The sequence below is a fragment of the Cupriavidus sp. 01T418 genome, assembly GCF_056398885.1.
This window is the reverse complement of record NZ_JBFTQG010000037.1, coordinates 1-56775: the sequence shown is the minus strand read 5'-3', so window position 1 is coordinate 56775 and position 56775 is coordinate 1. Positions and strand designations below refer to the sequence as shown.

At 66.0% G+C, this 56775-nt stretch carries 49 protein-coding genes and 1 pseudogene (1 of these 50 only partly in view); 22 read left to right on the top strand and 28 right to left on the bottom strand.

Going from position 1 to position 56775, the window contains the following annotated elements; genetic code table 11:
* From AC1DQ3_RS27145 to AC1DQ3_RS27125, 5 genes are all read left to right on the top strand, one after another.
* Positions 1-791: the 3' portion of a cation:proton antiporter gene (locus AC1DQ3_RS27145; protein WP_477123246.1), read on the top strand. 466 nt of this gene lie to the left of the window's left edge; the window shows 791 of its 1257 coding nt (coding positions 467-1257); its start codon lies off the left edge, out of view; the stop codon is at positions 789-791.
* Between the two features lie 107 nt (positions 792-898).
* A complete protein-coding gene (locus AC1DQ3_RS27140) occupies positions 899-1600 on the top strand; it encodes a potassium channel family protein (RefSeq protein WP_477123245.1) in 702 nt (233 codons plus the stop codon).
* 571 nt (positions 1601-2171) lie between these two features.
* Positions 2172-2837, top strand: a complete 666-nt coding sequence (locus AC1DQ3_RS27135; protein ID WP_477123259.1) for a response regulator — start codon at positions 2172-2174, stop codon at positions 2835-2837.
* Between the two features lie 3 nt (positions 2838-2840).
* Positions 2841-4655 (top strand): ATP-binding response regulator, encoded by a 1815-nt coding sequence (locus tag AC1DQ3_RS27130; RefSeq protein WP_477123244.1) that lies wholly within the window; start codon positions 2841-2843, stop codon positions 4653-4655.
* Between the two features lie 215 nt (positions 4656-4870).
* Positions 4871-6322 carry an aldehyde dehydrogenase family protein gene (locus AC1DQ3_RS27125; RefSeq protein ID WP_477123243.1) on the top strand — a complete coding sequence of 484 codons (1452 nt, stop codon included), beginning with the start codon at positions 4871-4873 and terminating at the stop codon, positions 6320-6322.
* 35 nt (positions 6323-6357) lie between these two features.
* Here AC1DQ3_RS27125 and AC1DQ3_RS27120 read toward each other — a convergent pair whose 3' ends face one another.
* A complete protein-coding gene (locus AC1DQ3_RS27120; RefSeq protein ID WP_477123242.1) occupies positions 6358-6990 on the bottom strand; it encodes a CDP-alcohol phosphatidyltransferase family protein in 633 nt (210 codons plus the stop codon).
* Positions 6991-7411: 421 nt separating this feature from the next.
* On the opposite strand from AC1DQ3_RS27120, the gene mprA reads away from it, so the two are divergent.
* Positions 7412-9451: an MprA protease, GlyGly-CTERM protein-sorting domain-containing form gene (mprA, locus tag AC1DQ3_RS27115; RefSeq protein ID WP_477123241.1), complete on the top strand. Its 2040-nt coding sequence runs from the start codon at positions 7412-7414 to the stop codon at positions 9449-9451.
* An 81-nt stretch (positions 9452-9532) separates the two neighbouring features.
* Here mprA and AC1DQ3_RS27110 read toward each other — a convergent pair whose 3' ends face one another.
* Complete coding sequence (locus AC1DQ3_RS27110; RefSeq protein ID WP_477123240.1) at positions 9533-9997, bottom strand: DUF2127 domain-containing protein; 465 nt, start codon at positions 9995-9997, stop codon at positions 9533-9535.
* A 168-nt stretch (positions 9998-10165) separates the two neighbouring features.
* Here AC1DQ3_RS27110 and AC1DQ3_RS27105 point away from each other — a divergent pair, with 168 nt between their 5' ends.
* Together AC1DQ3_RS27105 and AC1DQ3_RS27100 are read left to right on the top strand one after the other, a co-directional pair.
* Positions 10166-10378 (top strand): DUF3820 family protein, encoded by a 213-nt coding sequence (locus AC1DQ3_RS27105; protein WP_477123239.1) that lies wholly within the window; start codon positions 10166-10168, stop codon positions 10376-10378.
* A 211-nt stretch (positions 10379-10589) separates the two neighbouring features.
* Positions 10590-11297 (top strand): GntR family transcriptional regulator, encoded by a 708-nt coding sequence (locus AC1DQ3_RS27100; RefSeq protein ID WP_477123258.1) that lies wholly within the window; start codon positions 10590-10592, stop codon positions 11295-11297.
* On the opposite strand, the gene AC1DQ3_RS27095 is transcribed toward AC1DQ3_RS27100, so the two are convergent.
* The 10 genes from AC1DQ3_RS27095 to AC1DQ3_RS27050 all read right to left on the bottom strand — a co-directional run bounded on the left by AC1DQ3_RS27095 (position 11294) and on the right by AC1DQ3_RS27050 (position 24052).
* The gene (locus tag AC1DQ3_RS27095) at positions 11294-12553 is read right to left on the bottom strand and encodes an MFS transporter (RefSeq protein ID WP_477123257.1); all 1260 of its coding nucleotides are present in this window, start codon (positions 12551-12553) and stop codon (positions 11294-11296) included. The genes AC1DQ3_RS27100 and AC1DQ3_RS27095 overlap by 4 nt on opposite strands.
* 74 nt (positions 12554-12627) lie before the next feature.
* The gene (locus tag AC1DQ3_RS27090) at positions 12628-13362 is read right to left on the bottom strand and encodes a hypothetical protein (RefSeq protein ID WP_477123238.1); all 735 of its coding nucleotides are present in this window, start codon (positions 13360-13362) and stop codon (positions 12628-12630) included.
* A gap of 153 nt (positions 13363-13515) precedes the next feature.
* Positions 13516-14427, bottom strand: a complete 912-nt coding sequence (locus tag AC1DQ3_RS27085; protein WP_477123237.1) for a LysR family transcriptional regulator — start codon at positions 14425-14427, stop codon at positions 13516-13518.
* 248 nt (positions 14428-14675) lie between these two features.
* Entirely contained in the window at positions 14676-15533 is an 858-nt protein-coding gene (locus tag AC1DQ3_RS27080) for an NAD-dependent protein deacetylase (protein ID WP_477123236.1), read from the bottom strand.
* Positions 15534-15591: 58 nt separating this feature from the next.
* The gene (locus tag AC1DQ3_RS27075; RefSeq protein ID WP_477123235.1) at positions 15592-15855 is read right to left on the bottom strand and encodes an oxidoreductase-like domain-containing protein; all 264 of its coding nucleotides are present in this window, start codon (positions 15853-15855) and stop codon (positions 15592-15594) included.
* Between the two features lie 104 nt (positions 15856-15959).
* Positions 15960-16514 (bottom strand): SRPBCC family protein, encoded by a 555-nt coding sequence (locus tag AC1DQ3_RS27070; protein ID WP_477123234.1) that lies wholly within the window; start codon positions 16512-16514, stop codon positions 15960-15962.
* A gap of 173 nt (positions 16515-16687) precedes the next feature.
* On the bottom strand, positions 16688-18214 hold the full coding sequence (locus AC1DQ3_RS27065; protein ID WP_477123233.1) for an efflux transporter outer membrane subunit: 1527 nt from the start codon (positions 18212-18214) through the stop codon (positions 16688-16690).
* 128 nt (positions 18215-18342) lie between these two features.
* Positions 18343-21534, bottom strand: coding sequence for an efflux RND transporter permease subunit (locus tag AC1DQ3_RS27060; protein WP_477123232.1), 3192 nt, complete (start codon positions 21532-21534; stop codon positions 18343-18345).
* A gap of 198 nt (positions 21535-21732) precedes the next feature.
* Positions 21733-22983: an efflux RND transporter periplasmic adaptor subunit gene (locus tag AC1DQ3_RS27055; RefSeq protein ID WP_477123231.1), complete on the bottom strand. Its 1251-nt coding sequence runs from the start codon at positions 22981-22983 to the stop codon at positions 21733-21735.
* Positions 22984-23128: 145 nt separating this feature from the next.
* Positions 23129-24052, bottom strand: a complete 924-nt coding sequence (locus AC1DQ3_RS27050; RefSeq protein WP_477123230.1) for an alpha/beta hydrolase — start codon at positions 24050-24052, stop codon at positions 23129-23131.
* A gap of 344 nt (positions 24053-24396) precedes the next feature.
* Here AC1DQ3_RS27050 and AC1DQ3_RS27045 point away from each other — a divergent pair, with 344 nt between their 5' ends.
* Positions 24397-25362, top strand: coding sequence for a LysR family transcriptional regulator (locus tag AC1DQ3_RS27045; protein WP_477123229.1), 966 nt, complete (start codon positions 24397-24399; stop codon positions 25360-25362).
* A 129-nt stretch (positions 25363-25491) separates the two neighbouring features.
* Here the strand turns inward: AC1DQ3_RS27045 and AC1DQ3_RS27040 are convergent, their stop codons facing one another.
* Positions 25492-25650 (bottom strand): hypothetical protein, encoded by a 159-nt coding sequence (locus AC1DQ3_RS27040; protein ID WP_477123228.1) that lies wholly within the window; start codon positions 25648-25650, stop codon positions 25492-25494.
* A gap of 183 nt (positions 25651-25833) precedes the next feature.
* Between AC1DQ3_RS27040 and pstS the strand changes: the two genes are divergently transcribed.
* Complete coding sequence (pstS, locus tag AC1DQ3_RS27035; RefSeq protein ID WP_477123227.1) at positions 25834-26865, top strand: phosphate ABC transporter substrate-binding protein PstS; 1032 nt, start codon at positions 25834-25836, stop codon at positions 26863-26865.
* A gap of 56 nt (positions 26866-26921) precedes the next feature.
* Here pstS and AC1DQ3_RS27030 read toward each other — a convergent pair whose 3' ends face one another.
* Together AC1DQ3_RS27030 and AC1DQ3_RS27025 are read right to left on the bottom strand one after the other, a co-directional pair.
* A complete protein-coding gene (locus AC1DQ3_RS27030; RefSeq protein WP_477123226.1) occupies positions 26922-27176 on the bottom strand; it encodes a hypothetical protein in 255 nt (84 codons plus the stop codon).
* A gap of 198 nt (positions 27177-27374) precedes the next feature.
* Positions 27375-28178, bottom strand: a complete 804-nt coding sequence (locus tag AC1DQ3_RS27025; protein ID WP_477123225.1) for a CDP-diacylglycerol diphosphatase — start codon at positions 28176-28178, stop codon at positions 27375-27377.
* Positions 28179-28464: 286 nt separating this feature from the next.
* Here AC1DQ3_RS27025 and AC1DQ3_RS27020 point away from each other — a divergent pair, with 286 nt between their 5' ends.
* Entirely contained in the window at positions 28465-28668 is a 204-nt protein-coding gene (locus tag AC1DQ3_RS27020; protein ID WP_477123224.1) for a DUF3562 domain-containing protein, read from the top strand.
* A 93-nt stretch (positions 28669-28761) separates the two neighbouring features.
* Here the strand turns inward: AC1DQ3_RS27020 and AC1DQ3_RS27015 are convergent, their stop codons facing one another.
* Entirely contained in the window at positions 28762-29706 is a 945-nt protein-coding gene (locus AC1DQ3_RS27015; protein ID WP_477123223.1) for a LysR family transcriptional regulator, read from the bottom strand.
* Between the two features lie 214 nt (positions 29707-29920).
* Here AC1DQ3_RS27015 and AC1DQ3_RS27010 point away from each other — a divergent pair, with 214 nt between their 5' ends.
* Entirely contained in the window at positions 29921-30685 is a 765-nt protein-coding gene (locus tag AC1DQ3_RS27010; RefSeq protein WP_477123256.1) for an SDR family oxidoreductase, read from the top strand.
* Positions 30686-30841: 156 nt separating this feature from the next.
* Here the strand turns inward: AC1DQ3_RS27010 and AC1DQ3_RS27005 are convergent, their stop codons facing one another.
* The 3 genes from AC1DQ3_RS27005 to AC1DQ3_RS26995 all read right to left on the bottom strand — a co-directional run bounded on the left by AC1DQ3_RS27005 (position 30842) and on the right by AC1DQ3_RS26995 (position 33638).
* The gene (locus AC1DQ3_RS27005; protein ID WP_477123222.1) at positions 30842-31084 is read right to left on the bottom strand and encodes a hypothetical protein; all 243 of its coding nucleotides are present in this window, start codon (positions 31082-31084) and stop codon (positions 30842-30844) included.
* Between the two features lie 200 nt (positions 31085-31284).
* Positions 31285-32199 carry a glutaminase gene (locus AC1DQ3_RS27000; protein ID WP_477123221.1) on the bottom strand — a complete coding sequence of 305 codons (915 nt, stop codon included), beginning with the start codon at positions 32197-32199 and terminating at the stop codon, positions 31285-31287.
* Between the two features lie 176 nt (positions 32200-32375).
* Entirely contained in the window at positions 32376-33638 is a 1263-nt protein-coding gene (locus tag AC1DQ3_RS26995; protein WP_477123220.1) for a M20/M25/M40 family metallo-hydrolase, read from the bottom strand.
* Between the two features lie 123 nt (positions 33639-33761).
* On the opposite strand from AC1DQ3_RS26995, the gene AC1DQ3_RS26990 reads away from it, so the two are divergent.
* Positions 33762-34877, top strand: coding sequence for a GlxA family transcriptional regulator (locus AC1DQ3_RS26990; protein ID WP_477123219.1), 1116 nt, complete (start codon positions 33762-33764; stop codon positions 34875-34877).
* A gap of 87 nt (positions 34878-34964) precedes the next feature.
* On the opposite strand, the gene AC1DQ3_RS26985 is transcribed toward AC1DQ3_RS26990, so the two are convergent.
* Together AC1DQ3_RS26985 and AC1DQ3_RS26980 are read right to left on the bottom strand one after the other, a co-directional pair.
* Positions 34965-35696, bottom strand: coding sequence for a BON domain-containing protein (locus AC1DQ3_RS26985; protein ID WP_477123218.1), 732 nt, complete (start codon positions 35694-35696; stop codon positions 34965-34967).
* A 190-nt stretch (positions 35697-35886) separates the two neighbouring features.
* Positions 35887-36312 carry an OsmC family protein gene (locus tag AC1DQ3_RS26980; RefSeq protein ID WP_477123217.1) on the bottom strand — a complete coding sequence of 142 codons (426 nt, stop codon included), beginning with the start codon at positions 36310-36312 and terminating at the stop codon, positions 35887-35889.
* Positions 36313-36723: 411 nt separating this feature from the next.
* Here AC1DQ3_RS26980 and AC1DQ3_RS26975 point away from each other — a divergent pair, with 411 nt between their 5' ends.
* The 7 genes from AC1DQ3_RS26975 to AC1DQ3_RS26945 all read left to right on the top strand — a co-directional run bounded on the left by AC1DQ3_RS26975 (position 36724) and on the right by AC1DQ3_RS26945 (position 41853).
* Positions 36724-37809 (top strand): calcium:cation antiporter, encoded by a 1086-nt coding sequence (locus tag AC1DQ3_RS26975; RefSeq protein ID WP_477123216.1) that lies wholly within the window; start codon positions 36724-36726, stop codon positions 37807-37809.
* A 188-nt stretch (positions 37810-37997) separates the two neighbouring features.
* Positions 37998-38282, top strand: coding sequence for a type II toxin-antitoxin system ParD family antitoxin (locus tag AC1DQ3_RS26970; protein ID WP_477123215.1), 285 nt, complete (start codon positions 37998-38000; stop codon positions 38280-38282).
* A complete protein-coding gene (locus AC1DQ3_RS26965) occupies positions 38282-38623 on the top strand; it encodes a type II toxin-antitoxin system RelE/ParE family toxin (protein ID WP_477123214.1) in 342 nt (113 codons plus the stop codon). Before AC1DQ3_RS26970 ends, AC1DQ3_RS26965 begins: the two co-directional genes overlap by 1 nt.
* Positions 38624-38665: 42 nt before the next feature.
* Entirely contained in the window at positions 38666-39307 is a 642-nt protein-coding gene (locus AC1DQ3_RS26960; protein WP_477123213.1) for a uracil-DNA glycosylase family protein, read from the top strand.
* A gap of 218 nt (positions 39308-39525) precedes the next feature.
* Positions 39526-39816 carry a nucleotidyltransferase family protein gene (locus tag AC1DQ3_RS26955; RefSeq protein ID WP_477123212.1) on the top strand — a complete coding sequence of 97 codons (291 nt, stop codon included), beginning with the start codon at positions 39526-39528 and terminating at the stop codon, positions 39814-39816.
* Positions 39813-40223, top strand: coding sequence for a HepT-like ribonuclease domain-containing protein (locus tag AC1DQ3_RS26950; RefSeq protein ID WP_477123211.1), 411 nt, complete (start codon positions 39813-39815; stop codon positions 40221-40223). Before AC1DQ3_RS26955 ends, AC1DQ3_RS26950 begins: the two co-directional genes overlap by 4 nt.
* A 208-nt stretch (positions 40224-40431) precedes the next feature.
* On the top strand, positions 40432-41853 hold the full coding sequence (locus AC1DQ3_RS26945; protein WP_477123210.1) for an ISL3 family transposase: 1422 nt from the start codon (positions 40432-40434) through the stop codon (positions 41851-41853).
* Positions 41854-41968: 115 nt separating this feature from the next.
* Here AC1DQ3_RS26945 and AC1DQ3_RS26940 read toward each other — a convergent pair whose 3' ends face one another.
* The 3 genes from AC1DQ3_RS26940 to wrbA form a co-directional block, all read right to left on the bottom strand.
* Positions 41969-42454: a phasin family protein gene (locus AC1DQ3_RS26940; RefSeq protein ID WP_477123209.1), complete on the bottom strand. Its 486-nt coding sequence runs from the start codon at positions 42452-42454 to the stop codon at positions 41969-41971.
* A gap of 164 nt (positions 42455-42618) precedes the next feature.
* Positions 42619-51171, bottom strand: a complete 8553-nt coding sequence (locus AC1DQ3_RS26935; RefSeq protein ID WP_477123208.1) for a GH36-type glycosyl hydrolase domain-containing protein — start codon at positions 51169-51171, stop codon at positions 42619-42621.
* A 506-nt stretch (positions 51172-51677) separates the two neighbouring features.
* A complete protein-coding gene (gene wrbA, locus AC1DQ3_RS26930; RefSeq protein WP_477123207.1) occupies positions 51678-52298 on the bottom strand; it encodes an NAD(P)H:quinone oxidoreductase in 621 nt (206 codons plus the stop codon).
* 261 nt (positions 52299-52559) lie between these two features.
* Between wrbA and AC1DQ3_RS26925 the strand changes: the two genes are divergently transcribed.
* Positions 52560-52820, top strand: coding sequence for a UBP-type zinc finger domain-containing protein (locus AC1DQ3_RS26925; protein ID WP_477123206.1), 261 nt, complete (start codon positions 52560-52562; stop codon positions 52818-52820).
* Positions 52821-52894: 74 nt separating this feature from the next.
* Positions 52895-53416 (top strand): DsbA family protein, encoded by a 522-nt coding sequence (locus tag AC1DQ3_RS26920; protein ID WP_477123205.1) that lies wholly within the window; start codon positions 52895-52897, stop codon positions 53414-53416.
* Positions 53417-53483: 67 nt separating this feature from the next.
* Here AC1DQ3_RS26920 and AC1DQ3_RS26915 read toward each other — a convergent pair whose 3' ends face one another.
* From AC1DQ3_RS26915 to AC1DQ3_RS26900, 4 genes and pseudogenes are all read right to left on the bottom strand, one after another.
* A complete protein-coding gene (locus AC1DQ3_RS26915) occupies positions 53484-54482 on the bottom strand; it encodes a 2Fe-2S iron-sulfur cluster-binding protein (RefSeq protein ID WP_477123204.1) in 999 nt (332 codons plus the stop codon).
* Between the two features lie 85 nt (positions 54483-54567).
* Positions 54568-55047 (bottom strand): GlcG/HbpS family heme-binding protein, encoded by a 480-nt coding sequence (locus AC1DQ3_RS26910; RefSeq protein ID WP_441618940.1) that lies wholly within the window; start codon positions 55045-55047, stop codon positions 54568-54570.
* Between the two features lie 55 nt (positions 55048-55102).
* Positions 55103-56563, bottom strand: coding sequence for an aldehyde dehydrogenase family protein (locus tag AC1DQ3_RS26905; protein ID WP_477123203.1), 1461 nt, complete (start codon positions 56561-56563; stop codon positions 55103-55105).
* Between the two features lie 64 nt (positions 56564-56627).
* A pseudogene (locus AC1DQ3_RS26900) lies at positions 56628-56775 on the bottom strand (TenA family transcriptional regulator); the annotation flags it as partial.

Below are 56775 nucleotides of genomic sequence, written 5' to 3'. Positions count from 1 at the left end.
TTAACGACGGGCTATCGGTTCCCATCATGATGTTCTTCATCGCGTTGGCCGTGGCCCAAGGGCAGAGCGCAGGCGGCGCCGTGCTCAGTCGCTTCCTCGTCGAACAGCTTGGCTACGGAACACTGATCGGACTCGGCGTCGGGCTTGTGGGAGGCTGGCTGCTAGGCCTTGCGCGCCGCACAAAGTGGATGGCAGAACCATTTTCGCTACTCGGCGTTGTGGCGTTGCCGCTCGCTTGCGTGCTCGCTTCGGAGGCCACCGGCGCGAGCATGTTCATTGCCGCATTCGTCGCCGGACTCTCTACGCAAGCGGGCTTCGGCGAGGTTGGCGAACACAGCGTCGAGTTCACCGAAGAATGGGGGCAACTCTTCAACTACTTCGTCTTTTTCCTCTTCGGCTTGCTCGTCACTCGCTTCTGGGCGCAATTCAGCTTTGCCATCCTGGTCTACGGCGTGCTAAGTTTGACGATGATTCGCATGCTTCCGGTGGCCATTGCGCTGAGAGGTACCGGCCTCAGCCGGTCGACCGTTCTGTTCATGGGCTGGTTCGGCCCGAGGGGACTGGCGTCTATCGTCCTCGGACTCGTGTTTCTTGAGGGAGAAACAAACCTGCCGGGAGAAACTACCATCAAGGTTGCCGTAGCAGCGACAGTGCTGCTCAGCATTTTCGCGCACGGGCTCACCGCGCTCCCTGGGATCAGCCGCTACGCAACAGCGATCGCGCCGTTGGACAACAACGCGCCAGAGCATGAGCCGACTGGTCTGGGCGGGAAAGATGCCCAGGCCGGCTGAAATACTGCCCTTTCGAACTTGCGGACTTTCTCGTCGCAGCTCGACCCGCTGGGAACAACGGCACGATGGGAAAGCGGGCGCACAGCTTCATTAGCGTGGGAGCGACAATGAGATATGCACATCCAGGGCTTGACCGTGCCGCGCATCTGCGTATCAGCAGTATGGTGGCGCTTCTGTCGTTCGCCGTCCTCGCTGTATTCGTCGTTCCATTCTCCATCTCGCCGACGAGCGTCCCGGCAAAGGTCGCGCAGGACGTGCTCCTGTCGCTGGTTCTTCTGACCGGCGTGGTGGCTGTATCGGACCACCGCACACAGTTGGTGCCGATCGCGATAGTCGCCGGTGTGGCGATAGTAGTCCGCTGGGCCGCATGGCTTTTACCACCGGACATGACAACAGGGCTACGTGACGAAACAGCGATCGCCTCACTCGGCCTGCTTAGCGTGGTCATCGGGATCAAGGTGTTCGGCGCCGGCACAGCAACGTTCGACCGGATACTTGGCGCGATCACGCTCTACATACTGATCGGCGTGGTGTGGTCGGAGGCCTATCAGCTCATCAGCATCTACGACCCCGGTGCTTATGCCGGAATACCGCGCGGCGACATGCCGGCCGATCGCTCCACGTGGCTCTACTTCAGCTTCGTCACGCTCACAACCGTGGGTTATGGCGACATCACACCGGTCGCTCACGCAGCCAGGTCGCTTGCGATCCTCGAGGCGTTGATCGGCCAGCTCTATCCAGCGATCGTGCTGGCGCGGCTGGTGTCGCTACACAGTGCGGCGGACCGCTCCGGCACGAACCAAGGGTGACGCCGCAACCGCGTGCTCCAGATCAAGGAACATCCGTGCACTGGTCGGTCTGAAACATGCAAGCTGCGCAGCCGCTGAGCGACTGAACGGCTGAACGGCTGATCGAGACGCATCGGGTCGCATATTGCCGCGCGCTAAAGCCGCCGGACGAAAAAAAGCCCACAGCCGGGTGGATATGGGCAATAAAAGTGGTATGGGCGAGTCGCGGAAATCACCCACGGCCTTATGGTGGCACCGGGCGGCCCCGAGCGAAATAATCCTTCTGGACTAGGTATTCACGATATGCCCCGGTGTGGCCCTATGGCAGCCGTGGCCCGCGACCTGTCCATTTCCCGCCAGGCCCCGTATTTCCTGCCTCCGCACAGCGCGCGCTCCGAAACCTTTTCCATTGCCAGCACTGTCTATCCCCTCTTTAGTGGGGGATGGGAGGGAAAGGGAGGGAAATGGACAAGGCCGCGAGAATCTAGTCCAATTCGGCCTGGCGATCGCATTGACCGGACCGCTCCTTTGGCATCACCATGGTTTCCAGCGGCCGCTGCCAGCGTGCCGGCCGCCGTCCAACTCCCAGCCCATGCTCAACGCCCACCTGCTGCTGATCGACGATCACACCCTGTTCCGCACTGGCCTGCGCCTGGTACTGGCTGACAGCCCGAGCGTGGCGAGCATCATCGAGGCAGGTTCGGTCATGGGCGCGGTGGAGGAGCATCGCGCCGCCACCGTGGACATCATCCTGCTCGACATCCAGATGCCCGGCCTCAACGGTATCGAGGGAATCAAGGTGCTGCGCCGCCACTTCCCCGCCGCGTGCATCCTGATCGTGTCCGGCACCTCGGGACTTGAGACCATTCCGCCTGCTGCACGCAGGGAAATCGCCGGCTTCCTGCCGAAATCCGCGGACAGTGTCCAGATCGAGGAAGCCATTGCTTGCTGCCTGCGGGGCGGCACCTATTTCAGCCCCGACCTGGCCGGCAACAGCCAGGGCAATCCGGACGGCAGGGCAAACCGCATGGCGAACAACATCGCTTACCAGGCCAGCTCCCTCACGCCGCGCCAGCTCGAAGTGCTGGAGCAACTCAGCCAGGGCCGCTCGAACAAGATAATTGCACACCATCTGGGACTCTCCGAGAACACCGTCCGGGTACACGTGGCGGCCATTCTCGATCACCTTGGCGTGGTCAGCCGGATGGAAGCAGTGCTGCAGGCCCAGCGCCGCGGCCTGGTGCAGACCGGCAGGTAAGCCATGGCTTTGCTCCTCCCCCGCTTTGACGAACCGCGCCTGCTCGCCGCGGAAATGGAACTGATCGAACAGAGTTTCGGCATCGCCATGCTGGGCTGCGCGCTGGCGGCCGTCATCCTGGCTCTCGGGCTAAGCGTGGGCGGGCGTCCCGGTGCCTTCCCCTGGGCCCTGGCCATGGGCGCGGCCTGCGCTGCCGGGCATTTCGGGCGGCGCCTGCTGCCCGGACGCACCGGCGAAGCCAGGGCCGGCCTCTACGCGCGCGCCATGACGGTCTTGCTGATGCTGATTGGCGCGCTCTGGGGACTGGCGGCATGGCTGTACATGGATGTGAAGTCGCCCGCGACGGTGATCTGCATCCTGTCGCTGATCGCCGGCATGAGCGCAGCCGCGCTGGCGGTGTTCTCCGCCTGCCTGCCGGTTGCCGTGGGCTTCTTCGTGCCAGCCATCGTGCCGGTCTGGGCAGTCTTCCTCGCCACGGGCGATGTGGCCTACCTGGCCATGTTCCTCGCCACGCCGCTCTATTTCACGGTGCTGATGATCTTTGCCCGCAACTATGCGCGCGTGGCACGCCACGGTATTGCGCTGCGCTTCGCCAACGTGGAACTGATCTCGCAATTGCGCGAGCAGACCGCGCGCGCGGAATGTGCCCAGCGCGAGGCCGAGGAGGCCAACCGCGCCAAATCGGTGTTCCTGGCCTCGGCCAGCCACGACCTGCGCCAGCCGCTGCACGCGCTCGGCCTGTTCGTGGTCACACTGGGCCGCTCCGATCTCTCAGGCAAGCAGCGCGAGTTGCTCACGCACATCGAGGCCGCCGCCGGCGCCGCGCGCGAGATGCTCAATACGCTGCTGGATTTCTCCAAGGTGGACGCCGGCGTGATCACCGCCCGGCCACGTGCGTTCCGCCTGCAGCCGTTGCTGTACAAGCTGGAGAACGAGCTCGCCCCGCAAGCCGACGGGCGTGGCCTGTTCTATCGCACCCGTGATACCACCGCCACCGTGTTTGCCGATCCGACGCTGGTCGAGCTGATCCTGCGCAACCTGATTGCCAATGCCATCCGCTACACCAGCCAGGGCGGCGTGCTGGTGGCATGCCGCCGCCGGGGCGAAAGCGCAGTGATCGAGGTGTGGGATACCGGCGTGGGCATCCCCGAGTCCCAGCATCGCGCCATCTTCAGGGAGTTCCACCAGTTGGGCAATCCGGAGCGCGACCAGCGCAAGGGCCTTGGGCTCGGCCTGGCCATCGTGGAAGGGCTGGCGCGCACGATTTCGACCCGGATCGAGCTCGATTCGCGGCCCGGCCGCGGCTCGGTATTCCGCTTTGCCCTGCCCCGCACCGAAGACCGTGCCGAGGCGCCCGCCGCCGGCTTGCAGTACAAGCCCAGCCTGAACGGGCTGCGCGTGCTGGTGATCGACGACGACCAGGAGATCTGCTTCGCCATGACCGCGCTGCTGGAGAGCTGGCAAGCGGTTTGCCTGGCGGTGGAGTCCGAGGAACAAGCGCTGGCTGCGCTACCCACTTTCCAGCCCGACCTGCTGCTGGCCGATTACCGCCTGCGCGGCGAGCACACGGGGCAGGAAGTGATGATGGCGATCCGCGAGCGGCTCGGCTACGCCCTTCCCACCGTGATCATCACCGGAGATACCGCCCCGGATCGCCTGCGCAGCGTGCATGCCGGCGGTGCCGCGCTGCTGCACAAGCCCGTAGTGGCGCAGCAGTTGCATACCGCCATGACAGCCCTGCTGCGCGATGCAGGCTGGCGACAGGACATCCCCCGCGCCGCCGCCGGCGCGGGCCGCATGACGCGGACCGAAGGCTGAGGGCTGGGGATCCAGGCGTTGCGCGGCTCGCCCACGCCGGTCTCCAACCTGCTATTCATGCGAATTTCGTATTAATCAATCAGTCCTATTAATTGGACTTGGAGCCAGCGCCCACCCAAACTGCATCGTGACAGCAGGCACGGGCGCCATCGGCAAGCCGCATCGCTTTCTCGCCAACGTGCCGCCAGGTTCACCGATCCTAGCGAGGAGCCACCATGAGCACGCAGCCCGAACTGCCAAGACACGACTTGCTGATCGGCGGCAGGCGCCTGCCGCCCGGCACGGGAGAGTATTCCACCGATATCAACCCCGCCACGGAACGGCCGATCGCCCTGGTCGCGCAGGCCAGCGCCGCCGATGTGGACCTGGCCGTGGCTGCCGCGCGCGCCGCGTTGAAGGTCTGGAACGGCCTGCGCGCCGCCGAGCGCGGCCGCATCCTGTACCGCTTTGCCGACTTGCTCGAGGCCAGCCAGGAGGAGCTGATCGCGCTGGAAAGCCTGGATGCGGGCAAGCCGCTGGCCGCCGTGCGGCGCCAGGACATGCCGGCGGTGATCGATACCGTGCGCTACTACGCCGGCTGGGCAGACAAGATCCACGGCCAGGTGGTGCCGACCCGGCCTGGTGCGCTGACCTACACGGTGCGCGAGCCCGTCGGCGTGGTCGCCGCCATCGTGCCGTGGAACTTCCCACTGATGATCGGCATGTGGAAGATCGCGCCGGCGCTGGCCTGCGGCTGCACGGTCATCGTCAAACCCGCCGAGATCACGCCGCTGACCGCGCTGCGCGTGGGCGAACTGGCGCTGGAAGCCGGCCTGCCGCCTGGCGTGCTCAATATCGTCACTGGCAAGGGCAGCGTGGTGGGCAATGCGCTGGTGGTGCATCCTGGCATCGACAAGGTGACTTTCACCGGTTCGCCTGGCGTGGGGCGCGGCATCATGCAGGGCGCCGCGGCCAACTTCAAGCGCGTCACGCTGGAACTCGGCGGCAAATCGGCCAACCTGATCTTTGCCGACGCCAACGTGGACGCCGCCGTGCGCGCCGCGGCCTCAGGCATCTTCTTCAACGCCGGACAGGTGTGCTCGGCCGGCTCGCGCATCCTGGCGCAGCGCGAGGTCTACGACGAGGTGGTGGAGAAGCTCGCCGCGCGCGCCGCCTCGATCCGGGTCGGCGATCCGGCCGCGCCGGAAACCGCCATGGGGCCGCTGGTCTCGTCCGCGCAGATGAGGACCGTGCTGGACTACGTGGACATCGGCAAGCGCGAAGGCGCTACCGCCGTGACCGGCGGCGTGCGCCTCGGGGACAAGGGCTACTACGTGGCGCCCACGGTGTTCGCCAATGTCGAGCATGAGATGCGCATCTCGCAGGAGGAAATCTTCGGCCCGGTCGCCAGCGTCATCCGCTTCGACGATGAAGCCGACGCCGTGCGCATCGCCAACGGCACCGCATTCAGCCTGGCGGCGGGCGTGTGGAGCGCCGACATCGGCCGGGTGCACCAGGTGGCCGCCGAACTCAGAGCCGGCACCGTGTGGATCAACACCTATGGCCACACCGACGTGCGGCTGCCCTGGGGCGGGGCCGGCGATTCCGGACTGGGCCGGGAACACGGCGACGCCGCCATCGAAAACTTCACCGAGCCCAAGGCGATCTGGCTGTCGCTGCGGCAGTAGCCGGCGATAGACGATGGCAGGTCAATACATTTTGTCTAGATCTTTGGAATGCGCAGCGTCCTGCTGATCATCAGCGAGCCTGACAGCACGAACAGCAGCGCGAGCGGATGCAGGTCCGCCGGACCGATCGCCCACACGCCCCCGTAGAGCGCATCGCCCACCCGGCCCTGCCACGCGCAAAAGGCCAGCACGGCGGTCAGCAGCACGCTGGTGGGAATCGGCGTGCCCTCGAAATACGCCACCTTGCCGCTGCCCTCGGACAAGGCCTCCGCGGTCACGTTGAAGCGTGCCAGGCGGCTCACGCCGCAGCAGACGAAATACACCAGCGCCGCCATATCCCAGCCGCCACGCATGCCGGCGGCAAACGCCAGCGCTGCCGGGCCAACCCCGAACGAGATGATGTCCGCCAGCGAATCCAGCTCGCGGCCCAGCGCGGAGTGCTGGTGCCGCCAGCGGGCGATGCGCCCGTCGAGCACATCGAAGACAAAGGCCGCCGGCGCCAGCGCTGCCGCCGACATGAAATGGCCGGTCGACTGCGTGGCGATGTAGAACATGGCGAAGAACACCGAGGCCATGCCGCAGGCCGCGTTGCCCAGTGTGAACAGATCGGCGAGATGCAACTCGCGGATCATGGAGAAATGCTTGGGACGTTCCGGTGTGGATGCCATGGGGTTGGACTCCTGAATCCTCTGGCGCATGAATACAAGTGGCTCTGTCGCGAGAAGCGAACCAGGCGACGGCTTGCCTGGAAACGCAATCCCGCGCCACGGTTTCGCCAGCGCCGTCCGGATGCCCGGCCGCCAGCGGCTCGGTGGCCTCGCGCGTTGAAGACAAGGGTTGAACACAAGGGTTGAACACAAGGGTTGAACACAAGGGTGGAAGACAAGGTTGCATTCTCGCAGAGTCTGCCGGACGTCAATATGAGATTTGTCTCAACGTGCGGGCAAGGCGTCCCCCCTAAGCTTGCCGTTACCGGTCCATACGCCCTGTTGGCGCGCCGGTCACGCAAGCGCCACGCCTCGACAGCGGCTGGCGCCATGCCACCTCAGCCTCCGAGCCCGCTCCCATTCCCATTCCATGCGCCTGTCCTTGCCAAGCCCCTCCCTGCCGCGCGTCATTCCGACCTGCCTGACGTTGCTATGCCTCGCCTTGCCCGCCCGCGCCGACGTGGGCAATGCCGAAGTGCAGCGAACGCTGCCGGCGGCCATCCTCGCACAATGCGGCGCGCCGGCCACGCTGATCGCCAGTCTCCGCGACCAAAGCGAAGGCACGCCTGCCGTCGGACGCAGGGTTGCCGTGGAGGCCGTGGTCACGGCGGACTACTCGGGCACCGGCGGCTTCAGCGGCTACTTTGTGCAGCAAGCCGACGCCCAGCGCCAGAACCGGCCCGGCATATCGGAGGGCATGTTCGTCCATGCGCCGCGCGCGGGGGCGCGTGCCGGCGACCTGGTCCGCGTGCTCGGCACTGTCGAGGAGCGGTCCGGCCAGATGCAACTGAGGCAATCCGGCCGGGCGACCGTCTGCGCGAGGGCCCAGTCGGTCACCCCGGCCGTGGTCACGCTGCCGGCGCCGCACACAGGCGCGCTGGCGGCCTATGAAGGCATGCTGGTGCGGCTGCCCCAGACCCTCACCGTCAGCGATACCTTCGAACTCGGCCGGTATGGCAGCGTGGTGCTCAGCCATGGCCGCCTGCCCTTGCCCACCAACGCGGCATTGCCGGGGGAAGCCGCCACCGCCCAGGCCGCCGCCAATGCCTTGAATCGCCTGACGCTGGACGACGGCTCCAACCATCAGAACCCGCCGCTCGTCATCCACCCCGCACCGGGCCTGAGCGCCTCGAATACGCTGCGCGCCGGCGCCACCGTCGCCAACGTGCAGGGCGTGCTGGAAAGGCGCTTTGGCGGCTGGCGCCTCCAGCCCGTTCCCGGCGCGCCGCCACCGGTGTTTCACGCCACCAACCCGCGCACGGGCGCGCCGGTACGCGCTGCCCGCACCGATCTGCGCGTGGCTTCGTTCAACGCCGAGAACTACTTCAACGGCGACGGCCGGGGCGCCGGCTTCGATGACCCCGACCACCGCGGCGCCAGGACTCCTGCCGAGTTTGCCCGGCAGGAAGCCAAGATCCTGAGCGCGCTGCAAGGGCTTGGCGCCGACGTGATCGGCCTGATGGAGATCGAGAACAATGGCTATGGCGAGCTGAGCGCCATTCGCCGGCTGGTGGGCAAGCTCGGACCGGACTGGCGCTTTATCGATCCCGGCGTGGAAAGTCTGGGCAGCGATGCCATCAAGGTCGCCCTGGTCTACAACGCCCGCACCGTGGAACCCGTAGGCAAACCCGCCACGCTGGCCATGGGCCAGAGGACGCGCCAGCCCCTGGCCGCCACCTTCCGCCTGGCCGGCCAACCCCGCAAGATCACGGTCGCGGTGAATCATTTCAAGTCCAAGCGCTGCAACGACGCCCGCGGCGTCAATGCGGACCAGCGCGACGGCCAGAGCTGCTGGAATCCCACGCGCGTGGCGGCAGCCGCGAGGATCGCGGACTGGCTGGCCACCTCGCCCACCGGCGTGGCCGACGATGGCAAGCTGGTGATCGGCGACCTCAACAGCTATGCGCAGGAAGACCCGATCCGCCTGCTGGCCGGCCGGGGCTACGCCGACATGATTGCCCGCTTCGCCGGTGCGGGCAGCGGTGCCTACAGCTACGTCTTCGGAGGCGAGGCCGGCTATATCGACCACGCGCTTGCCGATGCCGGGGCGGCCAGCCGCATCCTCGCGGCGCGCCACTGGCATATCAATGCCGACGAGCCGATCTCGCTGGCCTATCCGCTGGCCCACAAGAGCGAGGCCCAGCAACAGTCCTTCTATGCCCCCGATCCCTATCGCTCGTCCGACCACGACCCGCTGGTGGTGGACCTGGCCATGCGCGATGAAGCCGCTGCACCGAGCGCAGCCACAGGGGCGAGTGGCAGCGCGGAAAGCGCCGAAGCGGAGACCCGCGGCGCGGGCAACGACATGGAAAGCGGCGGCGGGGGTGCCGTGGATCCCTGGCTGCTGGTGGCACTGGCGCTGGCCGGTGCCATGGCAATGGCCGCGCGGCATCGCTTTGACAGCCGCCCCCCGCTGCGCTGAGCTGTCCCGAAGCGCGCCGCGCCGGGCCGCGCGGCGCGCGCACGTGTCCGGCGGACGGATTAGCTTCGCCGGGTTCGACGCTCAGGCGCCAGCCGGATTGTGCCTGATGCTGTTTGCCAGATAGACCACGATCAGCGTATTGGCGATGGCCAGCCCGATATGAATCGCGCTGGGGTGGAGCACCGCCGCGTACACTTCAAGCGGGATATAGATCCCACCCGACCATACCCCGAGCCACTTCGCCCATAGGCGCTGGCGCCACAGGCCGTAGGCCTCGGCGAAGCGCATGGCCGCGTACATCGCGGCGGAGCCGCCGATGGCCCACAGCCGGGCGTCGCTCGGATGGGACATCAAGGACAGGAAGATGGTCGGATAACGGCTCCCCGGATTCAGGTGCAAGCGGTCGACGATCGCCTCGGCCAGCGCCTGTGCATCCCGGTGCAGCAGCGCGACCAGTCCCAATCCGGCGAGGATCACCACCGCGCCCTTGGCGGCCTCGAACATCGCGATTCCCTTCAGGCCGGCGCCTGAGCCTTGCTTTGCCATGTTGCCCACCCTCGTCAGCGGTAAGTTGGGCATCGTAACCCGGCGCGACGGGCAGCGGCAAACCGGGGCCTTTCTGCCACCGTGGCCCGGCCTGGCGGACAACACGCCGGGGCGCACTGGTAACATTGCCCGTGCCGGCACCATCCGATGCCGGCCCGAGGCCGTCCCATGAATCCCGAACACCTGCCACTCCTGCTTACCCGAACCATGCCGTACGGCAAGTACAAGGGGCGCGTCATCGCGGACCTGCCCGGCACTTACCTGAACTGGTTCGCGCGCGAAGGCTTCCCGCCCGGCGAAATCGGCAAGTTGCTGGCGCTGATGCACGAACTCGACCACAACGGGCTGAGCGGCCTGCTGGATCCGCTGCGCGGGCGTTAGCGGGTGTCAGCGGGTGTCAGCGGGTCTCAACTGGCACGTGGCGCAGCCGGTATCGTGCCCCGGATGGCGCCCGGCGTGCGAATGCCGCTTCATGGCGAAGGATCGCTGGAGCACCACACCACCTTCCAGCCGGCATTCGCGCCGGGTTTTGGTAGTACGATTACGCGCTTGCACGCGTCGGCGTGTTGTTGGGGAGAGAGTTTTGCCATCAGTGGATCGCCGTAGCGCCGGCTCATCGCGCGCCCGGACCAGGACCGAGGAACCATCGCAGAACGAGCGGGCCTATGCCGGCCTGCGCGAGCGGCTTACCACGCTGGTCTACCGTCCGGGCGAGCATCTCAATATCTCCAGCCTGGTGGACGATCTCGACATTGGCCGCACGCCGATCAACCAGGCGCTGCACCGGCTCGCCAACGAAGGGTTGGTCCAGATCCTGCCGCGCAAGGGCGTGGTGGTCTCCCCGCTTTCCATCGACGACGCCCTGCACCTGATCGACGTACGGCTGGCCAACGAGACGCTGTGCGCCAGGCTGGCTGCCGAACGCGTCACTCCCACCGGCGTGCATGAGCTCGAAGGGATCCTGCGCGAGGTGGACGACGCCATCGCGCGGCGCGACCTGGCTCAGGTGACCAACCTGGACCGGCTGTTCCATGAGCAGATCGCAGAGATTTCAGGCAATCCGATCCTGATCGAGATACTCAAGGTACTGCACGCGCGCTCGCAGCGCTTCTGGGCCATCTCGTTGTCGTCCGAAGGGCACCTGAGCGAGGTAGGCGCCGAGCACCGCGCCATCCTGCAGGCGCTGCGCAACGGCGACGCCGCCGCAGCGGCCAGCGCGGTGACGGCCCATGTGCTCTCCTTTCGCCAGTCCTTGCTGCAAGGCCGCCGCGAACCCGTTTTCGCGGCGGGCGAGACCTAGCTTTCGAGCGGTTTGTTCGCGGTTTCCCGGGCAGCCAGCAAAGCCACCAGCGTCAACGCCACGGCCGCACTCACATACAGCGAGATCGCCAGCGTCGAGCCGTATGACTTGTACAGGCTGGCGATGATCAACGGCGCGAAACCGCCCCCCACGATGCCTGCCAGCGTATAGGCCAGCGACGAACCGGCATAGCGCACCCGCGTGGGGAACTGCTCGGTCACGAAGGCCGCCTGCGGGCCGTACATCATGGCGTGGATGATCAGCCCGACCACCACCGCCGCGCCGATCCGCAGCGGCTGCGCGCTGTCCATCAGGCGGAAGAAGACAAAGGCCCACACCACCGCCAGCAGCGCCCCGGCGATATACACAGGCCGGCGGCCCAGCTTGTCCGACAGGCTGCCGAACAAGGGCACCGCAATGGCATTGCACGCCGCGCCGATCATGGTCGCGGTCAGCGCCAGCGGCCGGGACAGGTGCAGCACGCTAGTCACGTAGGTCAGCGTGAATACCACCACTAACGCATAGAGCACATCGGAGCCGATGCGCACACCGCCGGCCATCAGCAGGCGCCGCCAGTGATCGACGAACACTTCCTTGACCGGCGTCCTGGCCGTGCTCTTGCGCGCTTCCATCTCCCTGAACAGCGGCGTTTCCTCAACGCCCTTGCGCAACCACAGGCCAAAGACAACCAGCAGCACGCTCGACAGGAACGGAATGCGCCAGCCCCACGCCTGGAAATCCTCCGGGCTCAGCCACAGCGAAACCACGGCGATAAAGCCGGTGCCCAGCAGCGTGCCGCACGACGGCCCCACCTGGGTGAAAGAGGCGTTGCGTCCACGCTGGTGCTGCTCGCCGTGCTCCATCGACAGCAAGACCGCCCCCGCCCATTCGCCGCCGATGGCCGCGCCTTGCAGGAAACGCAGCGCCACCAGCAGGATCGGGCTCCAGATGCCCCACGATATGTAGGTGGGCAGCAAGCCCATCAGGCCCGTGGCCAAGCCCATCAGGACCAGCGTGGCGACCAGGACGAAGCGCCGGCCGAGCTTGTCGCCAAGGTGCCCGAACAGCACGCCGCCGAGCGGGCGCGAGACATAGCCCACCGCATAGGTGGAGAACGCCAGGATCGTGCCGGTGAGCGGATCGAACGAGGGAAAGAAGACCGCGTTGAACACCAGCGCGGCCATCAGGTTATAGACAGTGAAGTCGTACCACTCCAGCGTGGTACCGATCGTGCTGGCCGCGGCCAGGCGGCCCATCCCGGGCTTGGCTCCGCCGGCGACGGCACCATCGAGAGAGCCCGGCGCCGCGGGAATCGTGTTGGCGTTTTGCATCACACCACCTCCCGCGCGTACAGCTTCCACTTGAGGACATAACGCGCAGCTTGCCGCGTCGAGGCACCGAGGCGCTTCGCGGCCTCTTCCAGCGCCAGGACGCTCGCGGCTTCGGCGCTGCTCTCGATCACCAGGATGGGCAACAACTGCCGGTCCACCAGGCTTTCCTTGGGCAAGGGCTGGCTCAACTCCTCGTCCGGCATCAGCAGGTACGACTGGACGAAGCCGGCCCGCGCGGAGAGCTGCCCGCCCACCTCGCCAGCGAAATCGACCAGCGCCAGCGGATCCTCCGGCCGCGCCAGCGGCAATACGGCTAGCCAGCTGCCGCTGCCTTGCCCGACCGTCGCGGTGACTTCGCTCACGCGGCGCATCGGCTGGCGCATGCGTTCCAGGTTGCCGACCGACCACGGCGTCTGCCTGCGGAAAGCTGCCTTGTAGGCCGCGGAGGTGAAGGCGGCAAGCGACTCGGTGCGATACAGGCCAAGATACTTCGGGCCGCCCTGCACGGCTTCATAGCGCGCGGCGGAGATAAAGCCCGCGATGCGGGCGCGCTCTTCCACGTGCTCGCGGTCATACCATTGATTGAAATCGGCCTCATCGGCCGCGTCCACATTCGACGCCACGAACAGCATGCCCTGCGGGGACAACCCCGCCGGCTGTCCCGCCGGTTGTCCCGCCGGTAGTTCCGCCGGTTGTTCCGTTGTCAAACTCTCGGTCGCAAACATCTCGCTCATCAAACTCTCCGGTTGCCACGCTGATTCCAAAGCGTTGAGTTGATGATCGGCGCGATCGCCGCGCGCGACAAACGGGTTTTTCTTCGTGTTTCCGATCAGTTTTTCTGTTCGACCCTACCGAGTTCGCGCACCAGCCTAGCGCACTGCGATGCGCTATTCGGGCGCAAACGGTGCAGGCAGCGAACGCACGAAGCGATCCGATTCACGACAGGCAAGATCCGCCACCAGCCGGATCGCCTCCGAGGCGGCATGATCGAGATGGCTCACCACCAGCCGCTGATGCGGCAGCGGCGCATCGCACGCAATCACGCGCAGCTCGCCACGCTCCACCTCTTCGCGCACTGGCGCCAGCGGCATCAGCGCATTGCCGAAACCGGCCTTCACCAGCCGCACGATGGCCGCGATCGAACTGACGCAGTGCACCTTGCCGACGGGCAGCCCAGCCTTGCGGTACAACTCCTTGAGCGCAAGGTGCGGCTGCGATCCGGGGCTCATGGTGATGGTCGGGTGCTGCAGCAGCGAGGCCAGTTTCCCCTCGCCCGGCTGCGCGGGCCCGGCCGGCCCGATCCAGCCTATCGTCATCGGCAGGCACGGCGTGCTGGTGATGCCCTCTCCAACCGCGGGATCGGTCTGCAAGGCGATATCGATACCGCCGGCGCGCAAGGTCTTGTGCAAGCCCTCGGTGGTCTCGGAAGTGATCTGCACTTCGATGCCGGGATAGGACGATTGCAGGTGCCGCAGGAAATCGACCAGCCAGGTATGCACCACGCTCTCGATGGCGCCGATGCGCACCAGCCCCAGCAACTCGTGGCCAGAGCGCCCCAGCACCATGATCTCCCGCTGCAGCTCCAGCAGCCGCTCGCCGTAGCCGAGCAGCCGCAGGCCCACCGGCGTGAGCCGCAGGTCGCGCGCCTCGCGCTCGAACACGCGCGCGCCGATTTCCTGCTCCAGCGAGGCGATGCGATTGGACATCGCGGCCTGGGTGATGTGCAGCTTCTCGGCCGCCGCGCGAAAGCTGCCGAGGCGGGCTACCCACATGAAGGCTTCGACAAAGCGCGTGTTCATGGCGTGGCGCTCCGTCCCGCCAGCGCCCCACGGCGGTGCGCACCTCCCGTCAAACCTGCTCCCGACCAGGCCGGTCCAGTCCCAGTAATTGCATTTTCGTCGCCTTGTGAAATTTCACAGTATTAACAGGGCGATTTTAAGCAATATCCAGGCCAGTGCTGTAGTGGCATTCCCTAGCTTGCCTTCCGCGCTCGGCGCCGCCACGCGCTGCACGGCGCAATCCCTCCGAGATATCCCTGGCCAATACCTCAGGATGCCGTGTCTGCCGGCAGGCCCAGCCGCGCGACAAGGTCCGTCAGGGCCGCCGCGCAGGACGCCTCTACCTTTAGCGTCAGCAACGGATCGGCACGGGTCTGCCCGAGGTTGATCGCGGCGACCGGGGTGCCTTGCCTGGCGGCGGCCACGCAGAAGCGGTAGCCCGAGAACACCGTCAGCGACGAGCCGATCACCACCAACGCATCGGCCTGCTCCAGCGCCCGCATGCTGGCGTCGACGCGCTCCCTCGGCACGGATTCCCCGAAGAACACCACATCGGGTTTCAACACGCCGCCGCAGTGGCCGCAGGCGGGAATGCATACTGCCTCGAAGCTGGCCAGCTCAAGATGCGCGTCGCCATCGGAGGCCGGCAAGGCGCGCAGTTCCGCCAGGTCCGGGTTCTCGGTCTCCAGCTGCGATTGCAGCGACGCCCGCGGCCGGCGCGCGCCGCAGTCCAGGCAGATCACGCTGCCGACATGGCCGTGCAGCTCAATCACGCCGGTACTGCCGGCGCGCTGGTGCAGGCCGTCCACATTCTGCGTCACCAACTGCTGCAAGTATCCGGCGGTTTGCAATTGCGCCAGCGCAAAGTGCGCGGCGTTCGGCTGCGCATTGGCCAGCACCGGCCAGCCCAGCATGCTGCGCGCCCAATAGCGCTGGCGCACCGCGTGCGAGCGGAAAAAATCCTGTGCCTGCACGGGCGGCGTGCGTTGCCAGTTGCCCTGCGCGTCGCGGTAGCCGGGAATGCCGGAATCGGTACTGATGCCGGCGCCGGTCAGCACGAGCAGGCGGGGATGGCTCCGCACGAACGCGTGGAGATCGGCCAGGACAGGCTGGTCGGTGACGGGCACGGGGGACTCCTTGTGCTTTGCGTGTGGTGTATCCGCCTGGAGATCCGGGACAGGCAGCTCAGAAACTGGGGCCGCCGGCGCTGGCGTCCGCTGTCTGGCCGGCCAGCGCCTGCCACGCCTTGAGTTCGGCGCGATAGCGCTCCATCGCCTCGGCGTGCAGATCGAAAATGCAGGGCTCGCAGCCATTGCCGCAGCAATCGTTGATATCCGGCATGACCGGAGCAACGGGCTTGGGCGGCAATGCCGCCGCTGCGGGCTGCGGCGCATCCGCCGCTCCTGGGTTGCGTCCTGCCTTGGACGCGGGGTTTTCTACCGACACCATCTGCTCCGATTGAAGTACCCGAACAGTATACGTGCCCTGCCATGGCTTGCGCTGGCAAGCTCCGCCGCGCAACCGGATGCCGCGCCATGCAAGCGGCAAGCCGATCAGTCGTCCGCATCCAGCTTGTGCGCTTCCAGCACGGCGCGCAGGCGGGTAACGGCCTCGGTGGATTCAGCCTCGATGCGCCCGCGCAGCAGCAGGCGATTGGTCAGCGTAAAAAGCAGGTTCGGCGCGGCGTAGGTGAATTCACGCCGGAATCGCGTGCCTTGCGGCGCCGGGGCAAGCGTGTAGCGCACCGCACCCGCCTCGCGACCGTCGATGCTGCCCCGGATCATCCAGACCGAGGGGCGGGTGCGCTCCACCACCGTCCACACCACCTGGCCGCGCCGCCCGGCCACCAGGAAGGTCTCGGTAACCTGCTCGCCCGGCAGCAGCGGATGATCGGCCGCGCCGGCCACCGCCAGCGAGGAGGGATGCCAGCTGGGCCAGTTGGCCGGTGTGCAGACGTAGTCGAAGACCACCGTGTCGGGTTGCGCGATCGTTAGCTCGTTGACGATATGCGTAACGTCGCGCCACGGCCTGGGCAAAGGGAGCAACAGGATGGCCGCCGCCCCCAGCAGGACAAGCAGTGCACCAACGAGGATTCGCCGCTGACTCATGGTGAAGGTGGAGAAAGGACGGTGCGCGGAAAATGCGGTGCCGCCAGCAGTCTATCCAGCGCAGATGGCCGGCATGCTTCCAGTCTAGTCAGCTTTGCTGGCCGCGTGGGGCCGGGCAGAAGCAGCGCGCGGCAACCGCACGGAAGCGGCTGCCGCGGCTTGCGCGCAGGACGTCAGTGGCTGGCGGCCAGCGGGCCGGGTCCCGCCTGTGCCACATCGGGCGCGGCGTCAGGCAACGGCCCCCAGCCGCCACCCAGCCTGCGCACCAGCGCCACCGTCGACGAAGCGCGCAGCCCGGCCACCTGGTTGGCCTCGCGCTGCGATTGCAGCACCGTGCGGTCGGCGTCGATCACCGTCAGGTAATCCACCGCGCCTGCCTCATAGCGGCTGCGCGAGATCTTCGCCGCGCGGCGCGCGCCACCCAGCGCGCTGTCCAGCGCGCCGGCCTGCTGGCTCAGCCAGCGCACGTCGGCCAGGCTGTCTTCCACCTCGCGCAGCGCCGTCAACACGCTCTGGCGATAGGCCGCCACGGCTTCCTCGTGCTGCGCGCGCGCTGCCGCCAGGTTGGCCTTGTTGCGGCCGCCGTCGATGATCGGCTGCGCGATCGTGCTGCCGATCAGCGGACCCAGCGACCACGCCCGCGACGACCACTTGAACAGGTTCGACAAGTCGTTCGATTCGAAGCCGAACAAGCCGGTCAGCGTGATGCGCGGGTAGAACGCCGACTTGGCCACGCCGATGCGCGCGTTGGCCGCTGCCATCAGGCGCTCGGCCTGGGCGATGTCGGGACGGCGTTCGAGCAGATCCGAAGGCAGTCCCGCCGGCACCGCGATCAACGTGGCGTCGAGCGGGCGCGCGGCCTGCGTGAAGGCGGCCGGCGGCGCGCCGGTGAGCACCGCCAGCGCGTGCTCCTGGTTGGCGCGGCGGCGCTCGATGCCGGCCAGGTCGGCGCGCGCCGTGCCCAGCTCGGCTTCGCCGCGCGCGGGATCGAGATCCGTGGTCTCGCCCTCGTCGTACCGGCGCTTGAGCAGCTTGAGCGCGTCTTCGCGCAGCTTGATGGTGGCGTTGAGCAGGTCGCGCTCACTGTCCAGCGTGCGCAGCGCGAAATAGGCTTGCGCCACGTCGGCTTGCAGCGCGAGCAGCACCGAGCGGTACAGGTCCTCGGCCGCTTCGCCCTCCGCCCTTGCCGCCTTGACGTTGTCGGCCACACGGCCGAACAGATCCACCTCGTAGCCGGCAATGGCGCGCGCCCTGAGCACCGTCTGCGGCGATACCCGGGTGCCGTCGGGCAGCCCTTGCGACGCTGCCGAGAATTGCGAGCGGGTCGGGTCCACGCCCAGGCTGAGCTGCGGGTACTGGTCGGCCTCGGCCACGCCGGTGAAGGCGCGGGCCTGCTTGACGCGCGCGGCGGCAATGGCGAGATCCTGGTTGGACGCAGTGGCCTCGGCGATCAGGCGGTCGAGCTCGGCGTCGCCGAAGATCTTCCACCATTCGCCACGCTGCGCGCCTTCGGACGGGGTGGCCACCTTCCACTGGAACCGGGCGCCCTCGGCCTGCGCGGCCTCGGCTTCCTTGTAGGCCGGCGTGGCGGCGGCGCTTTCCGGCACCTTGTAGGTTGGCGCCAGCGAGCAGCCCGCCAGGATCAGGGCCACGGCCAGGGTGGCCAGGCGCGGCAACGCCGCGGGGAGTAGCGAAGTCATTGCAGTATTCATGTCGATCATCCTTGCTCGCGTTCTCGTGACCGCTCGCGAATCAGCCGGTTTGCTCCTCTCTTCCGCGCAGTGGGAGAGCGGGGAGCAAACCATCGAAATTCCAGTGTTCGTCGCGCTTATTCAGCGGAGGCGATAGCCTTGTGGCTCGCCGACGGCGCATCCGACACCTTGCGGCGCTCGCCGCGTGTCGCCAGCTTGCGCAGCGCCACGTAGAACACCGGCGTCAGGAACAGCCCGAAGAACGTCACCCCCAGCATGCCGCCGAACACCGCCACGCCCATCGCGTGACGCATCTCCGCACCGGCGCCGGTGGACACCACCAGCGGCACCACGCCCATGATGAAAGCGAACGACGTCATCAGGATCGGGCGCAGGCGCAGCCGGCTGGCTTCGATCGCGGCAGCCACGATGGAGCGGCCTTCATGCTCCAGCTCCCGCGCGAACTCCACGATCAGGATCGCGTTCTTCGCCGACAGCCCCACCAGCACAATGAAACCGATCTGCGTGAAGATGTTGTTGTCGCCCTTGGTCAGCCATACGCCGGTCATGGCGGCCAGCAGGCTCATGGGCACGATCAGGATCACGGCCAGCGGCAATGTCAGGCTCTCGTACTGCGCGGCCAGCACCAGGAACACCAGCAGCACGCACAGCGGGAAGATCCATACACCCGCGTTGCCGGCCAGGATGTCCTGGTAGGTCAGGTCGGTCCACTCGAACCTGATGCCCTTGGGTAGCGTCTCGGCGGCGATGCGTTCGGCCGCGGCCTGCGCCTGGCCCGAGGAGAAGCCTGGCGCCGGGCCGCCGTTGATGTCGGCGGCGGTGAAGCCGTTGTAGCGCACCACGCTGTCGGGGCCGAAGCCCTGCTTGACGGTAAGCAGCGAGGACAGCGGCACCATGTCGCCAGCCGTGTTGCGCGTCTTCAGTTGCAGGATGTCTTCCGCATGCGCGCGGAACTGCGCATCCGCCTGCACCTTGACCTGGTAGGTCCGCCCGAACTTGTTGAAGTCGTTGACGTAGGCCGAGCCGAGGTAGGTCTGCAGCGTGTCGAACACGTCCGTCACCGGCACGCCCAGTTGCTTGGCCTTGACGCGGTCCAGGTTCACGTCGAGCTGCGGCACGTTGACCTGGTAGTTGGTGAAGACGCCAGCCAGCTCGGGCGTCTTGCGCGCCTTGTTGGTAAAGGCATTGGTCGCGTCGAACAGCGCGTCGTAGCCCAGCGCGGCGCGGTCCTCGATCATCAGCTTGAAGCCGCCGATGGTGCCCAGGCCTTGAACCGGCGGCGGCGGGAACACGGCGATGAATGCGTCCTGGATCGAAGCGTACCTGGCGTTGAGCTGCTGAGCGATGGCGTTGCCCGACAGTTCCCTGGTCTTGCGATCCTCGAACGGCTTGAGCGTGACAAACACAATGCCGGCGCTCGGGCTGTTGGTAAAGCCGTTGATCGACAGTCCCGGGAAGGCGACCGCCGATTCCACGCCCGGATGCTTGAGCGCGATGTCGGACATCTGGCGGATCACGTCTTCGGTGCGGTCCAGCGTGGCGCCGTCAGGCAGCTTGGCGAAGCTCACCAGGTATTGCTTGTCCTGCGCGGGCACGAAGCCCTTGGGCACCAGCTGGAATACGCCCCAGGTCAGCGCCAGCATCACGGCATACACGCCGAACACCGCGGTCTTGCGCGAGATCACGCCTTTCACGCCGCGGCCGTAGCGGTCGGCGCTGGCACCGAAGAAGCGGTTGAAGCGGGCAAAGAAGCCCCCCAGTACGCGATCCATGCCGCGTGACAGCCAGTCCTTCGGCGCATCGTGGCCACGCAGCAGCAGCGCGGACAGCGCGGGCGACAGCGTCAGCGAGTTGAAGGCCGAGATGATGGTCGAGATGGCGATGGTCAGCGCGAACTGCTTGTAGAACTGGCCGGTCAGGCCCGTCATGAAAGCCAGCGGCACGAACACGGCGATCAGCGTCAGCGCGATGGCGATAATCGGGCCACTCACCTCACGCATGGCCTTGTAGGTCGCCTCCTTCGGCGACAGCCCCTCGGCGATATTCCGCTCGACGTTCTCCACCACCACGATCGCATCGTCCACCACGATGCCGATCGCCAGCACCAGCCCGAAGAGCGACAATGCGTTGATCGAAAAGCCGAAGACGTGCATCAGCCCGAACGTCCCCACGATGGACACCGGCACCGCCAGCAGCGGAATCACCGAAGCGCGCCACGTCTGCAGGAACAGGATCACCACCAGCACCACCAGGGCGATGGCCTCGAACAGCGTATGGGTAACGGCCTCGATACTATGGCGCACGAACTGCGTCGGGTCGTAGACGATGCTGTAGTCCACGCCATCCGGGAAATTCTGCTTGAGCTCCTCCATGGTCTTGCGCACGTCGTCCGAGATCTGGATGGCGTTCGAACCCGGCGCCTGGAAGATAGGAATGGCCACCGCGGACTTGTTGTCCAGCAGCGAGCGCAGCGCGTATTCGGATGCGCCCAGCTCGATGCGGCCAACGTCCTTCAGGTAGGTCACGCCGCCATCCGGCGAGGTCGCCACGATGATATCGCCGAAGGATTCGACCGTCTCCAGGCGGCCCTGCGCATTCACGGAGAGCTGCAGGTCGGCGCCGGGCAGCGACGGCGAGGCGCCGATCACACCGGCGGCCACCTGCACGTTCTGCTCGCGGATGGCCTTGACCACGTCGGCGGCCACCAGCTTGCGCTCGGCCATCTTCTCCGGGTTCAGCCACACGCGCATGGAGTAGTCGCCCGAGCCGAACAGCTGCACCTGGCCCACGCCCTGGATCCGCGCCAGGCGGTCCTTGACGTTGATCACCGCGTAGTTGCGCAGGTAGGTCATGTCGTAGCGGTCGTTCGGCGAGACCAGGTGGACCACCATGGTCAGGTCGGGCGAACTCTTGACGGTCGTGATGCCGAGGCGGCGCACGTCCTCCGGCAAGCGCGGTTCGGCCTGCGCCACCCGGTTCTGCACGAGCTGCTGTGCCTTGTCCGGGTCGGTGCCGAGCTTGAACGTGACGGTCAGCGTCAGCAGGCCATCGCTATTGGCTTGCGACGACATGTAGAGCATGTCTTCGACACCGTTGATCTGCTCTTCCAGCGGCGAGGCCACCGTGGCGGCGATCACCTTGGGGTTGGCGCCGGGATACTGCGCGCGCACCACCACCGACGGCGGCACCACCTCGGGATACTCCGAGATCGGCAGCTTGAACATCGAGATGGCGCCGACCAGGAAGATCAGCACCGATAGCACGCCGGCAAAGATTGGCCGGTCGATAAAGAATTTCGAGAGATTCATCTCAGTCTCGGCAGTCTTGGCGAAAAGGCTCCCCCTGGCGGCCCGGGATGCAGGCGCCATGTGAAGAGCAGGGAAGCAAAAAATGGCTCGGCGTCAGGGGGAGAGGCTTTCTTAGTGCCGGCGCGTTGTGGATGCACCCGCCTTCTCCCCCGGCCCTTCTCCCGCGAGCGGGAGAAGGGCGCAAACCGGTGGCGGTGTTCAGCTCACTGGTTTGCCCTGGGCGTCCTTCTCGGCGACCGCCTGCTTGCGGTCGGCCGATTCGGCGCGCGGCTCCAGTTCACGCTTGAACGCCATGTCCACCGGCTTGGGCGCGACCGTGTCGCCGGGGCGCACGCGCTGCAGCCCGTTGACGACGATCTTCTCATCGGTCTTCAGACCCTGGCGGATGACACGCAGCCCTTCGTACGACGGTCCCAGCGTGACTTCGCGGTAGACCAGCTTGTTGCCGCTGCCGACCACCAGCACGAACTTCTTGCCCTGGTCGGTGCCGATGGCACGGTCGTTGATCAGCACTACTGGATGCGGCGAGCCCCCGCCGAGCCTGACGCGCGCGTACAGCCCCGGCAGCAGGCGGCCGTCCGGGTTGTCGAACACGGCGCGCACGCGGATGGTGCCGCTCTTGGTGTCGAGCCGGTTGTCCACCGACTGGATGCGGCCCTCGCGCGGGTAGTCCTCTTCGTTAGCCAGGCCCAGGAACACCGGAAGCTTTGACTGGCCGCCTTCGGCACCAGGCGCATTGTCCGCCGTATAGCGCAGATAGGTCTGCTCATCGAGCTCGAAGCTGGCGTAGACCGGCGACACCGATACCACCGTGGTCAGCACCGGCGTGCCTGCACCGGCCGCCACCAGGTTGCCGACGGTGATCTCGGCACGGGATACGCGCCCGCTGACCGGCGCGGTGATCCGCGTATAGGCCAGGTTCAGGCGCGCCGCTTCCAGCGAGGCCTGCGCGGCGCGCACATTGGCTGCCTCTTCGCGGGCGCCGTTGTCGCGCTCGTCGAACTCACGGCGCGATAGCGCGTTGTCCTGCACCAGCCGCTGCGCGCGGGCCTGCTCGATCCGCGCATGGTTTGCGCGCACTTGCGCGGCAGCCAGCGCGGCCTCGGCACGCGCCACCTCCGCGGCGTACGGGCGCGGGTCGATGGTGAACAACGGATCGCCCTTCTTCACCAGCGCGCCTTCGCGGAAGTGCACGGCGTCGATGGTGCCGCCAACACGGGCGCGAATCTCCACCCGGTCCACCGCTTCCAGGCGGCCGGAGAACTCATCCCATTCGGTGATGGTCTTGCCCAGCGCGTCTGCCACGTCCACGGTGGTGGGCGCTGCCGGTGCGGGCACGGCCTGGGCCTCGCCGGCGTGCCAGGGCTTGATGATCGAGGTGGCCAGGCCCGCGCCGAGCACTGCGACGATGGCCAGGGCAATCATGGTGCGTCGAGTTTGCTGATTCATTGTCTTGACTCCGATTTCCGTCTACTGGCTTTCTTCAACTTGAAAGCCCCAAAAAAAAGGACGAACGCCTCCGCCGCAGCGCGCAAATCGATCGCGCCCGCAATGCCTGCTTATCGCAGGCCGGCTTGGCTTTGGTAGTGCCGGATCAGCCGGGCGGGCTGGTTCCTGTCTGGCGTTCGGTCCGGGGTGAGGCGTCGTCGTCGCCGGCAAGATAGCCTTGCAGGTAGCGCGCGCCTTCGTTTATCCACAACTGGCATTGGTCGTGGGACGCTTCCACGCCGTCGCCACAGGCGCCGGCCATGATGCGGGCTTCTGACGGCACGCCGGCCATCTGCAGGCGGCCGGCAAAGGCGACGCCTTCGGCGCGCAACGCATCTTCCTCGGCCACCTGGATCAGCGTGGGCGGCAGGCCGGCCAGCCGCGAAGCCAGCGCCGGGGCCGCGTAAGGATGCACGCTGGCGGCCGGGCTGGGCAGGTAATCGCGGTAATAACCGGCCAGCCGCTGCAGCATTTCCAGCGGCACGCCGCGCCCACCCTGCCCCACCGAGCAAGATGCGTGCTGCAGGCAGGGATCGGTGACCGGGCGGATCAGCCATTGCGCGCGCGGCTCGGGCAGGCCGCGGTCGCGCATCATCTGCGACAGCGCGATCGCCAGGTTGCCGCCCGCCTCCTCACCCACCACGGCAAAGCGCAGCTTGTCCACCTTGAGGCGGCGCGCATGGCGCAACACCCACGCGGCGGTATGGAACACGTCCTCCGGTGCCGCGGGGAATGGAAAATCGGGGGCCAGCGAGTAAGCGGGCGTCACCACCACCGCCGGCAACGTGCCAGCCAGCGAGCGCGCCAGGCACTCGGATCGCTCCAGCCTCGCGTCGACGAAGCCGCCGGCATGCAGGTAGATCAGCCAGGGCAGCAGCGGCGCCGCCTTGCCCTCCGGATAGCCGGGCGGGTAGCTCACCCGCACCGTGATCGTGCGATCGGCGCTTTCCACCGTATGCTCGGTCGTGTGCCCGTCGGCCAGTTCGGCTGCGGAGGCTGCTGCTGCGACTTTCGATCGGGATGGCGCCATGGCGGTCACTTGGGGGCGGGCTAACGGGAACCTGACGGGAACGCTAACGTTAACTGCGCTTTCATTGCATACTGCGATGGATCGAATTATGGTGGTTGATAAAGGTGGGATAAAGCGAGGCTTTACCAACGCACTGTTTCTGCGGTGGAATAATCGGGGTAGTGTGGACCTGGTGTGGACCTGAAAGCCCTTCGCCGTGCAAGGTCATCCATTTTGTGATCCACTCCCGCACTTCCGCAGCCGCGCCACACGCGCAATCCCTCGCGCGGCTGGCTGTAGCGCACCTCACCCGGTGCCTGCCCTGCCGGCCAGGCCTGCCTGCTTCCTTACCTCGGGGAGTGAACATGGATCGTCTCGTATCAATGCAGGCATTCACCCGCGTGGTGGATGTAGGCAGCTTTGCGCGGGCCGCCGAGTCGATGGACCTGCCCAAGGCCACGCTGACCCGCCTGATCCAGAACCTGGAAACGCACCTTGGCGTCAAGCTGCTGCACCGGACCACGCGGCGCATCAGCGTCACCACCGACGGCGCCGCCTATTACGAGCGCTGCGTGCGGATCCTGGCGGATGTGGAAGAAGCCGAGCAATCGCTGACCCACCAGAACAACACGCCGCGCGGCACGCTGCGCGTGGACACCACCGCCGGGCTGGCGCAACTGGCGCTGATCCCCAAGCTGCACGAGTTCTTCGCCGCGTATCCCGAACTGAAGATGGAACTGACCATCAGCGGCAAGCCCATCGACCTGCTCAAGGAAGGCGTGGACGTGGTGCTGCGCGTGGGCGATCCGGTGGACGACACCATGGTGGCGCGCCGCATCGGGCAACTGCGGCTGGCTTTCTATGCGTCGCCGCTCTACCTGAAGCGCAGCGGTACGCCCACCCAGCCCAGCGACCTGATGCAGCACACGGCCGTCAACTACCTGTCCCACCGCACCGGGCGGGAAATACCATGGCCGCTGGGGCAAGGCGAGCAACGCACCGAGATGCTGCTGCCCTCGGTCATTTCCACCAACGACGCGGACGTCCACCTGTCCTGTACGCTGGAAGGCCACGGCATCGGGCGCATCTCGCGCGTGATGGCCCTGCCGTATGTGGAAAGCGGCCGGCTGGTGGAGGTGCTGCCCGACTGGCCCACCGACGCGCTGGCGATCGCCGCCATGTATCCGCAGAACCGCCACCTGTCGGCCAAGGTGCGCGTCTTCGTCAACTGGGCCGCCGACCTGTTCGCGCGCCATCCGCATTTCGGGGAAACGCAGCCGCCAGGGCAAGCCCCGCAGGCCCGCCCCCAGTCGTCCAAGCTGGCGGCCTGAACGCGCCATCGTCTTGCGCCGCATGGTGAGCCAGGCGGCGCAAGACGCATTGGAAGCATCCGTCACGGCAAGCGCGCCGCTGCGTGTACCGGGTCAGGGCCGCGGCTGCAGGACGCGGCGATCGTTGCATCAGGCGTGCGGCCGTGTGCCAATAGACAGGTACGACAGGTACGACAGGTACGACAGGTACGACAGGTACGACAGGTACGACAGGTACGACAGGTACGACAGGTACGACAGGTACGACAGGTACGATTTTTCCCCTCTATCCGCGTGACGCGTATGCAAACATATGCAAACAAGAATCCGCACACGCCATATGACATTTTATTGACAGTCACAATCGGATCCCGAAAAAACGTCCTGTCGGATACGTATGTGCGGGTGCTAGCATAAGGAAGTGACCTCCCCGGCAAAAACCTGCCGCCGACGCGTTACCCGCTTCTGATCTGCCGACCTGGAGGTTGCAAAATGCCTGGAATCCTGATTCGGCGGAACACGTGGCGGAAAACGATCCTCGCATGCACGCTCGCGGGCTTTGCACTCGCTGCGCACGCGGGCGATATCACTGGCGCCGGCTCCACCTTCGTCTACCCCTTGCTGGTGAAATGGGCGGCCACGTATCACAACAAGACCGGCCAGGAGGTGAACTACCAGCCCACCGGCTCGGGCAACGGCATCCGGCAGATCAAGGCAGCCAATGTCACGTTTGGCGCCTCGGACATGCCGCTCAAGCCGGAAGAATTGCGCGCCGCCGGGCTGGTGCAGTTTCCCGTGGTGATCGGCGGCGTGGTGCCCATCGTCAACCTGGAGGGCGTGGCAGCGGGACAGATCCGCTTTACCGGCCCGTTGCTGGCGGATATCTACCTTGGCAAGATCTCGAACTGGGACGACCCCGCCATCGGCGCGATCAACCCCGGTATTCGCTTCCCCGACAAGAAGATCCTGGTCGTGCATCGCAGTGACAGTTCGGGAACGACATTCAACTGGGCCGACTATCTGTCCAAGGTCAGCGCCGAGTGGAAGACCAGCGTGGGCGCCGGCACCACGGTCAAATGGCCCACAGGCGTCGGGGCCACCGGCAACGACGGCGTGGCCACTTATATCAAGAATGTCAAAGGGGCAATTGGCTATGTCGAACTGACTTACGCGCTGCAACGCAAATTGCCCTACGCGGCAATGCGAAACAGCGGTGGCGCGTACATCAACCCTTCACGCGAGAGCTTTAGCGCGGCGGTGGCATCCGTGAACTGGAACCAGCAAACGGATTTCTACCAGGTCATCACCGATGCGCCCGGCGAGCAGGCGTGGCCCATCGCCGGCGCTGTGTTCGTGCTCATGCCAAAGGTCCCGAAGGATGAGGCAAGCGCAAAGAGCGCGCTCGCGTTCTTCAAGTGGGCACTCAACGATGGCCAGGCCGACGCCGCCGCGGAGCACTATGTGGCGCTGCCACTTGGCCTGGTCAAGCAGATCGAAGCGTATTGGAGCGAGAACATCAAGTAAGCGGGTTGGCGGATAAGCGGGCAAGCAAATGCGATCGAACAGGCCCGATGCGCCAGTCAATGCTCGGTGCTGCCGACGCGTGAACTCCAGTCGGTGTGATCGGACAGATAGTGCCGGTAGGCGTACTCGACCTCGGCGTCGGCGTCCTCATGCGCCTGCAGCGCATTGTCCCAGCACCTGGTGCAAGTGTGCCGCGACGAAGCGTCTGCCTGCATGCCCGCAGTGAAGGTCACGAAGCCCCGGTAACGTCCCCACGGCAATTGCTCGACGGAAGTGACGATAAAAAGATCGCCGCGCTGATAGGTCGCCATGAGTGCGCTCCTGCATGCTGAAAGGGGAAATTCATTCTAGCAGCGGAGCATGGGATCACAACCTCGGGTTTATCGTTTTCTGACGCAGTCAATATTCTGCGTCCCCCGAATCACGTGCTGCCTTTCCCGCCTGCCGTGGGCGCCGTTGCAGTCACCACCTTCGCAGGCTCAGGAGGCGCCCCCGCAATTTTCCCGGCTTCACCGACTGGCTTCGGGCTGGCGCCCGGAGGCCAGCTTGCATTGGCGGTCCAGGAAGTCGCTGGCGTGCCCGTTGCTGCCGGCCTCGCGATCGACCGGCTGGTCCACCACGACAAAACCAGCCTGCCCCTGCTCGCCAGCCACATAGGCAACAAACACACCCCGGTCCGGCACGGGTGGCGCGGCGTCGCCAAGGCGGCGCCTGATGAGCAGGAAGGGATTGACGGACATCGACGCCGCCGACGACGGCACGAAGATGGCCTTCACGGGCTTGCCCCGGAACCGGAGATCGGTCCACGTGGTCCCGATCTGCGTGCCCGCTCCGGAGACAAAGTCCCGCGCCTCCGTGCTGATGCAGTCCAGGTGGATGTGCATCTGATCCTGGCTGCGCGACACTTTTGCGTTGATCGCGAGCCCGAGCATGGAGTCCGGCAGCGCCTGGCCCCGTGCCTTGCCAACGAACGCTCTTTCGTCCCAACCGAAGGCCCACTGATTCGGCGTGCCGTCTTCCCACACGCCGCTATCGTCCACGCCGTGCACAGGGTGGTCCGGGATAACCAGAAAATGGGATCGGCCGATCAAGTCCTTGTAAAGCACCAGGCCCTTGTCCCTGTCCACCGCGGCGCAATCAGGGTGACGCGGCGCATCCGGCTTCAGGCAACGCTCCTGCACGCTCTTCCACAGAGCGTTCCTGCTGAACTGCGAGGCGAGGAAGCCCTCCTCGTCTGCCCAGGCATTCGGCGTCGTACACAGCAACAGCAACAGCAGCATGGCGAAACGCCGCGTGGCATTTCGGCTTGTCATGGACATTGGCATTCGGTATTTATCCGCATGATTCGGCATGGCTCGCATCGTGCAGGATGCTGCAGGATGAATATGGCAGCGTGATGGCACATTCGCGTACAGGGCATCACCTCGCCACCCTTCAACGCCCGATTCCGCTGTTGCCGCCTCCACGGCAACGTTTGCATTTCTATACTGGTCGATGCTCCGTCCGTTTTATTGGCGAACCCTGGGCATTGCKCAGATCGGGTTCACGGAACAAGTGGAGCATCAAGCGCCCGACCCCGCTTGCCGGCAGGCTGCCAGAATGAAAACCGAATCGAATGCCGCATTGATCGCAAGGATATCCGAAGCGCTGCAAGTCCCGGTGGAAGACGTTGAGCGAGCCTATTCCGCCGCCTGGCATGAACTGCTGGACGGCGCCAAGGTGCACGACTACCTGCCGCTGTTTGCCGCCAGACGCGTGACCGAGGTGTTCCGAAAACAAAAAGGGGAGGCGCAGTCTTCATGATCCACGCCGTTTTGCCTGGTTATAAATAAACACTGAGAACAAAGTAAATCGGGGCGCCAGGCAACACCACTGCCAGCACCGGATGTCGGCTCGTTATCCCGCCTGAGGCGCCGGGTGAGCCGGTTTCGCCGGACCGCGCCAAGCATCCCAGTACGGCGGATCGCCGATGGCCTGCTGCAGCCGCTGCACAAATGCCCGCAGCTTGGCCGAAACACGCCTGCCTTCGGCGTGCGCCACGTAGATGGACTCGGGCGCCGCCTGTACGCCAGCATCGATGACCTGCAGCGCGCCGGAACGGATCGAGGCGCCGACGATAAACGTCGGCAGTAGCGCAATGCCCAGACCTGCCAAGGCTGCGTCGTGCATCATGTCGCCGTTATTGACACGCAAGGCTACGCCGGCACGAACGACCAACGCGCCATCCCGTCCATCGAAGCGCCAGTCGGCCACGCCCCGGTTGACGTAGAAGATGCCACGGTGGCTCTGCAATTCATCGATGGTTCGCGGGGTGCCCTGCCGAGCCAGATAGGCGGGCGACGCGACCAGGAGTCGGCGGCTCGGGGCAAGCTGCCACGCCACCAGCCGCGAGTCCTCCAGCGCCCCGTGCCGGACCACGGCATCATAGCCGTCGGCGGCCGCTTCCACGCGCCGGTCATCCAGATCCAGCGTCAGCTCCAGCCTGGGGTGCATGGCAAGAAAGGGATAGAGCGCCGGTCCCAGATGCATGCGGCCGAACGTGACCGGAGCGGATATGCGCAACGGACCCGACAAACTGCCGTGGCGCTCGGCCATGTCGGCAGTGGCCTCCTCGACCTCGCGCAGGATACGCACTGCCCGCTCCAGGAACGCCGCACCGTCTTCGGTGAGGCTGAGCTTGCGGGTTGTGCGATGCAGCAAGGTCGCACCCAGATGGCGCTCGATGTCCGCCAGCCGCTCGCTGACGACGGATTTCGACAGTTGCAGGCGGCGCGCGGCCTCGCTGATCGAACCGGATTCCGCGATGGCTACGAAGCTGGCAACCCCGTCAAGTTTCAGCATTGTCCGGTTTTCCCGAAAAGCAGTTCCGTGATTCGCACTCTACCGCGAACAGCCATGGCAAACCATACTGCTTGTTGAAAGCAGAGCCACCCGGGCACGCCCGGCAATCACTATGCTGGTTGGAAAGCGCCCGACGCTGGCGCTCGCCGCCAATCCTTATGCATCGAGGCGCCCCGGCGCGGCACTGCCGCCAGGCGCCAACCAGGAGATCAAGATGGGACGCCTGTCAGGAAAAACCGCCATTGTCACAGGAGCCAGCTCCGGCATCGGCCGCGCCACGGCGCTATTGTTCGCGGCCGAGGGGGCCAAGGTCGTGGTTGGCGCGCGCCGCGCGAGCGAGCTGGACCAGTTGGTTTCGGAAATCCACGCGGCCGGGGGCGACGCAGCCGCATTGGCCGGCGACGTCCGCGCGGAAGACTATGCCAAGGCGCTGGTCGCGCTGGCCGTCGAGCGCTACGGGCGGCTGGATATCGCCTTCAATAACGCCGGCACGCTGGGCGAAGCCGGCCCCAGCACCGGGGTCTCGGAGACGGGCTGGAACGACGCCATCGCCATCAACCTGACCGGTGCCTTCCTGGGCGCCAAGCACCAGATTGCGCAAATGCTCAAGAACGGCGGCGGATCGGTTGTCTTCACGTCCACCTTCGTTGGCTACAGCTTTGCGTTTCCCGGTGTGGCGGCCTACGCGGCCAGCAAGTCCGGCCTGATCGGCCTGACGCAGGCGCTGGCGGCCGAGTTCGGCGCGCAAGGGGTCCGTGTCAACGCGATCCTGCCGGGCGCGGTCGACACCGAGATGTACCGCACCATGAACGACACCGAGGAATCGCAGACCTTTATCACCAACCTGCACGCGCTCAAGCGCGTGGCAAAGGCCGAGGAGCTGGCGCGGTCCGTGCTGTACCTGGCTTCGGATGACTCGGCCTTCGTGACGGGTACGGCTTCGCTGGTCGATGGCGGGGCGTCGATTACGCGGACTTGAGTGAAGTCAGGCGGGCACTGAGCCACGCGGTGGCTCAAGGAGCCGGCGAGCCCGAAGGCTCCCCCGCCAAGGCCCGCCCATAGGGACGCGCGAAGGCGCGACGGACAAAAAACCGCCACCAGCATCCAACCGATGCTGCCAGCCTTCAGCCGCAACCTACGCCAGCCGCTTGGCCAACTCCACACCGTGGGCAAAGCCGGCCGTCTCAGCCGCCTCCGCCGTCGGAAACAGGTCCGTCACCTTCGACGACTCCAGCAAGGTCCCAGCGGCCCGGATATTGGTGCCGGGCCGGCAGACGCGGACCGTATATTCCCAGACGTTGGGCGTTCTCGGCCGTACCTGCACCTGTACCTCGTGTGTCTCAAAAACCCGCTTCTTCCATGCAAACTCTGTGGTCATCGCTGTCTCCGCTTCTTATTGGCGAATCGCAACGTCGCCAAGGGCACGCCATTCGTTGCATCGTGCCCGTCACAAGCGCGCCGGCGCCTGCGGGCTATCGTTGGAATCCTACCGTCATCCTAACAAAAGTTCGAACGCCTGCTCCATGCTCCAATCAGGCGCGGCGACTGCATTGGCGAAGCCGAGGCGCCGCCCGGGCCTCAGAAAATGGAATGCCCGCTTAGCGTGGTCAGCCACTCCAGTGCCTGCACGCCGGCCAGGGAGTTGCCGCTGTGGTCCAGACCCGGCGACCACACGCACACTGCCCAGCGCCCCGGCAGCACCGCCACGATGCCGCCGCCTACGCCACTCTTGGCTGGCAAACCCACCCGATACACAAAATCACCCGCGGCATCGTAGGTGCCGCAGGTCAGCATGAGGGCGGAGAGCCGCTTGGTGGGGCTGGCGCCGAGCACGCGCTCGCCGCTCCATGGCACCACGCCGCCGTGCGCCAGGAACAGCGCCGCGCGCGCCAGGTCCTCGCAGTTCATGGCAATGGCGCACTGGCGGCAATAGGCGTCGATGACTTTCTCGACCGGCATCTCAAGACGGTCGAAGTCCTTCATGAAATAAGCCATGGCGCGATTGCGGTCCGCGTGCTCGCGCTCGGACTGCGCCACCTTCGGGTCATAGTCGATCGCCGGGTTGCCGCAGAGCCGGCGCATGAACTGCACCAGCGCGGTCTCCGCCTGGACGAAGCGGCTGCACAGCACGTCCGTCACCACCAGCGCGCCGGCGTTGATGAAGGGGTTGCGTGGCTTGCCTTGCTCGTATTCCAGCTGCACCAGCGAGTTGAAGGCATTGCCCGACGGCTCGCGCCCTACCCGTTGCCACAGGTCCTCGCCCAGCAACTGGAACGCCAGCGTGCAGGCGAACAGCTTGGAAATGCTCTGGATGGAGAACGGCACCGCCGCATCGCCCACGCAATGGCTGCGGCCATCGGCAAATACCAGCGCCATGCCGAAATGCGTGGCGGACACCTTGCTCAGTTCGGGGATATAGTCGGCCACCCGCCCCTGGCCCAGCAGGGGCTCGATGTCGCGGTGGATGCGTTGGAGGATGTGTGCGTAGTCCATGCCGGATCGTGGAGGAAGCGTTGCGTTGCAGCCGGCGCATGCCGGTCGTGCCAGGTACGGCTGCAAGCGGGCTTGGCATATCGTACAGCGCGGCGCTCCCCGGCAGGCACGGGCGGGCTGCCGGCAGGACTTCCACCCTGCCGGCAAACCCGCCGCATCGTCCCGGCTGGACGGTATCAGCTGCGCCCGATCTCCTGCAGGATGCGCGTCAGCAAATAGAGCCGCGGCACGATCGAATCGGTCTCGATGTACTCGTCGCGCGCGTGATAGCCAAAGCCCGCCAGGCCAAAGCTCTCCACCACCACGGCCTTGCCGGAACGTCCGGCAAAGCCTGCATCGGTAGCGCCCCCGGTGCCTTCGGCAAGCGCCAGCTGGCGGCCGTCAAGTTCGGCGTAGATGGCTTGCGCGCGTTGCGCCAGTTCGCGGCCGCGCGCGTTGGCGACGAACGGCGGCCGGCCGGTCTCCATGGTCACCGTGGTCTGTGTGTCCGGTACCAGCTTGCCTGCGTCGGCCTTGTTCTGCAGCGCGGCCCGCAGCTTCTCCGGACCGTCCTTGACCGTCGTGCGCACGTCGCCGATGGCGGTGGCGCGCTCGGGGATCTGGTTGCGTACCTCGCCAGCCTGCGCGGTGGTCCAGTTGAGCTGGGTGCCCGGAACCGACTTGGCCATGTCGCGCGTCTGCTGCAACTGGTAAGCCAGCTCGATCAGCGCATTGCGGCCCAGCTCCGGCGCGGCGCCGGCATGCGCGGCACGCCCCTTGACCTCCAAGGTAGCGGTGGCGGTGCCGCTGGCGCCCATCAGCAAGGCCTCGGTCTTGACCACGGCCTTGGCGGCTGTCGGCTCGAACGAGAGCACCACGTCATGCTGGTCGGCCAGCCCGGCAATGGTCTCGCCGGAACCGATAGAGCCCACTTCTTCATCCGGGTTGAACAGCACGGTCAATTCGGCGTAATCCTGCCAGCCGGCAGCCTTGAGGATCCCCAGCGCGTGCAGGATCACTGCGATGCCGCCCTTGTCGTCGGCGATGCCGGGGCCATAGAGGCGGTTGCCGTCCTGCCTGATCGGCTGCATCGCCAGCGTATTGGGACCATAGACCGTGTCCATGTGGGCGATCAGCATGATGCGGCGCTTGCCCGCGCCGGTGAACGTACCCGTGACCATGGTGCCCGGGCCTTTGGTCACGGCGATGCGCTCGGTGCTGGCGCCGAGCGCCTTCAGGCGGCCCTCGGTATAGCTGGCCATCTGCGCCAGGCCCGCCGCGTTGGCGCTGCCGGATTCGATCGACACCATGTCCTTGAGCGACTGGATCAGCGCAGGCTCGGCCGCGCGGGCGGCGTCCAGCAGTTGCGCATCGGCGGCGTGGGCGCTGCCGGCGGCACCGAAGGCCAGCGTGAGCGCGGCGACAGCGGTCCGGGTAAGTCGGCGCAGGGATGGCTGCATGAAGTCTCCTGTTGCTTGCATCGTTATTGTGGTTGGGGCGGATGGTCCGCCGAGCGACGATGCTAGCGCTTGCGCGCGCGGCAAGGTAGGATCAATCCCGCCAATTGGAATGCCGATCCCGCCATGCCACACGCTTCCGCCGTTCCCGCGCTGCCCGCCAGCCCCTCCGCCGGCGCGGCAGGCCGCCTTGTGCCGCTGCATGTACGCCTGCTGTGGCTGCCGCAAGCCATGCCGGGCATGCTGTTTGGGGCGCTGGACGTGCTGCGCGCCGCGGCCGGGGTGGCCCGGCTGCAACGCCCGGATGCGGACCGCGACCTGAGCTGGAGCGTGATCGGCCCATCCGGCCGCGCGCTGGCCCTGCCCGCCCTGGGCCTGGAGCCCGCGCGGCGGCGCCGGCGCGCTACCGACGAGGGGAATGCGCTGGTGGTGATACCAGGCTTGCTCGCGCGCAACGCCCCGCATCTGGGCGAGATCGTGAGCGGCGCGAGCCAGGCGCTGCGTTTGCTGGAGCGGCACGCGCAGGCAGGCGGCTGGATCGCGGCCGGCGCAAGCGGCATTGTCTTCCCCGCCGAACTCGGCCTGCTGGACGGCGCGCGCATGGGCGCACCCTGGACCTTCCAGGGCTGGATGGCCAAACGTTATCCCCGCTGCGACTTCTCCGCCAGCGAGCCGATGAGCCTCCACCAGCGCGTGTTCGGTTGCGTGGCACCGGCGTTGCAAACGGAGTTCATGCTGCGCGTGCTGGGACACCTGCACGATCCGGACCTGGCGCAGGCTTGCTCACGCTTGCTGCTGTACCAGGCCGAGCGCCAGCAACTCACCCCGGAACTGGTGTCGCAACGCTGGCTCAGCAAGACCGCCGACAGCCCCGTCTACCGCGCCATGCGCTGGCTGCAGGCAAATATCGATGCGCCGTACCGGCTGGCGCTGGTGGCGCAGGCGGCCGCGACGAGCGAGCGCACCTTGCTGCGGCATTTCCGCCAGGTCAGCGGCATGACCCCGCTGGCGTATTTGCACGGCCTGCGCGTGGAGCGCGCCAAGACCTTGCTGGAGGTAACGCTGCACGGCTCGCAAGCCGTGGCGGAAGCCTGCGGCTATAGCGATGCGGCGGCATTCCGCAGGCTGTTCCAGCGGGCTATGGGGATGTCGATGTCGAACTACCGGGCGCGCTTTGCGCTGCGCTCGCAGCGGCGTTACTGGCGCGTGGAGGACATGCCGCGCGCCGCGGGCGGGGCCTGAGCGCAACGGGCACAAGTGGTCCGGTGGGGCCGCCTGGCTGGCAGCCCCACAGTCCCACAGTCCCGACTTCCGGATTCCGGAGTCGGATTAATTGCTCAGTACGATGCGATTGACCACATCCTCCACGCCATGCACGTACCAGGCATCCCGCTCGGCCTGGCGTTTCGCCGCTTCGGTGGCGGCGTAGCCTTCGAGCGTGACCACCCGGTTTTCCGTGCGCACCTGGATGCGGTCGGCATTGACGAACTGGTCGGTCTCCAGGACCAGCTTGAGCGCTTCCGTGATTTCGTCGTCGCGGTCGGCCTCCGCCGGGGCGACCACCAGCTCGTTGATCACGCAGCGGCAGCCACGCGACCACCAGGCCAGCACCCCGGCCAGGCGCATGTGCGACAGGCTGATGACGTGGCCGCGCAAGGTCACGACGCCGTCGACGACTTCGATCTCGATTTCGCCGCTGGGATCGCCAACGGCCTCGCGCACCGGTTCGATGCGGCCCTTGGCATGCGCGCAAATCCGGCAATTGCGGAAGTCGATCGCCTGCAACAGCCGCACGCAGACCGCGTTGCGCAACTCGCCGTCGCCAACTGCCGCGCCGCCGTCGGACACGCGCAGGTGATCGATGACCTCCGGGACACCGTCGACGCGGCGCACCGTGGCAGCGATGCGGCTCTTGTCGACAATATCCGGTACTTCGCCTTCGAGAATCAGCGCACCGTCGCTCAGGCGCAGGTGGATGGTGGGATGGAGGGGATGGTTGTGAAACGGCACGTGGGCGATTGCCGCCCTGGCTTGGGTCAGGACTGCTTCACTGCTATGCATGATGTCTGCCTTATCTTGGAAGGTCTGGATATAGGAGACGGCGTTCCGTCCAGCGAACGCCCGCGCGGTTTCGCACTGGTGCTTCGGCGCGAAACGGCGAATCTTCATTATAGGTAGCCATACTGGCTACGCCCGACCTGTTGCCAGGCCGGGCGTTTCGGAATGCCAGCCGGCCCCTGCGCGCAACGGCTCAGGTCTCCACCCTGGTGTCCATCGTGATCGCTGCATTGAGCACCTTCGAGACCGGGCAGCCCGCCTTGGCCGCCTGCAATGCATTTTCTACCGCCGCCTTGTCGGCTCCCGGGACGCGCACCGCCACGTCCAGGTGGACGGCTGTGATAGTGAAGCCCGCGCCATCCCTGTCCAGGGTGACGGCGGCCTTGGTCGCAATGCTCTCGGCCACCATATTGGCTTCGCCCAGCATCAGCGACAGCGCCATGGAGAAACACCCCGCATGGGCCGCCCCGATGAGTTCTTCGGGATTGGTGCCAGGGCCGCCCTCGAAGCGGGCCTTGAAGCCATAAGGCGCATCCTTCAGCACGCCGCTCTCGGCCGAGATGCTGCCCTGGCCGTCCTTGATGCCACCCTGCCATTTGGCCGATCCGTACTTTTGCATGCGAGTTCTCCACGAGCGAAAAAGGGATGTGGTGCAGCCTTCGCCGCACCGGGGAAATGGGACGGCAAGCGCCTGCCCGTATACTTCGGTATGACTCTGATGCGGCGCCGGACTGGCCGCCTGCGTTCAGTGCAAGAGGCACCAATTTCATGAATTAGCCACCAACCCCAGCAAAAAAACGTCCAATTCCCTTCAATTTATCGCAATTATCGGGAACCGAATCCACCTGCGACTGCCTTACTTGCGCGATGCAACACGGGCGGACCGGCGCCGGGCCAAGCTGAATCACAATAGGACGCAATCAGAAGAACGGCTAGCCGCCCCGCTTCGGGCTTTCTTTTTGCGGTTCATGTTGCACATGCCATATCCATCACAATTGACCTCAATCCAATCACAACAAAGGGAAAGCGGATGCCATTGACTTCCAACAAATTGCCTGCCTGGACCCTGTGGCTGCCGCTGGCAGCCTGGGCCATCCTGGGGGCGGGCATGGCAGCGCCTGGCCAGACGCTGCTGCTGGTGCTGGCCGGCCTGGCCCTGGCGGGCTCGGTATTCGCAGCCGTCCACCACGCCGAGGTGGTAGCGCATAAAGTGGGCGAGCCGTACGGCACGCTGGTGCTGGCCATTGCCGTGACCGTGATCGAGGTGGCGCTGATCGTCTCGGTGATGTTGTCCTCGGGTCCCGAGAAGGCCGGACTGGCGCGCGATACCGTGTTCGCCGCGGCCATGCTGGTATGCAACGGCATTGTGGGGATCTGTCTGCTGGTGGGCGGCCTGCGCCATCGCGAACAAGCGTTCCAGGCGCCCGGCGCCACCGCCGCGCTGGCCGTGCTGGCCGCCCTGGCGGTGCTCACCATGGTGCTGCCGAACTACACCAGCGCCGTCCCGGGGCCGATGCTGTCCGAGTCGCAGCTGGCTTTCGCGGGCATCGCGTCGCTGGTGCTCTACGGCAGTTTTGTGTTCGTGCAGACGGTGCGCCACCGGGACTACTTCCTGGTCGGCGGCACCTCGGACGAGAGCGTGCACGCCCCACCCCCGCCGGCGAAGATTGCCCTGGCCAGCAGCGGCATGCTGCTGGTGTGCCTGGTAGCGGTGGTCGGCCTGGCCAAGCTGCTCTCGCCCACGGTGGAAGCCGCGGTGGCCAGCGCCGGCGCCCCGCCGGCCGTGGTCGGCATCGTGATTGCCGCGCTGGTGCTGCTGCCGGAGGCCCTCGCCGCCTTGCGCGCCGCGCGCGCCGACCGGCTGCAGACCAGCATGAACCTGGCGCTGGGCTCCGCGCTGGCCAGCATCGGCCTGACCATCCCGACCGTGGCCCTGGTCTTTATCGTGGTCGGCAAGCCGCTCATGCTGGGCCTGGGCCCGACCGAAACGGTATTGCTCGCGCTGACCTTGCTGGTCAGCACGCTCACGTTGCACTCCGGCCGTACCACCATGCTGCAAGGCGTGGTGCACCTGGTGATCCTGGCGGCCTACCTGTTCCTGTCCGTCGTGCCTTGAGCGGACGGGGCGGCGACGCCGGGCGATCGGCTCCGTGGCGCTGGCCAGCAAGGTACGCAACAGGCGGGCCGCGCCATCCGGCATGGCCCGCCTGGGCTCCAGGCCCCTCCCGGACAACCGGGAAAGCGCACAAACCGCCACAACGTGGCTTCATTGTTTGCGTTTCATTGCTTTCGCGTCGTCATAGCTTGGCAAACTTTGCCAAACTGCCTACACTCGGCATCATGAGCACGATGACGATGAACATTTCTCTTCCGGACGCGTTGAAGCAGTACGTCGACGAACAGGTCGATGCTGCGGGTTACGGCTCCACCTCTGAATACATGCGCGACCTGATCCGGCAGGATCAGCAACGACGTGCCGCGGACAAGCTCGCCGCATTGATCGCTGACGGGCTTGCTTCCGGTCCTGCCGTTGTGGTTGATGCCGACTATCTCGCTCGCAAACGCAAGTTGATCAGATCTGCCGGCTGATGCGGGCATCGAAGCCTGTTCACATCCGCCCTGCCGCGGATGCCGATCTCGACAACGCCATTGCATATCTGCTCGTTCAGCGGCCGTCCAGCGCCGCAGAACTGCTGGATTGCTTCGAGAAAGCTGTCGAGCAACTTGGGCGCTTTCCGCAAAGCGGTTCGCCCCGCTTAGGACAATGGATTAATTTGCCAGCGTTGCGCTCAATGGTGTTGCGCGGCTTTCCTTTTTTGTTGTTCTATATCGAGCGGGACGACCATCTGGAGGTCGTGCGCCTGCTCCATGCTTCGCGTGACTTGCCCGCAATCCTGGCTGACGATCTGGCTCGGCCGGACGATGCATAGTCTGCTGGCCAGTATTCAACTTAATCCGCTCCTCGTCTCAGCGTGCACTCCCCCCTGCCCGTAGCCGTTTCCGTCGCGAGCGACCAAGGCAAGGCTGACCTCGACGCCCTGCTGGCCCGAGTCCGCGCCTGCCGCGCTTGCGAAGCGGACCTCCCTCTCGGCCCCCGCCCCGTGGTGCAAGCCGCCGCCCCAGCGCGCATCCTGATCGTTGGCCAGGCGCCTGGCACGCGCGTGCATGCCAGCGGCATCCCCTGGGACGATCCCAGCGGCGACCGGCTGCGTGAGTGGATGGGGATCGATAAGGCCGTGTTTTACGATCCGGCCCGCATCGCCATTATCCCGATGGGCCTGTGCTATCCGGGCCGCGGCGCCAGCGGCGACCTGCCGCCGCGCAAGGAGTGCGCACCGCTGTGGATGGACGCGCTGCTGGCGTGCCTGCCGGACATCGAGTTGACCTTGCTGGTCGGACAGTACGCGCAGCGGCGGTTTCTTGGTGCCGCCGCGCGTGGTGGCGTGACACCGACGGTAGCGGGCTTTGCCTCCCATGGACCGCGCTACCTGCCCTTGCCGCACCCGTCACCGCGCAACCAGGGGTGGTTCAAGCACAACGACTGGTTCGCCAGCGCGTTGCTGCCGGTACTGCGCCAGCGCGTTGCCGCCGTACTGTCGCATTACCGCAACTAGCCAGGGCTCTCGCGCCTCGCCCAGGCGTGCCTCGACCTTGGCAAGGGCGCGCACGGCCAAGCATGCCCAGCGGCCGGGCAAAAAAAGTATCCGGATTTGAGTGTGTGTTTCCGGCGTCTAAACCGGTAGGTGTCATCTTGGTGTAAAAGCGGATCTTGTTGTTGCCTTCCGCGTGCTGTTGATCTACCCTGAAACCGGATTTTGTTGTGGGAGAACACATGAAACCCTCTGAAGCCTTGGCCTCGAACCGTGCTGCGATCCGGCATGTGGTCGAGTCTCACCGCGCCCGGAATGCTCGGGTATTCGGCTCCGTGCTGCGAGGCCAGGACACAGACAGCAGCGACCTGGACATCCTCATTGACCCGACGCCGGAAACGACGCTGATGGACGTGGCCGCTATCCAAGTCGAACTGCAACGTCTTCTTGGTGTGTCGGTCGATGTGCTGACGCCCAGGGCTTTGCCCGACGCCCTCCGCAGCCGTGTTCTCTCTGAGGCCGTGCCGGTATGACCAAGGCGCTGCGCGTCCCGGACTACCTCGGGCACATCCTCAAAGCCATCGAGCGCATCGACCGCTACACGGCGGACATGGACGAGGTGGCGTTCCTGAACAGCGAATTGGTGCAGGACGCCGTGATCCGCAACATCGAGATCATCGGCGAGGCATCGAACAACATCCAGCGCGTGGACCCAGCGTTCGCCGCGCAGCACGACGACATTCCTTGGCTGGTCATGTATACGATGCGAAATCGCGTCTCGCATGGCTATGACAAGGTGGACTTGGAAATTCTCTGGAAAACTATTCAGGGCGATCTTCCCATCCTGCATGCACAGATTCAGAACGTGCAGGACAACTTCCTCGGCCGGAATCATGAACATCAATCGAATCTCACAACTGGTCGAAAAGCAGGGCTTTGAACTGATGTGTTGGATGACAGATATTCGAAAGGTATTTGGGCTGCCTGCCTGCCGGGCTTCTATCAATGCCAGGCGGTGAGAAATGCTTCAGCAGATGGCGACCTCGACATGATCCCCGCCACCGAATTTCTGCTCGAATCGAAATGGCTTCGCTCGCGCTGCCGAGCGACAACGCCAGCAGGATGGTGAGGTTACTTGGTGGCGTTCGATGCCCACCAATATCCTGAACCTCCCCGACTTCAAGGTGCAGCGGGTCGAGGAAGCGGAGTACGACTATCACGTCTACGCCGAAGTCTCGAACCCTCCCGGCGTCTGCACGGCCTGCGGCTCTGACCGTCTGATCGGCCACGGCCGCAACGAGCAAGTAGTCCGCGACCTGCCGACCCACGGCAAGCGGCTTGCGATCTATGTGGACACCCGCCGCTGGCGGTGCCAGTCCTGCGGTAAGACCTTCATGGAGACGCTGCCCGCCGTCAACGCCAAGCGCGAGATGACCGACCGGCTAGTGCGTTGGATCGGGCAGCAGAGCTTGAAGCGGACGTTCGCCAGCATCGCCGACGACACCGGACTGAACGAGAAGACCATCCGCAACATCTTCCACGACTACATCAACGAACTGGAAGACGAGTTCCGGTTCGAGACGCCGAAGTGGATGGGCATGGACGAAATCCACCTCATCAAGCCGCGCTGCGTCATCAGCAACATCCGCAACAACACCATCGTTGACATGCTCCCCAACCGGGACAAGAAAACCGTGGTGAACTACCTCTACAACCTGCAAGGGAAGTCAGAGGTGCAGTACGTGGCAATGGACATGTGGATGCCGTACCGTGATGCCGTCCAAGCCGTGCTGCCGGATGCCCGGATCGTCATCGACAAGTTCCACGTCGTCCGCATGGCGAACGACGCCGTGGAGAAGGTCAGGAAGAGCCTGCGCGAGCAACTGACACCGAAGCAGCGCCGGGGCCTGATGCACGACAGGTTCGTGCTACTCAAGCGCGAGCGCGATCTGAACGACAAGGATGCGCTGCTTCTCGACGGCTGGACGAAGAACTATCCCGAGCTGGGAGCCGCGTACAGGCTCAAGGAGGCGTTCTACGGCATCTATGAGGGGTCAGGCAGCCCGCAGGCCGCAATCGCGGCCTATGAAGCTTGGAGCACGGCTGTGGTGCCCGATGTGCGGGACGCCTTCCACGACCTGATTCGGGCCTTCACGAACTGGCAACCCTTCATTCTCAACTACTTCGAGCACCCGGTGACGAACGCCTACACCGAGAGCTGGAACAGCCTGATCCGCGTCATGAACCGGCTGGGGCGCGGCTACAGCTTCGAGGCGCTGCGAGCCAAGATTCTGTTCACGGAGGGAGCGCAAAAGCGAACGCTGTCACGGCCCAAATTCGAGCGCAGGCGTGAGCCAGATTTGGCGATGGCGGAAGAAGTGGCGGGCTACGGCGTACCGGATGATGTGATGGGCTACGGCCTGCCGCCTGGGTACTTCGGCAAGGCGGTTCTGATGCCAAGGAAGAGCACGCCGAGGGCCGAGCACCCACACGAATCGCCAGGGCCGCCGAAGAACTACGGGGCCGACATAAACACGTTGATCGCGCTACTGGAATCCGGGCGGCTGTGAGGCTTCAAACACAGCCAAATCCGGATACCCCAAAAAAACTGCGCCACGGGGGCGCAGGTTCTTTCAGCACTTGCCTTGTACCGCACTGCGGCCGGGGCGTGCCCGGCGCGCCGTCTTACTTGGCGGCCACTGCGGGCAGCGCGGCTACCATCGCGTCGCGCATGGGCTTGATGGCGGCTTCGAAGGCCGGGAACCAGGCCGAACCCGTGGACGTGCCGTTGGCTTTCGGCAGGATATTCTGGCCAAGCGACGCGAACGCTTCCTGCGTCTGTGCGGCGTAGGCGCTCATCTGGCGCTGGGCTTCCTGCGCGAACTCGGCGCCGGTAGCGGTGAGGATCTCATTCAGATGGCCGGCGTAGGCGCTCATGTTCTGGCCGAACTCATTTGCCAGTTCCGGCTTGAAGCCAGAGACGCCGGCAACGGGATGCTGGCTGGCTGCGCGCGCGAAATCGCTGCCGCTCGCAAGGCTTGCCTTGACCGTCTGCATGTTCAGTGCGCTGATTTTTTCCGCGCTACGTGCCAGGGGGCCGACCAGCGCCACGAACAGGTCCAGGTTGGCTTGCTGGAAACCGAAGAATTGAGCTTGGGAAGGATGTGCCATGAAATAACTCCTGAGGATGATTCAACGCTTTCGAAGATATTTCCGTGGGCGGCATCATCTTTTGCTGCATCGCAGCAATTCGACGCATCATAGCCTCATTGGCTCAGGAGTCAAGCGAATCGAGGAAAGACGCTTGCGGCCGCGCGATATGCCAAGCATGCGTCCTATTCCACCTCCACCTCGGGCCGGATGCATAACAGCAGTCTGTGCCTGCCGTCATCGAGCGGCACGCGTACCGAACCTTCGTCGCAGCGAACCGCCAGCCCGTCCAGGACGGCATGCTCGCCATCGGCACCAGGCGCGAGCGTCTGCACCCRGATATCGTAGTGGCAGGCACCCAGGCTGATGGTGGCCTCAAACCCCGGCCACGCCGCCGGGATACTCGGCTGCACAATCAGCCAGGCCGCCTCGCGGCGGATGCCCAGGATGCCCTCCACCCCTGCGCGATACATCCATCCGGCCGCGCCGGTGTACCAGGTCCACCCGCCGCGCCCGCTGTGGGGCGCGACGGAATAAACGTCGGCCGCGACCACATAGGGCTCGACCTTATAGCGCTCGACACCCGCAGCCGTGCTGGCGTGGTTGATCGGGTTGAGCATGGAAAACAGCTCGACGGCTTTTGCGCCGGCGCCGAGCCTGGCGAATGCGAGCACCGACCACATCGCGGCATGGCTGTACTGCCCGCCGTTCTCGCGCACGCCGGGCGGATAGGCCTCGATGTAGCCGGGATCGAGCGCCGCGCCATCGAAAGGCGGCGTAAACAGCAGCGCCAGCCCCTCGCCGCGGCGCACCAGATACTGCGCCATCGACGCCATCGCCGTCGCGGCGCGCGCGGGATCTCCCACGCCCGACAGCACGGCCCACGACTGGGCAATAGCGTCGATCCGGCAAGCCGGGCTTGACTTCGCGCCCAGCCAGTTGCCGTCATCGAAGGTGGCGCGGCGATACCAGTCGCCGTCCCAGCCATGGCGCTCCAGCGCCTCGCCGAGCGCCGCCGCGCGTGCGCGCCAGTGTGCGGCGCGAGCGGTATCGCGCGTAACGGCCAGCGGCGCGAAGAGCGCAAGGGTGCGCGCCAGCAACCAGCCAAGCCATACGCTTTCACCCTTGCCGCCGGCCCCGACCCGGTTCATGCCATCGTTCCAGTCCCCGCCGCCGATCAGCGGCAGCCCATGTTCCCCGGCCAGCGTCAGGCATCGCTCGATGCCCCGGGCGCAGTGCTCGAACAGCGTGGCCGATGCGTGCGCGGTCAGTGGCTGGAAGAAGGCGTCATGCTCATCGGCTCCCAGTACCGGCCCTTCGAGAAAAGGCACCTGCTCCTCCAGCACCGCCGCATCGCCTGAGCAGGTAATGTAGGTCGCCGTGGCAAACGCCAGCCAGACGCAATCGTCGGAAATCCGGGTTCGCACGCCCTGCCCGGTGTGCGGCAGCCACCAGTGCTGGACATCGCCCTCGGCAAACTGCCGCGCCGCTGCTCGCAGCAGATGCTGCCGCGTTGCCGCCGGCCTGGCAAAGGTGAGCGCCATGTTGTCCTGCAGCTGATCGCGAAAACCATAGGCGCCGCTTGCCTGATAGAAGGCCGCGCGCGCCCAGATGCGGCAGGCAAGGGTCTGATATAGCAGCCAGCCATTGAGCATGATGTCCATCGCACGATCCGGTGTCTTGACCTGGACCGCACCGAGCAGGGTATCCCAGTGCCCCGTCACGGCATCGAGCACCGCGTCGAGATCGGCGGCGCGATAGCGCAGCACCAGCGCCCTTGCCTCTTCAATCGAGCCGCACTCCCCGAGCAAGGCGACGACTTCGAGCGTCTCACCAGGAGCAAGCTCCACGAAGCACTGCATTGCCGCGCAAGGATCGAAGCCCGCGCCCACCGCACCGGACAAAGGCGTGCCGCCAAACAGCGCCGCGGGCGCCTCGGCGCTGCCATTGTGGCCAAGGAATTCGGTCCGGTCGGCGGTCCAGGCTGTCTGCCTGCCGCTGAGATCGGCAAAGGCGACACGGCCGGAGAAGGCGGTGCTCCAGGGATTGCGCGCCAGCAACGCGTTGGTGGCCTCGTCGAGCCCGGTCACGATAAACGGACCCGACGCGCCGCGGGCGGTACCAAGTACCCACTCCACGTAAGCGGTGACGGAAAGCCGGCGCCGTCCGGCGGACAGGTTGCTCAGGGTCAGGCGCGAGATCTTGACCGGGTCTTCGAGCGGCACGAACTGCAGCAGGTCAAGCGCAATGCCGTTGGCCTGGTGCGCAAAGCGGCTGTAGCCGTGGCCGTGGCGGGCCGTGTAGGTGCCGCCGTCGCGGATAGGCTGCGCGGTCGGACTCCAGACCTCCAGGCTGTCTTCGTCGCGGACGTAGATCGCCTCGCCGGCCGGATCCAGCACCGGGTCGTTGGACCATGGCGTCAACTGGTTCTCGCGGCTGTTCTCCGCCCAGGTGTAGCCGCTGCCCTGCGCCGAGGCATGGAAGCCAAAGCCGGGATTGGCGACGACATTGATCCACGGCGCGGGTGTCGAGCCTGTGCCGTCGAGCACGATCACATACTCGCGTCCGTCCTTGTCGAAACCGCCCAGGCCATTGAAGAATTCGAGGTCCGCCGTGGCCTGCGCCTGTGCTGGCGACGCACGCGAGGACTGGCGGCGGCGTGCCGGCACGGCGCCCGCCGGCCCCTGCGGCAGCCGGGCGAGCTGCTCGGCAATGGGCCCCCGGCGCGCGGCCAGCATGACGCGGGCGACTGACAGGAGCAAGGCACGCGCCTCCACGCCCATCAGGTCCGCGCGCAGCGCATAGACCGAGCCCTGGGACAGTTCGTCGCCAAAGCGTGGCCGCGACTGACTGCTGCGCACCGCCGTCTCGATGGCGATCTGCAGATCCTGGATGTAGGAAGAGGCGCGTTCATTGACGATGACCAGGTCGACGGCAAGCCGCTTCATGCGCCAGTATTCATGCGCGCGCAGCAGCTGGCGAACCTGGGCCATATCGTCGATCTCGTCGATACGCAGCAGCACGATCGGCAAGTCGCCGGAAATGGCGTGCGGCCAGAGCCCCGACTGCGGCCCGGCCCCTTGGGCAATTGCCTCCGAGGGAGTGCGAAAACGGCGATCAGCGTAGAGGATCGGCGCCGCCAGGCGCTGGAAATCCGCCGCTTCGTCGGCCTTGACCTCGAGATGGCGCAGCTGAACCTGGGCCTGCGTCCAGGCCAGGGTCTTGGCCCGCTCGAACGCGCTGCGGTCATGATGCTTGTCGATCAGGTCCAGCAACTCGGCGCGCGACGGCGCCACCAGCGTCCAGAAGGCAATCCGGGCGACGCCGCCCGGCGCGATCCGCACGCGCTGCCGGAGCGAAAAGATCGCGTCGAGCACCGTGCCGGTGGTGTCCGAGAGCGCACGGCCATGCCGGATGCCGTCCGCGATCCTGCCGGCGCGCCCCTGTTCGAGAAAGCGTGCCCGGTCGGTCTCGTACTGGAGATCGGCAACCACGTCGCCTTCGACGACCGTGAAATGCGCGGCCCAGATCCCTGTCTCCGTGGGTGAGCGCGGACGGCGCGTGGCAACGAGCGCACCGAACTCGGCCAGGTATTCGGTCTGGATAAACAGCTTGGAAAAGGCCGGATGCGCAACGTCCGCGGCCGGCATGGTCAAGACCAGCTCCGCATAGGAAGTCAACTCGATCTCGCGGACGCGGCGTCCGCTATTGGCCAGCGAGACACGCCGGACTTCCCCGTCGTCCTCTCCCGACACCAGGATGGAGAGCGTAGTGGTCAGGCTGCCATCCCGGCGGACGAACTCCGCGTGGTCTTCCGCGAAGGCCACTTCACCGCCCTGCTCGCCATCGTCCGCCTCCCCGCCGGCGAGCTGCGCCCCGGCCGGCCAGACGTGCCGGCTATGCGTGTCGCGCAGGAAGATAAAGCTGCCAGCGTCATCGCGGGTTGCGTCCTCACGCCAGCGCGTCACGGCAAGATCGCGCCAGCGGCTGTAGCCCGCGCCGGCCGCGGTCAGCATCACCGCGTAGCGCCCGTTCGACAGCAGATGCGTGACAGGCGCGCCAGCCGGTGCCCCCGATAGCCTGCGCACCGAGGAGTCCTCGTTGCCGGCTTCCACCGTGGAAGCCTTGACCTCTTCGGCGCGTGGATGCGCGATGGCGACATTGCGCGGCATGCGCTCCTGCAGCAGCAGCTCGGTGGCCTGGATCATCGGCTCGCGATGGAAGCGCTCGCGCATCTGCCCGCCGTGCAGCGTATTGGCGATGGCAACGATGGTCATGCCCTGGTGATGGGCCATGTAGCTGCGGATGATGGCGAACGCCTCGTCTTCAGGCAGCCGGGAGCGGGTGAAGTCCACGGCTTCGTAAAAGCCGTAGCGTCCTTGCGCCCCTATCTGCGCGAGGCGGGCGTAGTTCTGCTGCGCGCCCTGCGGATCCACCATGGTCGCGAGACCGGTCGCATACGGGGCAATCACGACATTCTCGGAAAGCCCACGTTTCAAGCCAAGGCCAGGCACGCCAAAGTTGGAGTACTGGTAAGTGAACTCCAGATCGCGGGCGTTGTATGCCGATTCGGACACGCCCCATGGCACGCCCAGCGAGCGGCCGTAGGCCTGCTGGCGTTCCACCACCAGCCGGTTGGTCTGCTCGAGCAGGCTGCCTGCCGGCGCGCGCATGACCAGCGACGGCATCAGGTACTCGAACATGGACCCGGACCACGAAATCAGCGCCGATCCGTTGCCAAGCGGGGTCGCCGTACGGCCAAGGCGGAACCAGTGGCGCGTGGAGACATCGCCCTTGGCGATGGCAAACAGGCTGGCAAGCCGCGCCTCCGACGCGAGCAGGTCATAGCAACTGCCGTCGAGACGGTTGTCGTCCTGCGAATAGCCGATCGACAGCAGCTTGCGCTCCTGGTCGATGAGAAATGCGAAGTCCATCCCCAGCGCCATCTCGCGCGCCGACTCGGCCAGCGCGTTGAGGCGCATGCAGAGCCAGTCCGGCGATTCGATCCCCCGCACCCGGTCTTGTTCATGTTCGGCCACGGTCTTGCGCAGGGCCTCCACCCAGAACGCCAGGTCCCCGTGACTGTCATCGCCCGTCGCGGGCAGGATGTCGCGGGCGATTGCGGCGGCTTTTTCGGTCAGCCGCTTGAGCGCGGGCATCAGCATCGCCATGGCCTGCGTGCCGTCGAGCTGGGTTTCAATCTGTTCGAGCAGTTCACCGAGCTTGCCGGCGCGTTCGCTGCCCGCAATGGCCAGGCCGGCAATGGCCTCGCGCGCCAGCCTGACGGTGTCCATCATGCCCAGCCGGAAATCCGTCGCCACCGCGGCATCGGTCCATTCTTCGCAGGCGTTGGCCAGCGCAATCAGGTGGCCAGCCAGATTGCCGCTGTCGACCGAGGAGACATAGGCAGGCGTCAGCGCGCGCAGATCCTGCGTTCCATACCAGTTATAGAAGTGGCCATGGGAGCGCGGCAACTTGCGCATGGCGGCGAATGCCGCTTCCAGCCGCTCGACCGTCGCCGCGGTTCCGCTCCAGCCAAAGTCGCGCGCCGCAATCGCGGAGAGCAGGTACAGGCCGATATTGGTGGGCGAGGTCCGGTGCGCGATCACCGGTCTTGGTTGCTCCTGGAAATTGTCGGGCGGCAGCATATTGTCCGCCGGCGTCACCATGGTCTCGAAGTAGCGCCAGGTGCGGCGCGCGGTCAGGCGCAGCTCGCGCGTATCCGCGTCGGACACCGACAGCCGCCTTGCCACCTTCGGGGCCCGGCTTGACCACAGCGCCAGCGCGGGCGCCGCCAGCCAGAACAGTCCAAGGGGCACCGCAAGCGGCCAGGAAGCAGGCGCGAAGGCAAGCGTGACGGCAATCGTCGCCAGCGCCAGCGCTACTCCGCCCGCCATCTGCCGGTAAGAGCCGGCCAGGTCGAGCCGGGGACTGGTCATCGACTGGGCGGCCGTGGTCCATTCCAGCAGTTGGCGACGCGTAAAGCACAGCCGCACCGCCGTCCTCGCGATGGCATCGGCCATCCGCCAGGCCACGTCAGGCAGGAACGCAAGCGTCAGCAGGACCTGCGTAGCGGCGCCGCGCAGGTCGCCGGCCAGCATCCCGAGGTGATTGCGCAGCCTGATGCCCGCGCGATGGGGAATCACGGAAAACAAACCGGGAAAGAAAACGGGAATGACCATGGCCGCAAGCATGAGCAGCGTGCCGCGCAAGGCGGCGCTCGGCGGCAGCAGCCAGCACGCGGCAAAGCCCAGCAGCAGCGAAGGCGCCAGCAGGGAGCGCCGCAGGTTGTCCAGCATCTTCCAGCGGCCCAGCATCGGCACGGCCGCGCTGCCCGTGCGCCCCAGGAAAATCCAGTCGAGCAGCTGCCAGTCGCCGCGCGTCCAGCGATGCTGGCGCTTGGCCGCAACGTCATAACGCGAAGGGAAATCCTCGATGACCTCGATGTCCGAGGCCAGGCCGGCGCGTGCGAACGTACCCTCGAAGAGATCATGGCTGAGCACCGCATTCTCCGGAACGCGGCCGCGCAGCGCGGCCTCGAAGGCGTCGACGTCATAGATGCCCTTGCCGGTGTACGAACCTTCTCCAAAGATGTCCTGATAGACGTCCGAAGCGGCAGCCGCATAGGGATCGATACCGCCAGGCGCCGAGAATATGCGCTGGTATAGCGAACCTTCGCTGCCAACCGGCAGCGAAGGCGTGACGCGCGGCTGCAGGATGGCGTAGCCGCCTGTGACCCGCTGCAGCGTTTCATCGAACCGTGGCCGGTTCAGCGGATGGGCCATCTTGCCGATCAGCCGGAGCGCAGCGTCACGCGGCAAGCGCGTGTCGGCGTCGAGGGTGATCACGTAGCGTACGTCGGGCGGTACCTGCGGCGACTGGCCGTCAACGGAAACAAAGCTGGTGTCCGTGGCGCCGCGCAGCAGCCGGTTGAGTTCATGGAGCTTGCCGCGCTTGCGCTCCCAGCCCATCCACACGCCTTCGCCTGTATTGAAGACGCGGTGCCGATGCAGCAGCAGGAAGCGGCAGCCGGCGGGGCCTGGCCCATAGCGGCGATTCAGCTCGCCGATGGCCTCCGCGGCCACGGCCAGCAGCGGCGCATCGCCCGGCATGACCTCGTCACCCGCATCGGTGCCATCGGTCAGCAGCGCAAAGGTCAGGTCGCCACCGGCGCCAGCGAGGTGATGCACTTCGAGCCGCTCGATCTGCTCGCGCAGGCTGGCTTCGCCGGATAGCAGCGTGGGGACGGCGACCAGCGTGCGCAGCGACCGCGGCACGCCTTCGGTCAACTCAAGACCAGGCAGGATGGAGGCGCCAAAGGCCCAGGCGATGCCGCGATTGACCAGCACCGTGGCCACCTCGCTGGCCGGCACGAAGCCGAACAGGCCGAGCAGCGCAAGCCAGCCGCCCGGGAACGCCGGGATCGCAGCAGCGGCGAGCAACCAGAGTGAACTGGCGAGCAAACCGATGGTGACAAGCAGGATGGCGCCCGCATAACCGCCGATGCCAAGCGCGATATGGATGCGGCTGAACCGCAACCGTGCCGGGGGACGAAAACCGATCAACGCCTCAAATGCGCGCCGCCCTTGCGCGATCAGGTGATATCCCGGATCCCCGATGCGCTCCGCCTGAGCCGCATCGGCGATGCCGGCAGACTCGGCGCGCGCGGTGGCCAGCGCGAGATCGGCGATCTCGAGTTCCGAAGCCGGCGATCCCCTGGCAAGCTGCTCGATGGYGCTGCGATAGAGATTGCGGGTAGGGAAATCCATCGCGGCATAACCGCTGCCCGCGCGCAGCCGCTCGTCGACCAGGCTCACGCTCTCGAACAGCTCGGCCCAGTCGATATCGGAAATCAGGCGCATGCTGGTAATGACATTGCGCACGGTGACGTTCGATGCGCCCTGGCGCTGCTGGGCGTGCCGCACCACGTCGTCGATCGATGCGCCTTGCAGGCCGAGCCGCTCTTCCAGCCAGCCAAGCGTTGGCGTGGTCCGTGGATCCTGGTCCCTGAGACGCTTCGCCAGCTGCGCGGCAAACAGCTCCGACAAAGGCGCCACCGCGCGCGAGGCGATATCCGTATCGAGCGCCGAGCGGGCGCAACCCGACTTGAGGAGCTGCTTCGAAAGGCCGTCCGCATCCGCGCGCGCGCTGCGTCCGGCGGTAATCTGGTCCGCCAGCCGCCGCAGGTTCTCGATCAGCACGATACGCAGCGTGATGGCCACCGCCCACAACTCGCCGATGGTCAGGGGCTGCACACGCTGGTAGGCGGCGATGAACCGACGCAGGATGTCCGGGTCGATATGGCTGTCGGTATGCGCGACGAAGGCCCAGGCAAGGCCGAACACGCGTGGATAGCCAGCGAAGGGGCCCTCGGCAAGCTTGGGCAATTGGCGATAGTAGCCAGGCGGCAGGTCATCGCGGATCTCGCGGATCTGCGCTTCCACCAGGTGATAGTTGTCGAGCAGCCATTCGGCAGCGGGCACCACGGCCCTGCCGCTCTCCAGTTCCGCCGCGCTCGCCTGGTAGGCCGCAAGCAGGACCTCGGCATTGTCATTGAGCCGGCTGCGCAGGGGCCGCACGCGCGGTGGCCTGGCCGTGACCGGCTGGGCCGCGGCAAGGCTTTGCGCATGCTGCTCCAGCCGCTCGATGCCGAACAATTCCTCCCGCACGGGTGCCGTATCGTGCCATGGCGATGGCGTGGGGGAATACTCGAACGTACGGCCTAGAACGGAATACATGCGCGCCTTGGTTGCCAACGTGGGATCCGGGGACGGGATCGCCCCCTTTAAAAACGGCTGGCCGGCAAGCTTGACGCTTGCCGGCCATCACGCGATCGGACATTGGCACCGTCAGGCCACCGGGTTGAAGCAAGCGGGAATTGAGCGTCCGGAAACTACCCGGGATGAAATCGGAAGGTCGTACGCAACCACGCAGGCACGACGGATTCGCTGCGGCAAGAGAAGCGCTGAGAGCGTGACTGGCATGACAGCCGCCGACGGCCCAGGGGGCGCGGGAGCGGCAACATGCTGCGAGGAAGCACTGAATCCGGCGCAAGGCCACATGCGAAAAATAGTATGGCGCGACTGACGACCCGGTCCAGACACAGCCGGGCGCGCGCATTCGCCGCGCCGCTGTGCCTTCATCTTCGCATACTCTTGCCCTGTTGCCCGCCTTATATTTCCGTTGGGGGCGTTTCCCGAAGCCAGGCGCTCGAGCCAAACGCCTCCAATGTGACCGATAGCCGCTAGCGCGCTACCAGCTTCGCCGCGATGCCCGCTACGTGCCGCCCCTGGTAACGGGCAATCGCCAGCTCGTTCTCGCTGGGCTGGCGCGAGCCATCGGCGGCGGTCAGGGTGGACGCCCCGTAAGGCGTACCGCCGGTGATCTGGCTCATGTCCAGCAGGCGCGCCTCGGCATACGGAACGCCGACAATCACCATGCCCTGGTGCAGCAGCGTGGTGTGAAAGCTGGTGATGGTGGTTTCCTGTCCGCCATGCTGGGACGCGGTGCTGGTAAAGACACTCCCGACCTTGCCCACCAGCCCGCCGCTCATCCACAGCCCGCCGGTCTGGTCGAGAAAATTACGCATCTGCGCGCACATATTGCCAAAGCGCGTGGGTGTGCCGAACAGGATGGCATCGGCATCCGCCAGCTTTTCCGGCACGGCCATCGGCACATGGGCAAAGGCCGCGCGGGCAGCCTTTGCGCCACTTTTCTCGAGCACGGCGTCGGGCACCAGTTCCGGTACTTGCAGCAGCGCCACCTCGGCGCCGCCGACTTCGCGCGCGCCCGCCGCTACGGCTTCGGCCATCTTGTATACGTGTCCGTACATGCTGTAGAAGACCACCTGAATCTTGCAAGTCATGACAAGGCTCCTGTAGGAAAGGCGCAAGCGCCCGAAGGCGCTCGCAGGGAAACAAGCCGGCTCCGATCGTCGCCGGCACGGAGCGCGCCCGCATGGAGGCACCCCATCCGATTCAGTCTAGGCGAAGCCAGCGCGCGCGATGGCAACCGCCCTTCCCTTCGCATTCGCGCCGCCTACAATGAAAGACCCTGGCCTGTCCGCGTGCCGCAGGGCACAGGTCTGCCGGGACTGCCGGGACTGCATCAAGGAGGGAGATTCGCGATGACAACGGCGTGTCCGCATCTTGCGCTGAGCCACTCTGTCACACCGAGCGCGATGGGCTGCGAGGAATGCCTGCGCACTGGCGACGAGTGGGTGCATTTGCGCCTGTGCCTGTGCTGCGGCCATGTCGGCTGCTGCGACGACTCTCCCAACAAGCATGCCGCCCGGCATTTCCTCGCCACCGCGCATCCGGTGATACAGTCGTTCGAGCCGGGCGAATCCTGGCGATGGTGCTATATCGACAAGCTGTTCTTCCCTTGAAGCGTCCAGCGGACGCGAGGCAACGCCGCCCAGGCGGCAAAGACCCGATACGCCAATCCCGCAAGGAGGATGTCATGCTGTCGACTCCCGTTGGCCACACCGATCATGTCCTGGGGCGCCAAGGCGCCCGTGTCACCGTGGTCGAGTATGGCGACTTCGAATGCCAGTACTGCCACCTGGCCTATGGCGGCGTGAAGATCCTGCTCAGCCGTTACCACGACCGCGTGCGCTTTGTGTATCGCCATTTCCCGCTGACCGCCTGGCACCCGCTGGCCGAGGGTGCCGCCGAGGCAGCCGAGGCGGCCGGGGCCCAGCACAAGTTCTGGCCGATGTACCAGCAAATGTTCGAGCAGCATCACGGGCTCAAGCCGGCGGCATTGCGGCAGTACGCCGCCGCGCTGGAACTGGACATGGAGCGCTACGACTACGACATGAAGGCCCACACCTACCTGCAGCGCGTGCGCGAACACCAGCAGAGCGGCCTCGCCAGCCATGTGCGCGGCACGCCGGGATTCTTCGTCAATGGCGTGATACAGGACGTGACCTTCGGCATGGAGCATCTCGACCAAGCCATCGAGACCGCGCTGCGGGCCTGAGCGGCCGACCAACGTTCAACGGGTGTCGCCGCATGCGCAGCGCTGCAGACGTGCCGCGCGCCTCGCGTCAACTGCGTTGGAAGGTGAAGCTGTCGGCGTAGATATGCGCGCCGCTGGCACCGAGCCCGAGGAAGGTCTCGCGCGCATCGCGGATCATGTCGGGCGAGCCGCACAGGTAGATCGCGTGCTCGGACAAGTCCGACAGGTCGGCGGCGACGGCGTGCTGCACATGGCCGCGCCGGCCGCTCCACGCGTCATCGGCGCGCGACAGCACCGGCACGTACTGGAAATCGTAGAGACGCGCGCCCCATTGCTGGATCTCCTCATGCATGTACAGGTCGGCGGCAGTTCGCATGCCCCAGTACAGCGTAACCGGCGGGCAATCCGGATCGTCCATCAGGGATTCGAGGATGCTCTTGATCGGCGCCAGGCCGGTGCCGGTGGCCACCATGACGAGCGGACGATAGTCGTCCTTGCGGAAGTAGAAACCGCCTAGCGGCAGCTCCACGTCGAGCCGGTCGTCGGAGCGCAGGTCCGCGAGCAGGCGCTCGGTAAAGTAGCCGCCCGGGATGCGGCGCACGTGCAGGTCGACAGTGCGGTCCCTGGGCGCCGACGCCATCGAGAAGCTGCGCGCGATGCCGTCGCCGGTGAAGATCTTCAGGTACTGGCCCGGGCGGTAGTCGAGCGTTTCCGCCTGCGGCAAATCGAGCGTCAGGTGCACCACGTCGGCACTAAGCGGCGCGATGTGTCGGATCACGGCAGTGTGCCGCGCGGGCTCGGCGCATGGCTCGCCCGGCCGCGCGGTGCTGATCACCAGGTCGCTGGCGGGCCGCGCCTGGCACGCCAGCGCGAAGCCCTCGGCCTCGTCTTCCGGGGTCAGGCCCATGGGGTACTCGTCATAGGCCACCGTGCCTTCCACCAGCCTGACGCGGCACGTGGCGCAGCCGCCAAAGCGGCAATCGTGCGCCATCGGCACATTGGCGCGCAGGGCGCCATCCAGCACCGATTCGTCGGCACCGACTTCAAACGACTGCTGGGACTCGATGAGATGGATGCGGTAAGACATGGCTGACTCGGAATACGTGAAGAACGGGGGCTGTCAAGCACCGGCCCACGGCATGGCACCGCGGGCCGGTCCTGGCGCTGATTGCTTACTTCTTGATATCGGCTTCGACCAGCACCTTCAGGTCGTCGCCGGCCAGCAGTTCCTGCAGGGCCTGCAGCGCGGCCACGCCGCAGGCGGTGTCCTGCTCGCCGTTGCCGCCGCTCAGGCCGATGCCGCCGATCACTTCGCCGTTCACCACGATCGGGAAGCCGCCCACGAACACGGCGAACTTGCCTTCGAAGCTCCACTGGATGCCAAAGGCTTCATTGCCCGGCAGCGCGGGGCCGTTGGGCGCCTGGTTGAACAGGTGGGTCGAGCGCTTGTGGCCGGCAGCCGTGAAGGCCTTGTTCCAGGCGATCTGCGGGCCGGTGATGCGCGCGCCGTCCATGCGCTCCAGCGCCAGCGGGTAGCCGCCGTCGTCGACCACGCAGATCGATTCCAGCACGCCGATTTCCTCGGACTTGCGGATGGCTGCCGCCACCATGTGACGGGCTTCCTTCAGTTCCAGCTTGATGGCTTTTCTCATGTCCTGCTCCTGCTTGATGCGTTAGTGCCTATTGACTGGACTGGTCCACACGGGCTCAGCAGCCGCGGTAGACCGTCTTGATCTGCGTGTAGAACTCCAGCCCTGCCCGGCCCGACTCGCGGAACGTGGAGGTGCTGGATTGCTTGAGCCCGCCGAACGGCGCGTTGATCAGGTTGCCGGTGGTGGTGCGATTGATCTTGACCGTGCCCGACTGGATGTCGTTGGCGAAGTCATGCGCATAGCGCGGGTTGCTGGTCACGATGGCGGCCGACAAGCCGTATTCGGTGTCGTTGGCCTTGGCGATGGCGTCGGCATAGCTGCTGACCTCGATGATGGCGATCACCGGCCCGAAGATTTCCTCGCGGGCAATGCGCATCTGCTGCGTGACGTCGGTGAAGATCGCCGGCGAGACATAGAAGCCCGTCTCGTATTGCTCGCCGCCCAGGCGCTCTCCGCCGCAAAGGTGCGTGGCCTCCGCCTTGCCCGTCTCCACGTACCCGAGCACGGTTTCCAGCTGCTTGCGCGTGGCGAGCGGGCCGACGTCCATGCCGGGCGTCATGCCGCTGCCGATCTTCAGCGTCTTCACCTTGGCGAGGAGCTTCTCCGTGAAGGCTGCCTTGACCGATGCCATCACCAGCACGCGGCTGGTGCCCGTGCAAGCCTGGCCGCTCAGCGACAGTCCACCCTTGATGGTGAGATCCACCGCGCGGTCCAGGTCGGCGTCTTCCATCACGATCAGCGGGTTCTTGCCGCCGAGTTCCATCTGCGTGCGCGTGCTCAGCGACACCGAGCGATGGATGTGCTGGCCCGCGGCGGTGGAACCGGTAAAGGAAATCGCGCGCACGGCCGGCGCTTCGGTGATCGCCGCGCCCACGTCGCCGGCACGGCCGGTGATGAAGTTGAGCACGCCCTTGGGAATGCCGGCTTCCACAAACGCCTGCGCCAGCCGGTAGCCGCTCAGCGGCGCATCCGACGAAGGCTTGAACACCACCGTGTTGCCGGCGATCAGCGCCGGGGCGATCTTGCGCGCCGGAATCGATACCGGGAAGTTCCACGGCGAGATCACCGTCACCACGCCCAGCGGCTCGCGCTGGCTGTAGACGATCATGTCGGGATCGTCCTGAGGATAGGTCTCGCCGGAGAACGACTGCCCTTCCACGGCATAGAAACGGATGGTCTGCGCTGAGCGCAGGACCTCGTCCTTGCTCAGGTTGAGCGCCTTGCCCTCCTCGCGCGTGAGTTCCTCGGCGATCTGGTCGGCATTCGCTTCCAGGTAATCGGCGGCGCCGTTGAGGATCCTGGCGCGCCTGGTGACCGGGGTCTTCTTCCACGCATCGAACGCGGCGGCTGCGGCGGCCACGGCGGCCTGCGCGTCTTGCGCCGTCGAGGCCTGGAAACGGCCCACGATGTCGGCGGTATCCGCCGGGTTGACGTTGTCGAAGATGCGCCCGCTGGCGCTCTTCGACCACTCGCCATTGATGTAGTTGTTGAATTCGTCTGTCTTTGCCACTGCCATGATGTCCAGGCCTCTATCCGGTCGGGCCCCGGGCGGGGCCRTCAATGCCAATGCGGTGCCGCCCTCAGGCGGCCATGTCCAGTTCGGGCAGGGGAATTTCCTGCGCGACGTAGTCGTGGTAGAGCGCGGTGGTGTAGAGCAGGCGCATCTGGGCGCCGATTTCGCAGATCTTCAGGCAGCGCTGCTGCAGCTCGACGGTGTTGGCGTGCTCC

What these genes read in the sequence shown, in the direction of transcription:
- AC1DQ3_RS27140 (WP_477123245.1), top strand. Translation starts at nt 899, where the DNA reads ATGAGATATGCACATCCAGGGCTTGACCGTGCCGCGCATCTGCGTATC.
- AC1DQ3_RS27135 (WP_477123259.1), top strand. Translation starts at nt 2,172, where the DNA reads ATGCTCAACGCCCACCTGCTGCTGATCGACGATCACACCCTGTTCCGC.
- AC1DQ3_RS27130 (WP_477123244.1), top strand. Translation starts at nt 2,841, where the DNA reads ATGGCTTTGCTCCTCCCCCGCTTTGACGAACCGCGCCTGCTCGCCGCG.
- AC1DQ3_RS27125 (WP_477123243.1), top strand. Translation starts at nt 4,871, where the DNA reads ATGAGCACGCAGCCCGAACTGCCAAGACACGACTTGCTGATCGGCGGC.
- AC1DQ3_RS27120 (WP_477123242.1), bottom strand. Translation starts at nt 6,990, where the DNA reads ATGGCATCCACACCGGAACGTCCCAAGCATTTCTCCATGATCCGCGAG.
- AC1DQ3_RS27110 (WP_477123240.1), bottom strand. Translation starts at nt 9,997, where the DNA reads ATGGCAAAGCAAGGCTCAGGCGCCGGCCTGAAGGGAATCGCGATGTTC.
- AC1DQ3_RS27105 (WP_477123239.1), top strand. Translation starts at nt 10,166, where the DNA reads ATGAATCCCGAACACCTGCCACTCCTGCTTACCCGAACCATGCCGTAC.
- AC1DQ3_RS27095 (WP_477123257.1), bottom strand. Translation starts at nt 12,553, where the DNA reads ATGGGCCGCCTGGCCGCGGCCAGCACGATCGGTACCACGCTGGAGTGG.
- AC1DQ3_RS27090 (WP_477123238.1), bottom strand. Translation starts at nt 13,362, where the DNA reads ATGAGCGAGATGTTTGCGACCGAGAGTTTGACAACGGAACAACCGGCG.
- AC1DQ3_RS27085 (WP_477123237.1), bottom strand. Translation starts at nt 14,427, where the DNA reads ATGAACACGCGCTTTGTCGAAGCCTTCATGTGGGTAGCCCGCCTCGGC.
- AC1DQ3_RS27075 (WP_477123235.1), bottom strand. Translation starts at nt 15,855, where the DNA reads ATGGTGTCGGTAGAAAACCCCGCGTCCAAGGCAGGACGCAACCCAGGA.
- AC1DQ3_RS27070 (WP_477123234.1), bottom strand. Translation starts at nt 16,514, where the DNA reads ATGAGTCAGCGGCGAATCCTCGTTGGTGCACTGCTTGTCCTGCTGGGG.
- AC1DQ3_RS27065 (WP_477123233.1), bottom strand. Translation starts at nt 18,214, where the DNA reads ATGACTTCGCTACTCCCCGCGGCGTTGCCGCGCCTGGCCACCCTGGCC.
- AC1DQ3_RS27060 (WP_477123232.1), bottom strand. Translation starts at nt 21,534, where the DNA reads ATGAATCTCTCGAAATTCTTTATCGACCGGCCAATCTTTGCCGGCGTG.
- AC1DQ3_RS27055 (WP_477123231.1), bottom strand. Translation starts at nt 22,983, where the DNA reads ATGAATCAGCAAACTCGACGCACCATGATTGCCCTGGCCATCGTCGCA.
- AC1DQ3_RS27050 (WP_477123230.1), bottom strand. Translation starts at nt 24,052, where the DNA reads ATGGCGCCATCCCGATCGAAAGTCGCAGCAGCAGCCTCCGCAGCCGAA.
- AC1DQ3_RS27045 (WP_477123229.1), top strand. Translation starts at nt 24,397, where the DNA reads ATGGATCGTCTCGTATCAATGCAGGCATTCACCCGCGTGGTGGATGTA.
- pstS (WP_477123227.1), top strand. Translation starts at nt 25,834, where the DNA reads ATGCCTGGAATCCTGATTCGGCGGAACACGTGGCGGAAAACGATCCTC.
- AC1DQ3_RS27030 (WP_477123226.1), bottom strand. Translation starts at nt 27,176, where the DNA reads ATGGCGACCTATCAGCGCGGCGATCTTTTTATCGTCACTTCCGTCGAG.
- AC1DQ3_RS27025 (WP_477123225.1), bottom strand. Translation starts at nt 28,178, where the DNA reads ATGACAAGCCGAAATGCCACGCGGCGTTTCGCCATGCTGCTGTTGCTG.
- AC1DQ3_RS27020 (WP_477123224.1), top strand. Translation starts at nt 28,465, where the DNA reads ATGAAAACCGAATCGAATGCCGCATTGATCGCAAGGATATCCGAAGCG.
- AC1DQ3_RS27015 (WP_477123223.1), bottom strand. Translation starts at nt 29,706, where the DNA reads ATGCTGAAACTTGACGGGGTTGCCAGCTTCGTAGCCATCGCGGAATCC.
- AC1DQ3_RS27010 (WP_477123256.1), top strand. Translation starts at nt 29,921, where the DNA reads ATGGGACGCCTGTCAGGAAAAACCGCCATTGTCACAGGAGCCAGCTCC.
- AC1DQ3_RS27005 (WP_477123222.1), bottom strand. Translation starts at nt 31,084, where the DNA reads ATGACCACAGAGTTTGCATGGAAGAAGCGGGTTTTTGAGACACACGAG.
- AC1DQ3_RS27000 (WP_477123221.1), bottom strand. Translation starts at nt 32,199, where the DNA reads ATGGACTACGCACACATCCTCCAACGCATCCACCGCGACATCGAGCCC.
- AC1DQ3_RS26995 (WP_477123220.1), bottom strand. Translation starts at nt 33,638, where the DNA reads ATGCAGCCATCCCTGCGCCGACTTACCCGGACCGCTGTCGCCGCGCTC.
- AC1DQ3_RS26990 (WP_477123219.1), top strand. Translation starts at nt 33,762, where the DNA reads ATGCCACACGCTTCCGCCGTTCCCGCGCTGCCCGCCAGCCCCTCCGCC.
- AC1DQ3_RS26985 (WP_477123218.1), bottom strand. Translation starts at nt 35,696, where the DNA reads ATGCATAGCAGTGAAGCAGTCCTGACCCAAGCCAGGGCGGCAATCGCC.
- AC1DQ3_RS26980 (WP_477123217.1), bottom strand. Translation starts at nt 36,312, where the DNA reads ATGCAAAAGTACGGATCGGCCAAATGGCAGGGTGGCATCAAGGACGGC.
- AC1DQ3_RS26975 (WP_477123216.1), top strand. Translation starts at nt 36,724, where the DNA reads ATGCCATTGACTTCCAACAAATTGCCTGCCTGGACCCTGTGGCTGCCG.
- AC1DQ3_RS26965 (WP_477123214.1), top strand. Translation starts at nt 38,282, where the DNA reads ATGCGGGCATCGAAGCCTGTTCACATCCGCCCTGCCGCGGATGCCGAT.
- AC1DQ3_RS26955 (WP_477123212.1), top strand. Translation starts at nt 39,526, where the DNA reads ATGAAACCCTCTGAAGCCTTGGCCTCGAACCGTGCTGCGATCCGGCAT.
- AC1DQ3_RS26950 (WP_477123211.1), top strand. Translation starts at nt 39,813, where the DNA reads ATGACCAAGGCGCTGCGCGTCCCGGACTACCTCGGGCACATCCTCAAA.
- AC1DQ3_RS26945 (WP_477123210.1), top strand. Translation starts at nt 40,432, where the DNA reads ATGCCCACCAATATCCTGAACCTCCCCGACTTCAAGGTGCAGCGGGTC.
- AC1DQ3_RS26940 (WP_477123209.1), bottom strand. Translation starts at nt 42,454, where the DNA reads ATGGCACATCCTTCCCAAGCTCAATTCTTCGGTTTCCAGCAAGCCAAC.
- wrbA (WP_477123207.1), bottom strand. Translation starts at nt 52,298, where the DNA reads ATGACTTGCAAGATTCAGGTGGTCTTCTACAGCATGTACGGACACGTA.
- AC1DQ3_RS26925 (WP_477123206.1), top strand. Translation starts at nt 52,560, where the DNA reads ATGACAACGGCGTGTCCGCATCTTGCGCTGAGCCACTCTGTCACACCG.
- AC1DQ3_RS26920 (WP_477123205.1), top strand. Translation starts at nt 52,895, where the DNA reads ATGCTGTCGACTCCCGTTGGCCACACCGATCATGTCCTGGGGCGCCAA.
- AC1DQ3_RS26915 (WP_477123204.1), bottom strand. Translation starts at nt 54,482, where the DNA reads ATGTCTTACCGCATCCATCTCATCGAGTCCCAGCAGTCGTTTGAAGTC.
- AC1DQ3_RS26910 (WP_441618940.1), bottom strand. Translation starts at nt 55,047, where the DNA reads ATGAGAAAAGCCATCAAGCTGGAACTGAAGGAAGCCCGTCACATGGTG.
- AC1DQ3_RS26905 (WP_477123203.1), bottom strand. Translation starts at nt 56,563, where the DNA reads ATGGCAGTGGCAAAGACAGACGAATTCAACAACTACATCAATGGCGAG.